The following is a 41452-nucleotide window of genomic DNA, read 5'->3' as shown; positions in this document are numbered from 1 at the left end:
CGCGTCTTCGCCATTGATAGCGCGGTAACAGTCTGAAAAGCTCGCGATAATTCATCGTGCCGTCATGCAAACACTATACTTATCAGCCTTGGACCATCGCTAAATGAGGAACCACTGATGAGCACAATCAAGACGCAGGACGGCACGCAGATCTATTACAAAGACTGGGGCGCAGGCAAACCGGTGCTGTTCAGCCACGGCTGGCCGCTGGATGCGGACATGTGGGACAGCCAGATGAATTTTCTGGCGGAGCGCGGCTACCGCGTGATTGCGTTTGACCGTCGCGGCTTCGGGCGTTCCGATCAGCCGTGGAACGGCTATAACTACGACACCTTTGCTTCTGACATTAACGACCTCATTCAGGCGCTGGATCTCCAGGACGTAACGCTGGTGGGCTTCTCCATGGGCGGCGGCGATGTGGCGCGCTATATCGGCAAATACGGAACCTCACGCATTGCGGCGCTGGTGCTGCTGGGCGCCGTGACGCCGGTGTTCGGTAAAATCGGCGATTACAGCCAGGGCGTGGATCTTTCCGTCTTTGACGGTATTCGCGACGGCCTGCGCAAAGATCGCGCGCAGTTTATCAGTGATTTCGCCGCGACGTTCTACGGCACCAACGCAGGCCAGACGGTGTCGGAAGGCGTGCTGACCCAGACGCTGAATATCGCGCTGCTGGCCTCGCTGAAAGGGACTATCGACTGCGTCACCGCGTTCTCGGAAACCGACTTCCGCGGCGACCTGCAAAAAGTGGATGTGCCGACGCTTGTGATCCACGGCAGCAACGATCAGGTCGTGCCGTTTGAATCCACCGGTAAAGTGGCGGCAGAGATGATCGCTAATGCTGAACTGAAAGTGTACGACAACGGCCCGCACGGCTTTGCCGTCACGCATCAGGACCAGCTGAACGACGATCTGCTGGCGTTCCTGAAATCCCTCTAAAGGGCTTCTCCGCTGGCCGGATTTTCCGGCCAGCGCATCAACCCGGCATTACGCCTGTCCGGTCGCGTCCTTACCCACCAGCACGGTAGTGAGCACGAAGGAAATCACCAGCGCCATGGCGACACCCGACAGGGCAAAGATGAAATACGGGCCGATATAGGCGGGCAGACTGAAAATGCTCGACAAAATGTACCCGTAAAGCCGCACGCCAAAGAAAGCGATAAAGGCCGAGGCCAGCGAGCTTGCGATCGTGGCCGAGATAAAGGCTTTTTTATAGCGCGTCAGTACGCCAAACAGCGCGGGTTCGGTAATGCCGAGCAGTGCGGAAATCGCCGCTGACAGCGTGACGGTTTTCTCCTGGCGGTCTTTACTCAGACGCCAGATGGCAAACGTCGAACCGGCAATCGCCATGTTGGCCATAAACATCATCGGCATCAGCATGTCGTAGCCGCGATCGCTGAAGTTTTGCAGCGCTATCGGCGTCATGGCGTGATGCATGCCGGTCAGAACGGCAACCGGACGAATGGCGCCGACAATCAACCCGGCAAAACTCGCCGAGATGCTGAACAACCCTTCAATAAACAGCGCCAGCCCTTTGCCTAACCAGATCCCAATCGGGCCTATCACCACCAGCGCCGCCAGCGCGCCGATAAACAGGGTCAGGGTGGGCGTAAACACGGTTTTCAGCACGTCAGGCATAATGCTGTCGACCCAGCGATGGATATAGCTCAGGGCCAGGATCGAGAAAATCACCGGGATGACGCTCGCCGAATAGTTAAACACCGACACCGGGATGGCATTGAGCAGCCAGAGCGCGCTGACCGCGCCTTCCTGATGCGCCGCCAGCGCTTTGGCGGCATCAATCAGCGACGGGTACATCAGACACGCCGCGACGGCTGCCGCCAGGTACTCATTGACCTTAAAGATTTTGGCGGCGGAAACGGCGAGGAAAAATGGCAGGAAGTAAAATACGCCGCTCGCGATCAGATCGATGATCATCACCGTATCGCTTTTGGCGGACACAACTTTCAGGGCGATTAACCCGGCCAGCAAGCCCTTGATCATACCGGCGCCGGCGATGGCGGGCACGATGGGGCCGAATACCCCGGAGACGGTATCCATAAAGAGCGAAATCAGGCCCTTGCGCCCTTTGGCGGGTGCCGTGGCGGCGGCCGGGTTATCGCCAAGCGCGGCGAGCATCTGTTCGTACCAGCTGTTGACCTTTGGGCCGATGATGACCTGGAACTGATCGCTCTGGAGCTGCGCGCCCAGCACGCCGGGCAGCTTTTTTATCGCCGTCTGATCGACTTTTTCATCATCAACTAAATCGAAGCGCAGCCGCGTCATACAGTGCCAGACTTTATTAATATTCCCCTGGCCGCCCACCAGACGAATAATATTATTGATGGCTTCTTGCGTCCCCATAAAGACTCCTGCCGTATGTTGTTGTCGTTTTAATGGTCCTCTGAAGAATAATTAAACCCCACCAACAAAACAAACCAATAAAAGTTGATGTTGCTCACACCTTTCCTGTGTAAAAGGGTTTTGGTGGCGCATTGAGTAAAATTGGTATGGTTTATTAATGACTTTAAGGCGGAATAACTGACCAAAATAAATAGTCAAAAAAAGGGTTTACCCGTCAATATTTTTAGGGTCATGATATTCCCATTACGTATTCCCACAGCGCTGTAAAGGAGTTATTTCGTGACGCCTGTGATAATCAAAAATGTCGAATGTTTTATTACCCGTCCGGACAGACATAATCTGGTGACGGTACGTGTAACGACCGACCAGGGCGTGACGGGGCACGGTTGCGCGACGTTCCAGCAACGGCCGCTGGCCGTTAAAACGCTGGTGGAGGAGTATTTACAGCCGCTGCTGACGGGTCGCGATGCGAATAACATTGAAGATCTGTGGCAGATGATGAACGTTAACGCCTACTGGCGTAACGGCCCGGTGATGAACAACGCGATGTCGGGCGTCGATATGGCGCTATGGGATATTAAAAGCCAGCTCGCCGGTATGCCGCTGTATCAACTTTTTGGCGGCAAATCCCGTGACGCCATCCCGGCGTACAGCCATGCCAGCGGCGACACGCTGGAAGCGCTCTTCGCGTCAGTGGATGCGCTCATCGAAAAAGGCTATCGCCATATCCGCTGTCAGCTCGGTTTTTACGGCGGCACGGCTTCTGACCTTCATGCGCCGGAAAACCCCACGCCTGGCGCCTGGTTCGATCAGCAGGAATATATGAGCAATACCGTCGATATGTTCCGCGCGCTGCGTGAGAAATATGGCTGGACGCTACATATTCTGCATGACGTTCACGAGCGCCTGTTCCCGCAGCAGGCTGTACAGCTCGCCAAACAGCTGGAGCCTTACCAGCCCTATTTTATTGAGGATATTCTGCCGCCCCAGCAGAGCGCCTGGCTGGAACAGGTGCGCCAGCACAGCTGCGTGCCGCTGGCGATGGGCGAACTCTTTAATAACCCGAGCGAATGGCACGATCTGATTGTTAACCGCCGTATCGACTTTATCCGCTGCCATGTCTCGCAAATCGGCGGGATCACCCCGGCGCTGAAGCTGGCGCATCTGTGTCAGGCGTTCGGCGTGCGCCTCGCCTGGCATGGCCCTGGCGATATGGCGCCGGTTGGCGTGGCGGTGAACACGCATTTAAATATTCATCTGCATAACGCGGCCATTCAGGAGTTCATTCCCCGCTCGGCCATGACGGACAAGATTTTCCCGGGCGCGCCTGAGGTGAAAGACGGCTTTATCTATCCGCCGGTGAATGCCGGCATTGGCGTGGGATTCAACGAGACGCTGGCGCGGGCGCATCCGGTGGTGTATCGCCCGCATGAATGGACGCAAAGCCGCCTGCCGGACGGCACCCTTCACACACCCTGATTCTGGCGGCGGGTTAAGGTGTCATGGTTATAGGGAATGACGTAAGTGCAGGTATAATTGATATCAATAATATCGCTCACCTCAAAGACGCGCCCGCCCTCCAGAATGCCGCGATTATTAATGTGCATCGCCGGGCTGCCTTTCTTGCAGCCCAGTAATACCGCCTGTTCGCGGCTCACGCTTACTGCGCGGTAGGTGGTCAGCATGTGGGAAATCGTCAGCCCTTTGCCCAGCACATATTGCTGAATGGAATGCTCAATCGCCTGCTGATTCAGGTCAGGAAAGTCCGCGACCGGCAGACTGGAAATTTCCAGCTGCACCGGCGCGTCATCGACATAGCGCAGACGGCAAAAATGCCAGATAAAACTCTCCTCACTGATACCAAAAATCTGCTGCGCCGCTTTGTCCGGGCGCTTTTTGTGCAGGCTAAGCATGCGATAGCGGATTTGATCGAAGCGCTTTTCGGTAATCGAGTTGTATACCAGCGGGTTATTGCGCGCCTGCTCGTTGATCCAGGCGCCTGAGCCCTGAACAATCCGCACGACGCCAATGCTCACCAGTTTTTCCAGCGCCTGGCGAATGGTAAAACGCGAGACGCCATACTCTTCAGCTAACTGTCTTTCCGGCGACAGTTTTCGCGGGCCCGGCGTGGTGTCCTGGTAGATTTTGCTGAGCAGATCCTGGGTCACAAACTCTTTTTTATTCATTACCTTTACCTGCATAACATCGGCGGGCGTCGCAGGGGGTAAGAGTATCACCGGATGGCGTTATTTTCAGTCTGCCGTAAGAAAGTCTGTGGCGTGAATCGCTGTGGGTTCGCGCAAGGGAGGGGGCTGCCTGGAAGCAAAACCAGAAAAGCCATTCCACGCCAGCAGGGCAGGGAATGGCTTTAAGTTCAGGCGTTATCAGCCATATTTACGCGCGAAGTTTTCATCGGTATCGCATAAATAGATGATAAATTCGACAAACGCGATAATCGAAGGAATAAAGGTCCAGCAGAAGATGAGGTAAAGTAAGCCCTGGCCGATTTTACCTAAATAGAATTTATGGGCTCCGAAACCGCCCAGGAAAAAAGCGAGTAACGCGGCGCTGATTCTGTTTTTATTCCCGCCAATCAACTGCGTCGCGCCACACTGCGGGCAGGCTCTGGCCGATTCATGAATTTCTTTCCCGCACCCGCGGCAAAACACCATCGACATTTTGGTATCCTTATTGTCGTTATAGATTTCTACGAAACTATTGCTGTTCAGCGCAATAATACGCGTTTAGTGCATTAAGGGATAACCCCAAATAAGGTACTTAATGGCATTTATTCAGCGCGTCAGGAGAAAAGATCCATCCATGTTACTGGAAAGACTCATTACGCTCGAACAAAGCCTGCATGGCGAACAGCGACGCGATCGCGACTGGCTTGAGCACATCCTTCACCCGCATTTTTGCGAGGTGACACGCTCCGGCGTACTGGCCAGTCGGGATGAGACGATCGACGCGCTGACACGAGAGACCGGCACAGCGTGTATTGTGAGTAACGATTTTACGTTACTGTCGGTAAACGCTGACAGCGCTATCCTGCGCTACCGCACCTGTGATCCCGAAGGCCAGCGTCTGTCATGGCGCGCATCGCATTGGGTACATGTGGGGGAAGACCGCTGGCAGCTTATTTTTCATCAGGGAACGCCTGCTGTCTGATCCGTTATCTGTAATGTTACCGTTAACGGTGTGAGTACTTGCTCCATACTGTTAAATTATTGTCACCAGGCGCGCGCCTGGCCCTCCAGAAACGGCGGGCAGTACCGATAACCCCTGAAGCAACGTTGGTTATTTCCGGGGAACCGTTTCGTGACTCTCAGGCAGTTTATTTCTTACCGTCTTGGGTTGAGCACTTCGCTTGGCCGAAGCCTGGCTGTCTTACTTCTGTTCCTCCTGGTGGGCGGGATCGGCACGAACGTACTGGTGTTTATGCACTCCTGGGACGATGAGATAGCACAGGCGGCAAACAAGGCCGTCAACCTCTCGGTCGCCCAGGTGCGTCAGGCGGAAGACACCTTTATGGCGGTCGGCCAGACGCTTGATGACGTGCGCACTACGGTCGGCGCAGGCCAGGCCTCGACTTACCACAACTATCTGGTGCGGCTGAAAGCGCGCCAGCCGCTGCTCGACGGGCTCTATTTCTATAATGCGCAGGGAATGATTAAAGGCTCATCTTCCGGCATTACAGGCATTCCGGAAGACATTACGCACAAGGATTTTTTCCGCTTTCATGATGAAAATCGCCAGACCGGCATTCATATCGGGCGTGTGATTAAAAGCCTGGCGTCGGATGAACTGGTGATCCCGGTGTCGGTGCGGGTCAACGATCTCAGCGGCGGTTTTGCGGGCGTGGTGCTCGCCACCGTTAAGCTTGAGTACTTCCAGCGCTTTTACAGTTATTTTGAACTCGGCCCGCGCGATATGCTGGCGCTGCTGTTGACCGATGGCTCGGTACTCTGCGTGCGCCCTTACGATAAAGCAAAAATCGACATGAATATTTCCGGCAGCCCGCTGTTTACCCGCGAGCTTATCCGGGCCGATCGCGGAACCGGCACCTGGGTGGCGTCGCTGGATCACATCGAAAGAGTTTTTGGCTTTGCCCGCACGGAAAAACTGCCGCTGGTGGTGGTCGCCGGTTACGATCGCGCGGAAGTGCGTATGCACTGGCTGCGCAATAATCTGCCGGGCCTGCTCTCCAACTTTATGCTGCTGCTGGGGTTTCTGGTGTTCAGTTCCGTGGTGTTTCGCAAGGTACGCAGCAGCATTCGCGATCAGCAGGAGCTTAAACAGCTGCGTGACGAACTCCTGAAAGCCAACCAGACCTTTAAATCGATGGCGATGGCCGACAGCCTGACGGGGCTTGCCAACCGCCGTAAATTCGACACCACGCTTGCGAAAGTGCTGGCGGATTCCGCCACGTCAGGAAGCCCGGTATCGCTGATTATGCTCGATATCGATTTCTTCAAGCGCTACAACGACAGCCGCGGCCATGCCGCTGGCGACGCCTGTCTGCGGCTTATCGGTAATACCCTGCAAATGGTAACGCTGCGTACCTGCGATCTGGTGGCGCGTTACGGCGGGGAGGAGTTCGCGATAGTGCTGCCGGAGACGACCGGCGAAGAGGCGCTGGCACTGGCGCAGCGGGCGGTCAGCATGATCCGGGATAAACATCTGCCGCACCCGTCGACGGATCTGCCGGAGCAGGTCGTGACCGTCAGCGCCGGTTGCCATACGGTCAGGGGCAATGGGCGTGAAGACGCATTCAGCGTACTTATCCGCGGTGCCGACACCGCGCTCTATCTGGCGAAGAATCGCGGGCGTAATCAGGCGTTTCGCCTGCCAAATACTATCGCCACCGGCAATGACAAATCTATCTATGCCGCCTGATGTGCGGCTGCGCTCAGGCAGACGGTGGGGATAAGGAGTGACGCAACACCGTCAGGACAGCCTCCTCTGACGGTGCGTCATTTTTTATGAGCCACCTTATCCGATCCAGTTTCAGTGCCCTGACAGGCGCTTTTACGGACGGATTATTGTGGTGGGCTACCATTAAGATTGCGCTGAATTAGCGGAGCGGTATTTTTGCTGGCAACTAATAGCATTGTTAATATTTCATTTTCTAATGAACAGCGGATTTAAGATAAATCGCAGGTTCGCCGTTTCCTTGAGGTTAATGACAGGATAAAAGTAGTTTGTTTTATAACGTATTCTTTGAAAGCCAACGCAGCGTCAGAGAGTATGATAATTTTTCGTTATTACAGTTAATAAATGTCATTTCGCGTTTTCGCTAAGTATTCGCCAGATTTTTTGTGAGCTATGCCACATTCAATTTTCTTCATGATTAATACTCCGGCAATAAAAATGAAACAAATACAGGATATACGCGGAAATAATTCGAATGAGATTCGTCTTAATTTCCGGAGCGGTATTGTTTAGCCTTTTGAATAAATTTACAGTGAAACCGAATTATTTGCCTCCGGGCTCTGCTTATTCTCACCTGCTATCTGATAACAAGGAGTATTACATGGCTATTGATATGTTCCTGAAAGTGGAAGGCGTTACTGGCGAATCTAAAGATGCCAACCATGCCAGCTGGATCGATGTGCTTTCTTTTAACTGGGGCGCAGCGCAGCCGGGCAATATGGCTGTGGGCGGCGGTGGCGGTGCCGGTAAAGTTAACTTTCAGGATTTAGCCGTGCAGGCCATTGTGGATAAAGGCACACCCGCCATTCTGAAATTCTGCGCCAGCGGTAAGCACGTTAATAAAGTTGAGCTTTCTGTCTGTAAGGCCGGTGGGCAGCAGGTGGAATACTCGAAAATCGTTCTTGAAGATGTGCTGGTAACCCGCACTGAATTTACCGGCGTCGGCCAGACCGATACTGTGCTGGTGAATTACTACTTCCAGGCGGCGAAAGTGAATTTCCATTACTGGGAACAGTCAAACCAGGGCACCAAAGGCGCTGAAACGAAAGCCGGTTGGGATATCAAACAGAATAAAGAACTCTGATAAAAAAGGAGTGGCAAGATGGCAGAAATTAACTCCATGATAAATGCCCTTCTTTCCGACCGTTCGCACTTTACTGAGCAAGAAATACATACCATCATCGATTTCGTTAATGAACTCGATGATGACACGCTGTATCAGTTTGAAAATGCTGAAGAGCGCAGCGTAATGTATACCTATGAACAATTACTGGCCAGCTCCCGACCTGTGGGAATCAATAACGGCGGGCGCGATCTGGAAATGGGATTACTCAATTCCGGGCCGAATACTACCATCCAGAATAACCGTCAGTTTTTCGACCGGTATAATACCCGCGTTCCTGGCATGGGCGGGCGCGGAGGCAGCATTTATAATGATGCCACCAAAATCGCCTATGATTATGCCGGTAAAGTTATCGCCGGGGTTGGCGGGCTGCTCGGCGTTTCCGCTGCGGCAACCGCGACGGTGACAGCCGGTAGCGCCGCAGCAAACGCGGCTTCTACAATTGCGGCCCGTACGGCATTACTGAGTGCCGGCGGCGTTTTCGGCGTCGTGGGCGGCGCGCTGGTCATCCTGCGTAACACCATGGCGGAGCGACAGACGGCGAATAACAAACGCTTTCTGGAAACCGTAAAAAAAGCCGTGAAAGTACGTAATAAAGTGAATAAATTTTTTGAGGACACCAATAACAAGGTGGTGAAAGATCCGGCGAAGGCGAAAACACAGCTTGATTCCGGTCTTGCCTCACACCCGGCCCGCTTTGCAGCAGGCCCTGGTGGCTCGACGGTTTACGCCGATTTGTCGCCGGTCGAAAAGCTCATCACTGAGGATTTCGCGACGCAGCACTATGATATCCGCTCAAAAGTGGTTATCAGCCGTGGCAACCCGTGGCACATCACGCTCAATACGCTGCGCGGCGGCACTAAGCAGTTTTCTCAGGAAGAGATGACCGTTCTGCAGAATATCGCAAGCCGGTTGTAAACGTGCGGCATGCGACGGGCAACCGTCGCTGTTGCTCTCTTTTTTCGGCGATCCCGGCCAGGCCCGCATGCTTCCGTTATCTCCTCAGGCTCATCATGATGAATCATCACCGGCGCAACATATGGCGCCGCCCCATCACGCCGAACGCTACCCGCCGTGCTTAACGGTTTCTTTGCGCATATCCTGACGATACCCGCCACAGCGAGGGTGATTTTTTTACAACATTTTTATACGAGGGGAGGTTTAATAAGAGGATCTGTCAGTAGAATGTTTTGAGGCCTGGTTTTGCTACCGCACGCTCCTGCAAATTCTTCACGTCCCGCCATTGTCATCCATCTGTGTGGTTTTCTGGTGTTGCTCTACAGCTTTTCGATGCTGCCGCCGATGCTCGTCGCGCTGTTTTGTAAGGAGCGCAGTTACTTTTCCTTTCTGGTGACTTTTGTCACTTTCTTTGTGCCAGGCTGCGCCGCATGGCTTGCCACACGCCGCCAGATAGCGCCGCTGAAAACCCACGACGGTTTTCTGATAATTGTTTTGTTCTGGATACTGTTTTCCCTAATCAGCGCGATGCCGTTCTGGCTCGATAACGCGCTCGGCCTGAACGCCGCGCAGGCGCTTTTTGAAGGCGTATCCGGGATAACGACGACGGGCGCCACCATCATTAATGATGTGAGCGGGCTTCCGAAGGCTTATCTTTACTACCGCGCGCAACTCAACTTTATCGGTGGTCTGGGCGTTATTGTCCTCGCGGTCGCCGTGCTGCCGCTGCTCGGGATAGGCGGCATGAAACTGTATCAGTCGGAGATGCCCGGCCCGTTTAAGGAAGAGCGCTTAACGCCGCGTCTTGCAGATACGTCGCGCACGCTCTGGCTGACCTATGTCTTGCTGGGAGCCGCCTGCGCAGCCGCTTACCGGATAGCGGGTATGCCGTGGTTTGACGCGCTGTGCCACGGGCTTTCTACGGTCTCTCTCGGCGGGTTCTCCACGCGCAATGAAAGCATTGGCTTTTATGACAGTTATCCGGTCGAGCTGGTGGCGGGGCTGTTTTCACTGCTATCCGCGGTAAATTTTACCGTCTGGTTCGTCGCCTTTACCCGGCGAACCTTAAAACCCTTTCGCCGCAACGCCGAACTGCACTTTTTTCTTCTGGTCACGCTGATTATCGTGCTGCTGACCGCCTGGCAGGTCTGGCATAAGGGGATGTACGACCTGACGGGCAGCCTGGTTCATGCCTTCTTTCTGGCAAGCTCAATGATTACCGACAACGGCCTTGCGACGTCAGACTATGCGAGCTGGCCTGCGCACACTATCGTCATGCTGTTGCTGGCGAGCTTTTTTGGCGGCTGTGTGGGCTCAACCTGCGGGGGCATTAAAGCGTTGCGCTTTCTGATCCTGTTTAAACAAAGCCGTAATGAGGTACATCAGCTGGCGCATCCGCGGGCGATCCTCAGCCTGCATGTCGGTCAGAGCGTCGTGAATGAGCGTGTGCTGCGCTCGGTATGCAGCTTTTTCTTTCTCTACATGCTGGTCAGCATTCTGTTTATCTGGGCGCTGACCTCAATGGGATATGATCTGTTAAGCGCCTTCGGCACGGTAGCCGCCTGCATCAATAATATGGGGCTTGGGTTCGGCGTGACGGCGGCGAGCTTCGACACGCTCAATGACGGCGCGAAATACCTGATGTGTCTGGCGATGATTCTGGGGCGGCTTGAGATCTATCCGTTCCTGATCCTGCTCTCGCGGTTTTTCTGGCGCGCCTGAGCCCGGCGGTCAACGGCTCCTCCTGAAAAAGAGCCGTTGATTAAGGTTCAACTGCATCAGGGCGCAGGTGGAATGACAATCTCGCCATCTTCTTTGGTAAACGGGCCTTGCTGGGGATCGGGCAGAAGGGCCAGCACCGCTTCTGAGGGACGACACAGCCGGGTGCCAAGCGGCGTCACTACGATCGGACGATTAATCAGTATCGGGTGCGCCAGCATTGCGTCCAGCAACTGCGCATCACTGATTTTCTCATCGTCCAGCCCGAGCGCCTGATACGGCTCGACATTTTTACGCAGCAACGCCCGCACGCTAATGCCCATCCGGGTAATCAGCATCTTGAGCTCGTCGCGCGTTGGCGGCGTGTCCAGATAAAGAATAATGGTCGGCTCTACGCCGCTGTTGCGAATAAGGCCAAGCGTGTTGCGCGAGGTGCCGCAGGCCGGGTTATGGTAAATCGTAATCGGGGTCATCAGGGTTCTCCGTCAGGGCGCGTTTTGCCGCGCCCTGGACCAGGTTAAAAAGAGAGACGCAGGGCGAGGGCGGCAAGCGTTACCAGCAGCACCGGCAACGTCATGACAATACCGACCCGGAAGTAATAGCCCCAGCTCATCGCAATATTTTTCTGCGCCAGTACATGCAACCAGAGCAGCGTGGCGAGGCTGCCGATTGGCGTTATCTTCGGGCCTAAATCGCAGCCGATGATATTCGCGTAAATCATGGCGTCCTTAACGACGCCCGTGGCGGCGCTGCCGTCGATGGAGAGCGCGCCGACCAGCACCGTTGGCATATTATTCATTACGGAGGAGAGCGCGGCGGTCAGAACGCCCGTCCCGAGCGTCGCGCCCCAGATCCCGTGCTGCGCGAAGACGTTAAGCAGGGTGGAGAGATAACCGGTCAGCCCGGCGTTGCGCAGGCCATACACCACCAGATACATGCCCAGCGAGAAAATGACGATTTGCCACGGCGCGCCTTTCAGCACTTTGCGCGTATCGATAACGTCTCCCTGACGCGCGACCAGCCAGAGCACTGCCGCCGCCACGGCGGCGACCAGACTCACCGGCACGCCGAGCGGCTCCAGCGCGAAAAAGCCCACCAGCAACAACACCAGAACCAGCCAGCCGGTTATGAAGGTGCGCCGATCGCGGATTGCCGTCTGCGGCGCGCTAATTTTCTCACGATCGTATGTCGCCGGAATGGCTTTGCGGAAAAACAGGTGCAGCATCACCAGTGAAGCCGCTACCGAGGCGAGGTTTACCGGCACCATCACGGCGGCGTAATCGCTGAAGCCGAGCGAGAAAAAATCCGCCGTCACGATATTCACCAGATTCGAGACCATCAACGGCAGGCTGGCGGTATCGGCGATAAAACCTGCCGCGATCACAAACGCCAGCGTCGCGCCGCGGCTGAAGCCGAGCGCCAGCAGCATCGCGATAACAATGGGCGTGAGGATCAGCGCCGCGCCGTCATTAGCGAACAGCGCCGCCACCATGGCGCCCAGTAAAATTATCAAGGTAAACAGCCGGGCCCCTTTACCGTTGCCCCCGCGCGCCACATGCAGCGCCGCCCAGCGGAAGAAACCGCACTCATCCAGCAGCAGACTAATGATAATCACGGCGATAAACGTCGCAGTGGCGTTCCAGACAATATTCCACACCACGGGAATATCGCTGATGTGCACCACGCCGGTGAGCAGCGCCAGCGCCGCGCCCGCCGATGCGCTCCAGCCGATGCCGAGCCCTTTCGGCTGCCAGATAACCAGAACCAGGGTCAGGATAAAAATCGCACCCGCCAGAAACATACCACTCTCCTTGACTGAACAAACACGGCTTTTGCGCCGAAGTAAGGCCTGACAAATATGATAATTCATATATGTAAATGGAAATTTTTTAGCCGCAATGTCTGCCGTTTGACAGGCTTTGCGCGACCAGAGACGCAATGGCCTCCCGCTGGCATAAAAACGCCTGCTCGATCACAGCGGCAGCCCAGGCGGGCATGTGCGGCGAAAGCCGGTAGTGGATCCATTTGCCGTCGCGGCGATCGCTTAAAAGACCGCTGTCGCGCAGCAACGCCAGATGGCGGGAGATTTTGGGCTGGGAGAGGTTTAACGTGGCCGAAAGCTCGCAAACGCACAGCTCGCCCTGCGCGCGCAGCAGCAGCGCCAGATGCAGCCGGGTGTCGTCAGCAAGCAGTTTAAACAGCTGTAGCGGTGTAAGCGACGTCATATAGCCCTCCATAAATCGTGGAGGGCAGTGTGGATCGCTCAACGCGTGGCGTCAACATCATATTCGATTTAACGAATATGTATGGCGGATTAGTGATAGTTTCGCTGCGCCAGCACCGTCTGCAACTGCGCGCGCGCCTCGCCCTGCAGGCTCAGCAGCGGCTCCGGCAGGCAGGGCGCCGCGACGCGCCCGGACAGCTCCGCGGCCGCCGCAATGACCCGCAAACTGCCGTGACGGCGGAACAAGGTCCAGAGCGGTTCAAATGCCCCGTTGAGCGCGGCGGCCTGCGCCTCGTCACCCGCGAGCGCGGCGTCGGTCAACGCGCGGATGTCGCGCGGCCAGAGCCCGGCGGTGACCGAACAGAACATATCGGCGCCCGCCAGCAGCGCATCGGCGGCCTGATGATCGCCACTGATGCCAAGGGTGACGGTGGCGGGGATCTCGCGGCGCAACGCGGCGATTTTCGCTGCCGCCCCGGCGGCATCGCTGAACGGGCTGAGTTTCATCGAGCCGATGTTAGGCAAGCGCGCCACGGCGCACAGTAAGTCCTGGGTAAAGGTGAAGCCTGTAGTGGCGGGATTATCATAAATACACAGCGGCACCGAGACGGCACGCGCGACACGCTCATAGAGCCGGTATGCCTCTTCCTGGCTGAGCGGCTGATAGGAGAGCGGCGAGAGCAGCAGCCCGCGCGCGCCGGCGCGCTGGGCGTCATCGGCGAGAGCCAGCATCTCTTCCAGACGCAGCGCGCCAATGCTGGTCATAACCGGAATATCGCCTGCCGCGCCTGTGGACAGCGCCGTGAGGCGGGCGCGTTGCTCACGGGAGAGGTAGGCATAGCTGCCGGTAGAGCCGAGCGGGGCGATGACATTCACCCGCGCCGCCGCCAGATTTTCAATCAGCGACACAAAAGTTTTTTCATCTGGCTTGCCGTTAACGAGCGGCGTCAGCGGAAAAGCGGCGAGACTCTTAAACATAAGGCTTCCTTATTCAGTTAATCACTGGCGCGCGAATTTCTTTGAGCACGCCACACAGAGGATCACCCCCAGCGTCACGGCCAGCATCAGCGGACTGACGTGTTCATTCAACAGCGTCGCGGCGAGCGCGAGGCCGAGAAACGGCTGTAACAGCTGAAGTTGTCCGACAGCGGCTATCCCGCCTGCGGCCAGTCCGCGGTACCAGAATATAAAACCTATCAGCATACTAAAGAGCGATACATAGCCCAGCGAAATCCAGGCCGCAGGCGCCACCGCGCTGAACGTGGCGGGGCGCGTCAGCCAGGCGGCGCCCAGCATCAGCGGCAGCGCGAGGATCAGCGCCCAGCCGATCACCTGCCAGCCGCCGAGCTGACGCGACAGCGCCGCGCCTTCCGCATAGCCTAAACCGCACAGCGCCACGGCGGCCAGCATCAGCAGGTCGCCCCGTAACGAGACGCGCACCTCGCCGGTGAGGGCGAAGCCCGCCACCAGCAGGCTCCCCATGACGGAGAAGATCCAGAACGCCGGGCGAGGGCGTTCGCCGCCGCGCAGGACGCCGAAGAGCGCCGTCGCCAGCGGCAACAGACCGATAAACACCATCGAATGCGCCGAGGTCACGTGTTGTAGCGCCAGCGCGGTCAGCAAGGGAAAGCCCACCACCACGCCTGCGCAAACGACGGCAAGCGACACCGCCTGCCGCGCCGTCGGGCGCGTTTCCCGGCGCAGCATCATCAGCAGCAGCGCCAGCCCGCCGGCGAGGGTGGCGCGGGCGAACGTCAGAAAAAACGGCGAGAAATCCAGCACAGCGACGCGCGTGGCGGGCAGCGAACCGCTGAAAATGACAACGCCCAGCAGGCCATTCAGCCAGCCTGCCCACGGGCCCGGACGGGACGGATTTTCCATTTCACTCTCCTGATAAACCGCTCACATTGACGACCGCCAGTGTAGGGCGCTAGATTCAGGACAATCAAAAAATTGTCATGGATACATTGCCGTGAAAGCGCGCTACAAAGTTCTCGTCGATCGCTACGCTGCGGCTATCCGCAGCGGTGAGTTAACCGCAGGCGTTCAACTGCCGACGCACCGGCGGCTGGCGGCGGAGCACCATGTCTCGCTCGCCACGGCGACGCGCGTTTACGCCGAGCTGGAGGCGATGGGGCTGGTGAGCGGCGAAACGGGGCGGGGCACGTTTGTGCGGGATATCGCGCTGCCGCCGGGGCTGGGTATCGATCAGCACGCTGTGGCAGCGGATGCGCTGGATCTGAGTTTTAACTATCCCGCGCTGCCGGGACAGGCTGAACGGCTGCGGGACGCGTTGCGCCAGCTGGCTTCGGCCGGGGATATCGACGCGCTGCTGCGCTATCAGCCCCACGCCGGGCGGGCGAAAGACCGGGAGACTATCGCCGCGTATCTGGCGGGCGCCGGGCTGAATACCGCTCCTGAGAACGTGCTGGTCGTGAACGGCGCGCAGCATGGCCTCGCCGTGACGGTAATGAGCCTGCTGCGGCCCGGCGATGTCGTGGCGGTGGACGCGCTCACCTACCCTGGTTTTAAAGTGGCCGCGCAGCTGTGTCATTCTGAGCTGGTGGCGGTGCCCTGTACCCCGCAGGGGCCCGATCTGGCGGCATTGCGGGCGCTCTGTGAGAAGCGTCGCGTGCGGGCGGTGTACACGATGCCGACGCTGCATAATCCGCTCGGCTGGGTAATGACGCCGCGCCAGCGACGGGCGCTGGTGGCGATCGCCCGGCAATACGATCTGTTACTCATCGAAGACGCGCCTTACGCCTGGCTGGTGAAACCCGCACCGGTGCCGCTCGCGGCGCTGGCGCCGGAGAGAACGGTGTATGTCACGGGGTTTTCAAAGAATATCGCGACGGGCCTGCGCGTGGGGGCGGTGGTCTGCCCGCCGCGTTTTCAGAGCCTCTTCGAGCGTACCATCCGCGCCACCGCCTGGAATACGCCTGCGCTGATGACGACGCTGGTATGCCACTGGCTGCGTGACGGCACGGCGAACCGGTTTGAAGTGCTGAAGCGCCGCGATGCGCGGGCGCGCCAGCGTATCGCCCGGGAGGCGCTGGCGCCGCTTGAGATCATGAGCCACCCGTCCTCTTATTTTCTCTGGCTGCCGCTGCGGGAAGGCGTGCGGGCCGAGCAGGTGGCGCAAAAACTGCTGCAGAAAAAGATTTCGGTGTCCACCGCCGAGCCGTTCAGCGCCTCGCTCCATACGCCCCACGCGATACGTCTCGCGCTCGGCTCTTTACCGCTGGAGACCCTGCGCAAGGCGCTCGACACGATCCGCGAGACGATACTGTATGAGGAGAATCTGTAGCAAAGGCCCCTGTTTCGCTTACGTATGCCGTAACCGCAGCGTATACATTTCGCTCACGCAGGTAACGGCTGTACGTCTTCATCCTCCAGCCCATCCACGATCAACAGCGGCCTGCCCTGCGAGCAGCGTTCAACCCTGGCCCGCACGCCATATACGCTTGCGAGAGACGCTGGCGTAATCACGTCCCCCGGCTCGCCGCATGCGATGAGTTGCCCCGCTTTCATCATCATTACGTGCCCGGCATGCCGCAATGCGATGTTGAGATCGTGCACCACCACTACCGTCACCATATTCCGGCGACGGGTTTCCCGTGCCACCACGTCCATGACCTGAAACTGATGATTGAGATCCAGCGCGCTTAATGGCTCGTCGAGCAGGAGAAGCGATGGCTCCCGGATCAGCGATTGCGCCAGCCCCACCAGCTGTTTTTGCCCACCGGAGAGTTGATCCAGATAACGCAGCGCAAGGTGACAGATGCCTAATGTCTCCAGCAGCGCCAGCGCGCAGGCCTCTTCATCGCGCGCATTCCCCGCCCCGGAGGCGCGCCGGGCGGCCAGCAGGGATTCCAGTACGTGCAAATGCACGCCCTGCGGCAGCGATTGCGGCATCAGGACAACTTTTTGCGCGCGTCGGGCGAAGGGCAGGGCGAGTAGCGGTTCGCCGTCAAGACTGACCGTGCCGCGCGCCGGGTTCAGGCCCGCCAGCGCGTGCAACAGCGTCGATTTACCACAGCCGTTCGGCCCGGTCAGCACGGTGATTTTCCCGCGTGGCAGTAGCGGCGCGCTCAGATTATCAATGACCTCGCGCCTGCCGTATCCCGCTTTCAGATTCTCTATTTTTAGCCCTGTCATTACAGCCGTCCCCGGTAGCGCAGAATTATGCTCAAAAAGAAGGGTACCCCCACCAGCGAAGTGACAATCCCCACCGGGATCACGACACCCGGCAGAAGGTTTTTGGAGGCAATCGAGGCGAGAGAGAGAATAAGTCCGCCCAGCAAGGCGCTGATCGGCAGATAAAAACGATGATCTTCACCGGCCGCTAATCGCGCGATATGCGGCGCCACGAGGCCGATAAATCCGACTGGCCCGACGAAGGCCACCGACAGCGCCGAGAGCAAACTAATACGCAGCAGCGAGGCGAGTCGCAGGCGGCGGACGTCAATACCGAAACTGGCCGCGCGCGTTTCACCCAGACGCAGGGCGGTGAGCTGCCAGCTGCTGCGCAGCGACAGCGGGAGGACGATAATCAGCGCCAGCGCCAGCAGCCCGAGCTTCAGCCATGAAGCGCGCGCCAGACTGCCCATCGTCCAGAACACTAACCCCTGCAGCGTATCTTCGGTCGCGACAAACTGCATCATGGAGACCAGGGCGTTAAAGGTGAACACCAGCGCAATGCCAAACAGCACGACGCTGGAATGACTGACCCGCGTCCAGCGTGTCACGCCGTCCAGCAGCAGCGCTGAAAACAACGCGAAGATGAACGCGTTGGCTGGCACAATCCAGGCCTCGCTGATGCCAGGAAGGGAGATCCCCGCGACTATCGCCAGCGCGGCGCCAAAGGCGGCCGCTGACGATACGCCCAGCGTGAATGGACTGGCGAGCGGATTGTTGAGAATGGTCTGCATCTCGGCGCCCGCCAGCCCCAGCGCCATGCCGACCAGCAGCGCCATCAGCGCATAGGGCAGACGGATTTCCCGCACAATCACCCTTACGCCGGGGCTCACCTGGCCTGGGTCAACAATACCCTGCCAGAGCTGGTGCAGCCCAATGCCGGAAGGGCCGAAAGCCATATCGGACACCAGTGCGGCCGCAATAGCCAGGACAATCATTACCGCCAGCATAACGCGACGACGCACCAGCTTCCGGTAGCGGCGTGAAACCGATGCGGCGTCCGGGTAACGCAGTTCAGTCGCCGACATCATGACTCCGGCGGCGTCAGGATCGCGGCAATCTGCGCGTCACTCAGTTTAAGATCGAAAAAATCGCGGTAGAACGTGCGTGTTTCGCTGATCATATCGACATCCGCGAAGCGTTCCGGATAAAGCGTTTTCGCCAGCCAGAGAAACTGTAACGCCTCTTCGCTGGTCTCCCGGCACCACCAGAACATCCCTTTGGGATTGGTATAGACGCGGTGATGAATGACGGCGTCCACGCCTGCCCACTGCGGCGAGGTGAGGATTTCGTCGGCATCGCGTCTGTTCATGGCGACAATGACGGCCGGATTAGCCGCTATGATGCGCTCAAGCGATACCTCGCCTGCGCTGTTTTTCTTCACGCCGAACCACTTCTCCGCCACGTTATTTGCGCCAGCCAGATCCATCCAGTCCTGGTTCAGCGACGGGCGGCCCGTTGTGGTCAGCGGGTTACCCATACTGTGATACACCGTGACGCGCTGGTTTTCGGGTAAATCGCGCAGTCGCGTTCGCACCAGCGTCGCGTTACGGTCAAAGTAACGCTGATATCGATGCGCTTTCGCCTGCGCGTCCGGCCCGAGCGCGTCGGCGGTCTGCTGGACGCGGGCGGTCAGCGCCTGCATGGAATTGGCCTCGAATGCCAGCACGCGAACGCCCGCCTGGGACAACATTTCCGGTTGCGGCACGTGCATATTTTTCGCCACCATCAGCAGTTCTGTGCCGAGGGCGATAATCTGCTCCGGGTTGATCTCATGGCTACTGCTCATGCTGACAACGGGCACGTGGTCGATATGCGGCAGGCTCTGACGAAACAGCGGGATCTGCTTTGCTACCTGTGACGTGCCTACAATGTTATCGCCATACCCCAGCATGGCAATGATGGTGTTTTGTGCGGGCCACGGCGAGGCGATGCGGGTATCGTTATGGCCAGCGCCTTCCAGCGGACCGGCGCTGGCGAGGCTGCTGACGACAAGCGCCAGCGCCGGAAAGAGTCGGGTTAATTTCATTCGCATCGCCCTCAGAAATCAAACGTCACGGAGGCGCGGACTTCCCGACCGCCGCCGAGGAAGGCGCTTGGCGAACCGCCATCGCCATCCGTGCCAGAAGGGAAAATCGACGCCCAGTAATGCTCGTTAGTCACGTTATTGACCGTCAGACGAAGTGTGGTGGGAAGGTTGTGGATGCGGGTGGTGTAACGCGTACCGAGATCCAGCGTGGTATAGCTATCCGCCCATGACGTATTGGTATCATTGGCGGCACGCTTGCCCGTGTAATGAAGACTGGCGCTGTATACCCACTGCGGCAGCGACGGCAGACTGTATTCGGCCAGCAGGTTAGCCTGGACTTTCGGTACGCCGACCACGCGTTTGCCGCTGGTGGCGGCAGATGCCGTATCTTTTAACGTCGGATCGAGGAACGTCACGCCGCTGTAAATGTTCAGATCCTGCCAGAGATGACCGGCGGCCGTCAGCTCCAGACCGTCATTCACCTGCTCCCCTTGCTCCCGATAGATATTGTCTTCACCCACATAGGCGAAAGGGCGTTTAAGACGGAACACGGCCGCGCCCAGGTTCATATCACCGAGATCGGCTTTCAGACCGGCCTCATACTGCTGGCTGCGGTAGGGGTCCAGCGTCTGGCCTTCGTTTTTGACGCCTGCGCCTGTGGGCGCCGTCCCGCCCTGTTCCAGCGAATCGGCGTAGCTGATATAGGCCATCAGCGCGGGCGTGATGTTATACATCAGCGCCGCGCTCGGGCTCAGACCATCCTGATTCACTTCGCTGGTTTTTTCCCCCTGTTTCGTGAAGTTTTTCGTCTGTAACCAGCTCTGGCTTAACCAGAACATCGCGGACCATTTGGGCGAGAACGTCATCGTATCGCCGAGGGTAATACTCTGCTGGGTATTCTCACTGGATTTGTAGCGGGCACCGTCCGTATTGATACGTCCGTTACCCGGCTCGCTCATCCGGGACGGGTCATACATGCTGGTGGTGCCAAGGTTATAGCGCTGACTGGCACCCTTAGCGCCATAGATAGACCAGACATAGCCCGTCGTGGAGAGCGCCAGATCGTGGCCGACGGAACCGGTATCGAGGTGACCGTTAAGCGTCATGGTATTGCTGAGCACGCGAAAGCGACCCGCCGCGCTGGAATCGCTCAACGAGCGCTTAATATCGCCGCGGTTATTTACAATGGTGCTGGAAACGGAACGCATAGCGCGATCCGCCTGCTGCCAGCCAACACCTGCCGTCAGCGACCATTCATCATTGATGTAATGAATAAGACGGGTACTCACGGTATCGGTAGTGAGATCGTTTCCGGCCGTGTCGAGCGCGAGGTTCTTATTTTTCGGGTTCGGCGCATCAGGCAGTTTTATGCCAGATCCATAGCTGAACCCGCCAGGATACCCTTTTTGCAAAAATTCATAATGGCTGGCGTCGAGTTGTATCTGAGTGCCGGGCTGAAGATTCCAGTCGAAGGCAACAGACACCAGTTTGCGGCGCAGTGTGCTATCAGCCACATTGCCTTCGCCTTCTTCATTCAGCAGGTTGATGCGGTAACCATACTTTTTCTCATCATCGACATGCCCGCCTATATCCACATGCCCATTTACCGCGCCGCGGCTTTGGTAGCCGAGGGTGACGCGCCTGAGCGTTTCCTGCGTAGGGCGTTTGGCGACAAAATTGAACTGGCCCGCCGGGCTCGCTGGCCCATAGAGCGCGCCAGTCAGGCTGTTTACCACATCGAGGCGCTCCAGCATTTCCACCGGAAAGGCGGTGGTGGAAACGATATTAAGCCCATCGAGACGGCTGTTGGCGACTACGCTACCCTGCATACCGCGGCTTTGCGGGCGACCGACGTCCATACCGCCGCGTGCCTGCATCTGCGTGCTGGGTGAGTATTTCAGCAGCTCGCTGACACTTTTCGCTTGCTGATTGTCAATCATGGCTTGCGACACCGTGGTCGTGGAGTAAGGCGTATCGATCCAGGCCCGGTTGCCTGCAGGGCCTATCTCAATGTCATTGGTCTTAAAACCGGCCCCAGCGACAGATTCAGGAGGGGTTTTGGCCTGCCCTGTGACGACGATTTGCTCTTCAGCCGGTTTATCCACTGCCGTAGCGCACTGCGCCGTAAACGGTGCCAGTACAGGCACCACCATTGCCATTTTAATTGTGTTGTTCATTAAATAATCATCGTTATGTAAATTGTTATATTACGATCGGCATGATAGTCCAAAGTTGATATGGATCACAGGCATTCATGAAATGAATACTCGTAACCCTTTGTAGTTAAAGGTTTAGTGACGGAGCGGGACAGTCATCTCAGGAAAGTATTACAGCAGCGAAGGGGGCGGGGCATCACTGAGGGCCACCCGCGAAGGTGGCCCTTTTGATTACTTACAGGCTACCAGATCGGCCATCTGTTCGGGGTTAGGCAAACCGACGATCTGCTGGAGCAGCTTGTCTTTGTTCAGATAGTAAATCGCGGGCGTACCGTTCGCGCCCAGTTGCGCCATCAGTTGCTGGTTGTACTGGATCTGCTTGAACGCGGCGGGCGAGGTTTTCTCCGGCAGCGCCGGTTTGACCTTACCGGCTGAGCTTTCAAGGTCCTGCCAGGTCTTTTGCGGATCGTCTGAGGCCAGCACCGCCGCGGCATAGCGCCCGCTGTCCGGGCGGATCACGCCCACCAGCAGGGTTTTCAGGCTAATGCTTTTATCCTTGAGGTACGGCTGCGCCTGCTCCCAGAACTTGTGGCAATAAGGGCAGAAGGGGTCTGCGAAGACCACCACCTTGCACGCGGCCTGGTCACTGCCTTCCTGAATACCTTTCGCCTGATCCAGCGTTTTCCACATTTCGCGGCCCGCCGGGATGTACAGCTCGTCGTTAATGAGCTTTTCGCTGAGATTATTCCCCTGCTCGTCATACATATAGCCAGCGATAACATGCTTTTTATCCGGCGTCAGATAAAGCGCCACGCCGGTATCCTGATATTTCCCAAGCCAGGCCTGGACACCGCCGGGCGCGCTAAAGGGTTTGATAATCGTAATGCCCTGTTTCTCCATCTGTTTTACCGGCTCTGGTAAATCGTCAGTCTGCGCCTGCGCATGGAAAGCGGCGAGCAGAGCGCCCGCCATCAGCATCTTTTTCATTGGTTATCCTTATTTATCGCCTGAGAGGTGGCCGCGCCGGCGTTATCCAGCGTGGTAAGCAGTTCAGTTTTATTCAGTAGCGAGGAGAGCACCTCGCCATCGGGTGTCGTGGGGCCGAAAACGGCATTAAACGGAATGCCGCTTGCGCCGTGACGGCTGAGAAAGCGTTCAATCTCCGCCGAGGGTTTGCTCCAGTTACCCTGTAACAGCACAACGTCACTCTGCTGCAGCGCGTTTACAACGTCAGGGCGGTGCAGCACCATCACTTCATTGACCTTACAGTTCAGACACCAGTCTGCGGTGATATCCACCAGCACGCGTTTATGCCCGGCAAGCGCGTCATCCAGCGCCGCCTGGCTGAAGGGTTGCCAGTCAAGCGGCCCTTCGCTGCGCCCGTGTGGCGCGGGAGCCAGAAACGCGTATAGCCCGGCGCCGAACACCACGCCGAAGGCCAGCGTTCGCAGGTTCTCCCGGTGGCGCGGGAGCGTGACTGCGCAGCGCCAGAGGAATAACGCCACCATCAGTCCGCCCGCGAGCAGTACGTACCGCGCGCCCCATTCTTTTACCAGCAGCGACATCAGCCAGAGACTGGAGCCGAGCATCATTATGACCAGCACCAGACGCAGTTTACCCATCCACGGGCCGGGTCGCGGCAGCCAGCGCGCCACGCCGGGCATCAGGCTGACGAGCAGCCACGGCAGGCTCATTCCGATGCCGAGCGCAAGAAAAATCAGCCATAGCTGGGGCAGCGGCGCCGCCAGCGCAAAGGCGACGGCGGTACCGAGAAAGGGCGCGGTGCAGGGCGTCGCCAGCAGCGTCGCGAAGGCGCCTTCCAGAAAACTGCCGCCCATGCCCTGACCGCCTGCCGTGGCGAGCCGCGTGGTCATCGCGGCGGGCAGCCGGATCTCCACCACCCCTGCGAGGCTGAAGCAAAAAAGCCAGGTGACCACCGCCATGGTGGCGATAAACCCGGCATGCTGGAACTGAAAGCCCCAGCCCGTCCACGCGCCCGACAGCCGCAATGCGCTCATGACCGCCGCCAGGGCCAGGAAGGAGAAAATAATCCCGGCGGTGGTGGCCAGGAAACGCAGGCGGGTCTGGCGGCGATCCGCCTGCGCCAGCGTCATCAGCGACGCGAGTTTCATCCCCAGAACCGGCAGCACGCAGGGCATCAGGTTCAGGATCAGCCCGCCGAGCAGCGCCACCGCGACGGCCTGCCAGAACAGCGGCTCGCCGTCGGGTCTCGCGGTGATTTGCTGACTGGTGACACCGTTGCCGAGGACCATCGACACCGCCTGAAGACGGCTGGCATCCACAGGTTCGCCCCGATCGTCCAGCACGGTGAACCGCGCAGTGAGCGTGTCGCCGGACGTTTCCAGTTGCGGAACGGAAAGCGACACGCCGTCGGGGTTATCGGCAAAAAGCGCTGGTTGCGGCCAGCCATCCGGCGATGTCGCCGTCAGGCTGAGCGTCGAACCGTGAGCGGAGACGTCTGTTATCGCAATATCGCCAGTCGCTGGCGGAACCGTCGCCATCGCCGCCTTCCAGTCAGCGTCAAAACCGGGCGACGGGCCATCGGCCAGATTGATATCCAGCGGGAAGGTATTCACCACGCAAAGGTTGCTGCACAGCGAGAGCGTCAGCGTGCCGCGCAGGCGCGCTTTTTCTGTGGTGGTGATGTCGAGCGGGAAGGTCACGCGGTCATGATAGCCCACCGAGCTGAACCCGGCGGCGTCAAACCTCACCGGCTGCGGCCAGTGCCAGGTAGTCCGGGCCTGCGACGACCAGTCGATAACCGGCCGAAACCCGCCGTCGCCAGGCGTGCGCCAGTAGGTTTTCCACCCTTTATCAAGGGTGATATCCAGCAGTACGCGCACATTGCCGTCGGTGGGCGCGTCGCTGCGTACCTGAATATGGGCATGGGAAGACTGCGCCGGTGGCAGCCAGCCGTTGTCGGCGGCGCAGGCCGCAGACATGCTGAGAGCCAGAAGCCAGAGGCTTCTGAAAAGCATTTTCATCTATTTTCTCCGTGAATAATTAACTGAACAGGACGAACCCGGTCAGTCATTCACGGAAAACGCAGTTTTTCAGATGTATTCGTCGTAGTGGAGGGCGGGGGATCGCATCCGGCAGAGCGCGGACGTTGAGAGTGATCAGGATGGCAAGAAGGATGACCAGCAGGCCGGGCAACAGAATGATGGTGTCGAAGTGGAGCGGCTGTGCGGCAAGCAGCGAATGCGCGCTGAGTTCGCACGGAGAGAGCGACGGCGTGGTCGCCTCCGGGCCGCTGTTTTGCGTGGTGAGACTGAGCGCGGCGGCTTTAACCTGCATATGGTGCAGAATGCTGGCGCGCTGGGTCAGGCAAATCAGCATCACGCAACAGGCAATGACCAAAAGCAGTATTGCTTTCAGTTGCCGGTTTCTGGTGTAAGCGGAGCCTGAGGTCGTTATCATCGGCAAAAGAATAGTGAGCGCCCTGTTATCGGGCAAGCGCAGTTTTGTAAATAGATGATGACAATTCGCGCCACACACTCAGCGGGGCACTAAAAATCTGCACGAAGACAAACTCAGCCACGATCGTCTTTTGGCCCCAGAAAGTAGAACGCGAAGGGAAGCGAGATAATAAACGAGAACGGCACGCTGTAAATCAGCACCCAGGCGCCCTGCATGATAAACATCGAAGAACTCCACTGTTCCATCGGCATGTTGTACTGCTCTTCAACCCCCTCAAACGTGACACGTGAGACGACCGTCAGTACGGTGATGAACACAATCACCAGGGCTGTCAGAAATTTTTTCCCGTCAGGGGTACGCAGTTTTTCCAGCATGATGCTCTCCAGAGTGGTGTTCCCCGCGTTTCGTTTGCGTGCGTGAAGTCATGCGCCTGCCTGGAAGCGGGAATGAAATGTGGCGCAAGTGTATCGTAAATGGCGGGCAAATGTTACGGTCTGAAGGGATATGTGGCGGCACGAGGGAGACTTTTAATGGTGCGTGCAATCTATCTTATGTTAAATATACGGTGGCTGCGCAGGCTATGAACACCCTTCCTGGTAAGTTTGATGCCCGACTGGCTTATTGATATTCAAATACCACCGACCGTTTGTGAAAGCGAGTTGCACTGATTCAGCGGCATTACTGCAGGAGAGGAATACCTCTCCTGCCCTTTACTTAACGTGTTCTGCTAACCCGCATTACGCCAGAAATAGTTTTATATTCCGGCACGTCGGGATCAGGCGACCACGGCTTCTGCGATGGAAACGTAGCATCCTGTTGTAATAACACGACTAAGCTTCAGCCCTGCACTTGCCAGCAGTGTGCGTAACGACGCTTCACTGCGTGTCTGTCCGCCGTCGAAACTTGCCAGGAGTAAGAGATCTATTTCATTACCGCCATGCCAGTGGTTCCCTTCAGGAATAATGGGTTCCATTATTAGCAGTTTCGATTTCTCATGCATGGCTTTCCGGCAGTTGAGCAGGATATTTCTGGCCTGCTCATCGGGCCAGTCCATGGTGATATATTTTAATAAGTAAAAATCTGCAGAAGGACAGGCTTCAAAAAAACTGCCTGGTTGTATTCGCCAGCGCGTATCATCACCAAGTTCACCCAGCCGGTGTCTGGCCAGAATATCAGGCCGATCGAAAAGGATGCCGTGCAGTGTCGGATTACGCCGTAAAATGGCCAGCAATAACCCGCCCATTCCTCCCGCTATGTCTACAACCGTTGCATTTTCAGGAAAAGGATAGCTTTCCGATAAAAACCGATTTTCCACCGCTGACATGGATGACATACCGGTATGGAAATCGTAGCCTTCTCTTTGATTTCCTTTATCTGCCCAGTATTCATAGAAAGACATGCCGTACAGGTTTTTAAAGGAGGACGTGCTGCGCAGGCTCTCTGTCAGGTTGCCGGATGGCGACCAGAACGTTTCATCGGTCAGCATTAACACAGCCGCACGCAGTGAATAAGGATGATCCGAACAAAGGTACTCCGCTGCAGGGGTGAGGGAGAACCGGCCATCAGGAGCGGCTTCGAAAATATGTTTCGAAGCGAGCATACGCAGAAGACGATACAATCTGGCTCCGTCCACCTTCAGTTCTGTAGCGAGTTCCTCAGCGGTTTTCGCGCGTTCTTTCAGTTGGTCTGCTACTCCAGTTTCGGCGGCAGCACGCAGCGCGGCCTGAAAGGTAAACCCCATCGCCTGTTCCAGCAAATATGTTGCGGGATCATTTTTTTGACATTTATCTGTAGTTTCTAACATTTTGATATTGACTCCTCTGATTCATTATTTATGCATATGAAAAATAAGTATTCAGAAAGGCGCAATATAATATATTTTATTAACGCTTCAGCATCGACGCGGAAAGTTCTCCCCGCCACGCATGAAACAGAGATATATATTTATCCCCACGTTGTGTAATTTTTTCAGCTTTTGCCTGAAATATAATACCTCGACGAAATGATTAGGGTTAATATCATTAACTTTCATTCTGTTTATAATTCAGCGCCACAATCAAGTGTGGCTTCTCTTTAGTTAAAGTCAAATGGCGTTCTGTTTATCTACGCCATTGTTGCAAAAAATCAAAAAATTGATTCGGGGAATAAGATTTTTGTCATCCCAGAGACTCATAGCTGATTTAAAACCCACTTATCCAGCTATGGTAAGCCCGGCGGAAAGGGTTTAGGGTTAATGATGGATCTGGCTATAAAAACCAGACCATTCAATCGATAAGAACAGGATGTGGCGAAACGGCATTTTTATCGTGTTTTGAAGCAATCTGGCCTGACATAAACTTTACCTGTCAAAAAAATATCTGTACTGGTAGATTAAAAAAGCCAGTCACTATAAATCAGAGAAGGAAAAACCATGCCAGTCTCCTGTGGAAAAATGATTACAGAAGCTGACATCCAGCGCCTGGAAAAAAGATACCGCATCAGCTTGCCTGAAGAGTATAAAACGTTCCTTCTGTTAAATAATGGCTTTGTGGTAAAAAGCCCGGATTACTGTAATTTAACGTATCGCGGTGTCGATGAGGGCGCTATTGCGTTTAATGCCCTGTTTGGGATGCAAGCGAAAAACGATTATTATGATGTCATTTATAATAACGATGAGCTATTAAGCGAACTGGATTTTATCGACAGCAAATTAATCATCGGCGACGATCCGGGCGGTAATTATTTTTTGCTGCTGAATGGGGAACACCAGAAAGGCCTGTTTTACTGGGACAGAACGCATCTGCATGCGGAAGATACCCTTCAACAGTTTGAAATACCTGAGCAAGATGAGTGCGGAAATCTTTACAGGCTAAGCGACACGTTTACTGCATTTTTTGAAATGATTTCCGAACAAACGCTTGCGCACGGAATGCACGTCAATCGTGACCTGTAACATCCCTGACTAACGCCGCCGCGCCATTTTCCGCGCCAGCGCGCAGCCATAAATGATACTATCTTACTCATAACGCCCTGTCCCGGCAGGCATTAACACCACCATCAGGAACGCCCTATGAGTAATGATATCCCGATCAAGTTTTATGACATCGCTGACGAGTACGCGACGGAAACGGCGTTGCCGGTAAGCGACGCGGATCGCGATCGCCTGGCGCACTACTTTCAGCTGCTGATCACCCGTTTAATGAATAACGAAGAGATCAGCGAGGAAGCGCAGCACGAGATGGCGAGCGAAGCGGGCATCGCCGAAGCGCATATCGATGAGATTGCGAACTTCCTGAACCAGTGGGGCAACGAGTAACGCTCCTGTGCCACTCAGTTTCAGCGAAAAAAACGGCCCCTGTGCGGGGCCGTTTTGCATTACCGTTTTTAACTACACAAAGTGGATGTGCTTCTTGCCGTGATGCGGCGAAATTTCAATGCGCGCCTCTACTTTAAATACCTCGCGAAGCATCGCCTCCGTCAGCACGTCATCCGGCGTCCCGCTCGCCACCACCTGCCCGCTCTGCATCACAATCAGCGCATCGCAGAACATCGCGGCGTGGTTGAGATCGTGCAGTGCCACAATGCTTGTCACCGGCAGCTCGCTGATGAGGCGCATCAGGTGCATCTGATGATGAATATCGAGATGGTTGGTCGGTTCATCCAGCAAAATCTCGCCGGGCGACTGCGCCAGCGCGCGGGCGATGTGTACGCGCTGCCGCTCGCCACCGGAAAGATGCTGCCACCCTTCGTCGCGGCGATCGAACATGTCCACGCGCTCCAGCGCCTGGCGCACGATCTCGTCATCCTGATGCGTCCAGGGCGAAAGCGGCGAATGGTGCGGAATACGCCCCAGCTTCACCACGTCGCGCACCCGAATATTGGCGTCCGTCATCGCGTGTTGTTCCACGAACGCCACGCGCTGCGCCAGCTTTTTCCTGGACAACCGCGCGATGTCGCCCTCGTCCAGCAGCACCCTGCCCGCATCCGGGCGGCGGAGCCCGGCCAGAATGCGCAGCAGCGACGATTTCCCGGAGCCGTTCGGGCCGAGCAGGCCGAGCGTCTGCCCGGTCGGCACGCTCAGCGACACATTATTTACGATGCGCTTTTTGCCCGCCGACCAGCTGATGTTTTCCGCGCGGATGCTCATGAGAATCTCCTTGAGCGATACAGGATCACCGCAAAGAACGGTACGCCGACCAGCGCGGTCACCACGCCTACCGGCAGGCTCTGCGGCGCTATCAGCGTGCGCGAGGCGATATCCGCCAGCACCATCAGGTTAGCGCCCATCATCGCGCAGGCAATCAGTAACCGGCGATGCAGCGGCCCGAAGAAATAGCGCATCACGTGCGGCACCACCAACCCGACAAAGCCAATCGAACCCGCCATACTGACGATGGCCGCCGTCATCAGCGCCGTCACCGCGAAGAGGATCAGGCGCACGTAACCGACCGGAATGCCGAGCGACGCCGCGGCGTCATCGCCAAAGGTAAAGGCGTCCAGGGCTTTGGCGTGCCACAGACAGACTGCCAGCCCAAGGACAACGACCGCCAGCACCAGCTGAAACTCCGGCCAGCGCACGCCGCTGAAGCTGCCGAGCAGCCAGAACATGACATCGCGCGCCTGCTGGGCGCTGGCGGCGGTACTGATGGTATAGGCGGTGATGGCGTTGAAAAGCTGAGAGGCGGCGACGCCTGCCAGAATGGTGCGTTCATTGCCGCCGCGCGCGCCGTTGGTCAGGAGGGCGACGAACGCAAACGCGGCGAACGCGCCGGTAAACGCGCCCGCGGAGAGCGACACCGCCCCGCTGCCGATGCCGAGCACCACGACCGACACCGCGCCGGTCGACGCCCCGGCGGAAACGCCGAGCACGTACGGTTCCGCCAGCGCGTTTTTCAGCAGGCTTTGCAGCACCGCGCCGCAAAAGGCCAGACCCGCGCCGCTACACGCGGCCACCAGCGCCCGGCTGAGACGGAAATCCCAGATGACCGTCTCATGGATGCGGTTGAGCGGAACGGCTGTCAGCCCGAGTTTATTGGTCACCGCCGCAAAGGTGGTTTGCAGAGGAATGGAGAGCTCGCCGATGCCCACGCTCAGCGCGATCACCAGCGCGAGCACAACCACAGAGAGCGCCAGCCATATCAGCGCCGGCCAGCGTCGGGTGACGGTTAAAGAGACTTCCGCCATCAGTTCAGCCCGAGCTTCTCAAGCTGCGCCGCCACCTGCTCCGCGCCGTAGAGCGTGCGGATGGTCGGGTTCATCGCCTGGCCATCCATCACCAGGATATGGCCCTTTTTCACGGCGTCGAGCTGGCAGACCGCCGGATCGCTTTTCAAAAACTGGATTTTCGCGTCGGCGTTATCCAGCGCCCAGCGGTTGCGGTCGAGGCTTGAAACAACAATCACATCCGGGTTGGCGGCGATGATGCTCTCCCAGCTCAGCGTCGGCCACTCGCTTTCAGAAGTTATCGCGTTATGACCGCCCAGCAGATGCGCGATGTAGCCTGAGGCGCTGTTTTTGCCGCCAACGTAGGCGTCTGCCGACGGCGACGCGCTGGAGAACCAGAAGAGATACGAGAGGTTCTTATGATTTTGGCCGAATTTCGCTTTCAGAGCCGCTTCGCGGGCTTTGAAATCTTTCGTTAACGCTTCGCCGCGCGCCTCGACGTTAAAAATCTTCGCCAGATCGTCTATCTCTTTATACAGCAGCGTCATATCCCACAGCTGTTTACGGCTGCCGTAGATATCGCGGGTATCTTTGGTGGTGACGCACATACCCGGCGAGAGATAACTGTTCACACCCACCGCTGCGAAATCTTCACGTTTCGCCACTTTGCTGTCGGGGCCCAGCAGCAGCGGGAGCTGTGCGGCGACAAAATCCGGATTCTGCGCGAGGATCGACTCCAGCGTCGGGATCTCGACCGTCAGCAGTTTGACTTTTTCATTCTGTTTCGCGAGCTGCGGCAGGACTTTGGTGGGCCAGAACGCGCTGGCGGCCATTTTGTCTTCCAGACCGAGCAGCAGCATGATCTCTGCGGTGTTCTGCCCGAGCGCCACCACGCGCTCCGGCGCCTGGGTGAAAGTGACTTTCATCCCGCAGTTATCCAGAGTCAGGGGGTATTGCGTGGCCAGAACGGGGGCCGAGGCGGCGCAGAGCAGGCCGAGCGCCAGCGCGGTTTTGACTAAAGCATTCATCAACATCAACCTTAACGTGTTTTTATCGCCGCGTGCCGCACGGAAATGATTACGGGCCGGACAAATTAGAATTTGTATTATGTAAATGAAAATCATTCTTAAGAGGAGGTCTTATACCGGGGCAGTTACGCGAAGTCAATATCGTCTCGCCGTCGGTTTTCGTCAGGCAAAAGTTGCCACAGGCGGCGCAAATATGTTTTAAGAGAGCCCTCACTTTTTCTGAACAGTTATGCGGTCTTCATGTCCACTTACGCACCCTCTGCCGCGAGGCACACTTCTCCTTATCTGCTCTCCGCCAGCCAGCTGGTGTTTAACATCGGTTTTTACGCGGTGGTGCCGTTTCTGGCTATCTATCTGCGCGACGACATGCTGCTCTCCGGTGGGCTTATCGGCGCCATCATCGGGCTGCGCACGTTTTCGCAACAGGGCATGTTCCTGCTGGGCGGCGCGCTTTCCGACCGTTACGGCGCGCGCGCCATTATTCTGTGCGGCTGCGTGGTGCGCATTATGGGCTATCTGTTGCTGGCGCTGGGCGGCTCGCTGTGGGCCGTGGTGCTCGGCGCGTGTCTGACGGGCGTCGGCGGCGCGCTGTTTTCGCCGTCGATTGAATCGCTGCTGGCGCAGGCCGGTACGCGCAGCGAGGCGGAAGGCAAACGCAGCCGCGCCGAGTGGTTCGCGCTGTTTGCCGTTTGCGGCGAGCTGGGCGCGGTGCTGGGCCCGGTGCTTGGCTCGCTGATGGCCGGTTTTGGTTTTAAAACGATGGCGCTGGCGGGCGCGGGCGTGTTTATCGTCGCGCTGGCGGCGCTCTTTGTACTGCTGCCCCGCACGCCGCACCGCGATGGGCCGCTGCACATCGCGCCCTGGTGGCAGACCTTTCATCAGCCGCGCTTTATGGCGTTTATCCTCGCCTACAGCGCCTATCTTTTCAGTTACAACCAGCTGTACCTGGCGCTGCCGGTGGAGCTGCGCCGCTCCGGCAGCAGCGATGCCGCGCTCGGGCCGCTGTTTATTCTCGCGTCGCTGTTGATTATCACGCTGCAACTGCCGCTCGCGCGCGTCTCGCGCCGTTTCGGGGCCGCGCGCATGTTGCCGCTGGGTTTCGGACTGCTGGCGGCCTCGTTTGTCAGCGTGGCGCTGTTTGCCCCGCTCCCGCCCTTCGCCGGCTGGCTGCGGATGCTGCCCGCGGCGTGTATGGTGACGCTCCTGACGCTGGGGCAGATGATTATCGTCCCGGTGGGTATGGATCTCGTCCCCCGCTTTGCCGCGGGCCGTAATCTGGGCGCGCACTACGGCGCGCTGGCCTCGATGGGCGGCGTGGCGGTGCTGGCCGGGAATTTCCTGCTGGGCGGCACGCTCGATAACGCGCTGACGCCGGGCGCGCAGGCAGCGGTGCCGTGGCTCCTGCTGGCGGTGTTCCCGCTGTGCAGCGCGCTGGCGATGGCGGTGTTATGTCGCTTTTACGCGCCAAAGGGGTAAGACGCGTCGTCTGGTTATTAAATGCCCATAGCCGCGCTGGCTCACGTTTTTCAGGAGGATATATTGAGCTGGTGAATAAAAGTGCTAAGGTGAAATGACTGGATTGTCACTGCTATGGCAGGCAAAACCTGATTTCTGGCGCTCGCCGGAGGTCAGGTTTTTTTGTTTCCGGGGTTCGGATGAAGATCGCCAAAATTCTTAATAACAATGCCGTGTTTGTGCTGGACGCGCAGGGGCGCGAGCAGGTCGTGATGGGCCGCGGCCTGGCCTTTCAGAAGCGCACTGGCGACGAGCTCGACGCCACGCGCATTGAAAAGGTGTTCGCGCTGCAAAGTGATGAACTGGTGCGCCGCCTCGGGGAGTTGCTGGGCCAGATCCCGCTGGAGGTGATGACCACCTGCGATCGCATTATCGCGCTGGCCGCTGAACGGCTCGGCCGGTTGCAGGACAGTCTCTATGTGACGCTGACCGACCACTGCCACTACGCCATTGAACGCCAGAAAAAAGGCCTGGCGATAAAAAACGTGCTGCTGTGGGAGATAAAGCGGCTTTACCCAAAGGAGTATGCGCTGGGTCAGGAGGCGCGGGCCATGATAGCCCGGCGGCTCGATGTGGAACTGCCCGAGGATGAAGCAGGATTTATCGCGCTGCACCTCGTGACGGCGCAGCTCAACAGCGAAATGCCCGAGGTAATGCACGTCACCCGTGTGATGCAGGAGATCCTGCAACTGGTGAAGTATCAGCTTCAGCTGGAATACGATGAGGAGTCGCTGAGCTATCAGCGCTTCGTCACGCATCTGAAGTTTTTCGCGCAGCGGATGCTCACCCGCACTGTGGTGGCGGATGACGATCTCTCGCTGCATTCGGCCGTCAGGGATAACTACCCGCAGGCCTGGCGCTGCGCGGAGAAGATTTCCGGGTATCTCAGTAAAAGCTACCAGCGCGAGCTAACAACGGAAGAGATGATGTTCCTGGCGATACATATCGAGCGGGTAAGAAAAGAAGGGCGTTAAGCCCGGGCCTGTGGGCCATATAAAAAGGATTGTGACTGCTTCGGCAGGCAAAACCTGAGCGCGGCACCCGGTAAACGGGCGCTGTTCTCGGGTTTTTTTATGTCTAAAACTCAGTTAACGCATTGAAGGAAAACGGAATGGACTATCAGGCATTAGCACAGGATATTCTCGCCCGGGTGGGCGGCAAGGAGAATATCAGCAGCGTCATCCATTGCGCCACGCGCCTGCGCTTCAGGCTTAAAGATAACGGCAAGGCTGATGCGCAGGGCCTGAAAGCGCATCCGGGCGTTATCATGGTGGTGGAGAGTGGCGGTCAGTTCCAGGTGGTGATCGGCAATCATGTTCACGACGTCTGGCTGGCGGTCTGCCGCGAGGCGGACATTGCAGAAGATGCCGCGCCGGCGGCTGATGATGCGCCGCGCGGCAGTCTGCTGGCGCGCCTTATCGATATTGTCTCCGGTATCTTTACGCCATTTATCGGCGTGCTGGCGGCCTCGGGGATCCTGAAAGGGTTTCTGGCGATCGCGGTGGTCTGCGGCTGGCTCAACACCAGTAACGCCACCTACAAAATCTGGTTTGCCGCGAGCGACGCGCTGTTCTTTTTCTTTCCGCTGGTGCTGGGCTACACCGCCGGGAAAAAATTCGGCGGCAATCCGTTTATCACTATGACCATCGGCGGCGCGCTGACGCACCCGACAATGATTGCCGCTTTCCAGGCGAGCCAGCAGCCGGGCGCGCTGACAGAGACGTTTCTCGGCGTGCCGGTCATCTGGTTCAACTACAGCGCTTCAGTGATCCCGATTATTTTCGCCGCCTGGGTGAGCTGCTGGCTGGAGAAACAGGGCAACCGGCTCTTGCCCGCTGCGGTTAAAAATTTCTTCACCCCCCTGCTCTGCCTTGGCGTCACCGTGCCGCTCACCTTTTTGATTATCGGCCCGATCGCCACCTGGCTCAGCCAGATGCTGGCGAACGGCTACCAGTTTATCTATGCCTTCGCGCCGTGGCTGGCGGGCGCGGCGGCGGGCGCTTTGTGGCAGGTGTGCGTGATTTTCGGGCTGCACTGGGGGCTGGTGCCGCTGATGGTCAATAACCTGGCGGTGCTCGGGCAGGATTCGCTGTTGCCAATGCTGCTGCCGGCGATTATGGGCCAGGTGGGCGCGGCGCTCGCCATCTTTTTGCGCAGCCGCGACGCACGGCAGAAAACGCTGGCCGGGTCGTCCGTCACCGCCGGGATTTTCGGTATTACTGAGCCTGCGGTCTATGGCGTGAACCTGCCGCTGCGCCGGCCGTTTATTTTCGGCTGCGTGGCGGGCGCGGTCGGCGGCGCGATTGTCGGTTTCAGCCACAGCCACGTTTACTCGTTCGGGTTCGCCAGCGTCTTTACCCTGGCGCAGATGATCCCGCCGGGCGGCGTGGATGCGACGCTCTGGGGCGGCGTGCTCGGCACGCTGACGGCGCTGGTGCTCGCCTGCGGATTAACGCTCGTCGCCGGGCTGCCGGGGCGTACAGAAGAGGCCGCCAGCGCTTCGGAAGACGCGCCGCAGAATGCCGCGCTGGCGCCGCTCAGCGGCACGGTGCTGGCGCTCGCCGACGTGCCGGATCCGACGTTCGCCAGCGGTCTGCTGGGCGCGGGCGCCGCGATAATTCCTTCCGATAACCAGGTGCGCGCGCCGTTCGCGGGCAGCGTGGCGTCGCTGTTTGAGACGCGCCACGCCATTGGTTTACAGGGCGATAATGGCATGGAGCTGTTGATCCATGTCGGCATCGACACCGTGAAGCTGGAGGGCAAACTATTTACCTCGCATGTGCGCGTGGGCGACCGTGTGCAACCCGGCGACGTGTTGATCACCTTCGATCGTCAGGCCATCCTGGATGCAGGCTATGATTTAACCACCCCGATTATTATCAGCAACAGCGACAGCTACCGCGCGGTCACCACGGTGGCGGCCACGGCCGTCAGTGCTGGCATGCCGCTGCTGGCCGCTGAACCGGCTTAATCAAAGGAGAACACCATGAAAACTTTCCCGGACGGCTTTCTGTGGGGCGGCGCGGTTGCCGCAAACCAGGTGGAAGGCGCTTATCTTACGGATGGAAAAGGGCTTTCCACCTCTGACGTGCAGCCCCAGGGCATCCTGGGCCCGGTGGTTGAGCGCGAGCCTGGCGACAGCGGCATCAAAGATGTGGCGATCGATTTTTACCATCGCTACCCGGACGATATCGCGCTGTTTGCCGAAATGGGCTTCAGCTGCCTGCGAGTTTCCATCGGCTGGACTCGCATCTTCCCGAACGGCGACGAGCACGAGCCCAACGAAGCGGGGCTGGCGTTCTACGATAAACTTTTTGACGAACTGGCGGCGCATAACATTACGCCACTGGTGACGTTGTCACATTATGAGATGCCCTGGGGGCTTGTTAAACAGCACGGCGGCTGGGGAAATCGCGAGACGATCGGTTTCTTCGAACGTTACGCGCGTACCGTGTTTACCCGCTATCAGAGCAAGGTTAAATTGTGGCTGACCTTTAACGAAATTAATATGTCGCTGCATGCGCCGATGACCGGCGTCGGCCTGTCGGAAGATAGCACCCAGGCGCAGATTTATCAGGCTATCCACCATCAACTGGTGGCCAGCGCGCTGGCGGTAAAGGCGTGCCACGAGATAATCCCGGACGCGAAAATCGGCAATATGCTACTCGGCGGCCTGATGTATCCGCTCTCCTGCAAGCCGGACGATGTCTTCGCGGCACTGCAGGAGAACCGCACCTGGCAGTTCTTCGGCGATATCCAGTGCCGCGGCGCCTACCCCGGCTACATGCTGCGTTATTTCCGCGACAACGGTATCTCGCTCGATATCACTGATGAAGACCGCGCGGCGCTGCGCTCGACGGTCGATTTCATCTCCTTCAGCTACTACATGACCGGCTGCGTGACGACTGACGAAGCGCTGAACCAGCAGGCGCGCGGCAACATCCTGAATATGGTGCCGAACCCGCATCTGCAAAGCTCTGAGTGGGGCTGGCAAATTGACCCTGTCGGGCTGCGCACGCTGCTGAACGTGCTCTGGGATCGCTATCAGAAGCCGCTGTTTATCGTCGAGAACGGTCTTGGCGCGAAAGACCGCGTGGAGGCTGACGGCGCCATTAATGACGACTACCGCATCAATTACCTGAACGATCATCTGGTGCAGGTGCGGGAGGCGATTGAGGACGGCGTGGACGTTTTAGGCTATACCAGCTGGGGGCCGATTGATCTGGTGAGCGCCTCGAAAGCCGAGCTGTCGAAACGCTACGGCTTCATTTACGTGGACCGTCATGACGACGGCAGCGGCACCCTCGCCCGTATGCGTAAGAAAAGCTTCTACTGGTACAAAGACGTGATTACCAGCAATGGCGCCTCGCTGCGCTGAGACCTGTGGAACCGTGGCGGGCTGTTGCGCTCGTCGCGGTTTTTTTGTTTTCTGGCGCGGATTTTTTTAGCAGCAGGTTAAAAAACAGCAGAATAATATTAGAAACGCTTAAGAATTTTCTTGGTTTATGAAACCGGTCTCAGCGCGGAAATCAATTAATTTCATTATTTTTCCTTCTCCCGACGCGCTTACATTTACTGATGCTTTCCTGACAATATCTTCATAATTGTTTAAATAAGCGCAAGAAAAAGCAGCCAAAATAAGCGGTAAAACGCCGTTTTAAATAAACATAATAAAAATACAGAAATAAAATGCGCCAGCTATTTAACCAGAGTGGTTAAAATAACATCATTTAACTTCATGAATTTATAGCTGTTTTTCGGGGAGAGCGGAAGCGTTCTCGGCCCTGACAACGCTTCCGGGAGATGTGTTTAACGGCGCTTGCCACCGCGCGAGGGCAGCGTGCGCGATTTCACCATAACCGTATGCTTATAAAAGGCATAGGCGATGATGACAACCAAAAAGACGATCAATGCTATGGTCATATTGACGATAACCTTCCTGATGGTATGACTATTTTAATAATGACGGTATATCATACATGAATCTATATTACAGATGCATCTTTATTATTTTGAAGCCCGTTTAATCTGCGTTTAATAATATTCTGTTCTGCAATTCGTCATCAATAGGCCCTGTAACCTGCAAGGTTTTATTCTGAGGCCATCAACGCGCACATTCATGGGGGTAAAATTTCGCCTGCCGCTCCACGCTACCACAACCGCCAGGTTCGCATGTCATAGCAAAAATGGATGACGTCTCGTTTCTGCTTTCTCCTCTTCTTTCCCGCCGCGCTGACAATAAAAGATGCTACTTATTAAAATGTACCTTTGAAAAAGTAGCTTTACCGTCAGGCGAGCTTCAGGGGATAATCCTGTGACTTTTTACGAGATGCTGGCTTCTTTTTGCGCGGATGTTATGGGGTGATGATGACCGGACTGCCTGACGACCCTCTGCTGCCTGGCCCTTTTTCGGAGGCAGGCTTCAGCGATCCGCGGCCGCTTTCCGTAAGTGGCGAGGCGCGGCCGCTTAACCCGGCGATGGCGTACCTTATCAGCCTGCCTTCTGCGGCGAGCCGCCAGACCATGCGATCGTTTTTGCAAATTGTGGCCGGGATGCTTGGCGCCGGCGCATTGCAGCGCTGCCCGTGGGGCAGTCTGCGTCGCCACCATGTGCAGGGGCTGCTGGAAATGCTCTCGGCATCCGGGCGTGCGCCCGCCACGATCAACACCTATCTTTCCGCGCTGAAAGGCACCGCCCGCGAGGCCTGGATGATGAAGCTGATGGACACCGACAGCTATCAGCAGATCCTTGCCGTACGTGCGGTGCGCGGTAGTCGTCTCGCTCGTGGGCGAGCGCTCACTACGGAAGAGGTCCGCGCGCTGTTTGCTTTCTGTGAGCAGGATAAAAGCTGTAAAGGCCCGCGCGATGCGGCGATGCTGGCGGTGATGCTCGGCTGCGGGTTACGCCGCGCGGAAGTGGTCGGGCTGGATTATGAGAGTATCCTGGAGCCGGATCAGGCGCTGCGGGTGCTCGGCAAAGGCAATAAAGAGCGGCTGGCGTTTATGCCGGATACCGTCTGGCAGCGGCTCCGGCACTGGACCGATACCGTGCGCGGCGAGCACCCCGGCCCCCTGTTCACCCGCATTCGCGCTGGTGACGACGTCACGTCTGAACGTCTGACCCCGCAGGCGGTATACCATATTCTGACCGAACGCCGCACGCAGTGTGGCATTGATGACTGCGCGCCGCACGATCTTCGCCGCACGTTCGCCTCCATGATGCTCGATAACGGCGAAGATCTGATAACAGTACGCGACGCAATGGGCCATGCGAGCGTCACGACGACGCAAAAATATGACCGCCGCGGCGATGCCCGCCTGCGCCGCGCGGCGAGTAAAATTCGGCTTTAAGAGAGACGGGCTATATAAGGTGTTGATGTCGCCTTACGGCGCAATCTCCCGGCCGCGATAATCGATAAACCGGCACTCGAGCTTATCCAGCGCGGCATTGATGACGTCTTTCAGCCCTGCTGCGCTCTCGTCCACCGTCACTGGCGCGCGCTCGCCGCCCATATCGGTCTGAACCCAGCCTGGATGTAGTAACAGCACGCTGCGTTTTCCCGGCAGCGCTTCTGTCACGGCAAACGAGCGCGCCAGCGAGTTCAGCGCGCTCTTACTGGCGCGGTACAGCGCCATATCGCCGGTATCGTTATTCGTAAAGCTTGCCGTATTGGATGACATAAAAGCGATGACGCCGCCTTCGCGGATCTGCGGCAGCATCGCCTGCGCCAGGCGCACCGGCGCGATGGCGTTGGTCAGGAATAACGAAGCTATCTCATCTTCCGTGACTTGCGAGACGCTCTGATGATCGGGGCCAAAAATACCGGCGTTAATGACCAGAGCGTCGAAGGTTATCGCGCTGAGCGTTTCCTTAAGGTGGGTACAGCTCGCCGGGTCGGTCATATCCACGATTTGCGTCGTGATCCGCGGGTGCGTATCGTCGTTCTTTTTTTCGCGCACGGTCGCAATCACATCGGCGCCCGCATTAGCGAATGCTGTGGCAAGACCGCGTCCAATCCCGCGCGACGCGCCAATAATCAGTACATGCTGTACAGTCATGGTGTTTCCTCTTCAGATACTCATCCTTATGTCATATTAGCAGGGAGATTAACGGCTTACGCATTCGCCATGCAGGATCCACGCAGAAACAGCATCAAGTGCGCCGGGAGCATAAGCATGTTGTCCTGTCAGCAGAAACAGTCCCTGAATCCACGCAGGCCATTGCGACGGGAGCTGGTAGTCGTACCAGCGGCTTTTTAGCAATCCATGCGTTGCCCCCTCGATCATGCGGATACAGCGGGGCGTTGCCTCTGGCAGCGTGGCGGCCCATATCGCCAGTGTCTCGCCGGGGTTGACGTTCCGGTCATCGGCGCCCATCAGCACCATTACGGGCATCTGCATTTGCGCAATATCCTCCCGTGCATCGGCAAGCGCGTTGCGGCGCTCGAAATCGTCCCGGTTGCAGCGGCCCTTACAGGATTGGGCGACCTTCTGCGGTGTGTAACGCAGATCAAAATCACGCCTGTCTTCATGGACTGCCTGCGCGATCTGAGACTGCGAACGCCCGGCTTTGCGAAGCCGTGCTTCCAGAAAATAACTGCCCTGATCGCGCCAGTTAATGGCGCCGCCTACGATCGCGGCGAAATCGGCATGCGACTGCATGGCGGCCTGCGGCACAACCCAGCCTGCCTGTGAAAACCCTAAAAAGCCAAATCGGCTCTGTAGCAGCTCCGGCTGTTTTTTAAGTGTCTTAAGCGCAACAGTGGCTTCATCACTGCGATCGCGCATCGTCTGTGCCAGCCAGTTACCGCGGCTTTCACCCACGCCAGGTTTATCCCAGGAGTAGACGGCGATGCCTTTCGCAAGCAGATCATTAACCAGAGGCAGATACCCGCCCTGCGACCAGCGATCCTGCGCCCCATCGCCATGAATCAGCAGCACCACCGGCGGGTTGCTCACCCCGGCCGGGAGCGTCAGCGTGCCCTCTAAAATGTCTCCATGGTGCGTAAATGTGATCACGCGGGAGTGAGGAAGGCTATTCGCATCGAAAACGGTGAGGCGCCACATGATAATCATGACGAGAGCAAGAAAAAGGCCGATGGTGATGATTATCGCGTTGCGCATGCGATGAAAACTCCTGTTAACGCTGACTCAGCGCCAGCATGGCCCTGAGTGAAGCGACAAATTTAGCATTCTCGCGCCTCTGACACTCTCTACCTGTATTAGGGAGAGCTGGTGTCATCAGCAGCACGCCCTTTTCATTTGTATCTTTTGTCTCATTTCACTGCGCCGCGGTTCGTATAAATTTTTAGCGTGGCGAAACTTGCCGCCAGGAGTTATGTCAAATCAGTAACAAGATGTTCACGCTTTATCATTACTCTACCGGTTGCGTCAGAACGGAGCAGAAAAGGGCGAAAGATGAGAAAAATACCGCGGGTTATTCACCAGGTTTACACTGCCGGTTGGCAGCGTTTGCCGGAAGAAATCCGGGCGCTGACTGAACAACTACGCAATCTTAACCCGGATTATGAGTATCGCTTCTATGATGAGCCGGCGATTCTTGCCTGGATCGAAACGCATTTTGGCGAGGATATGCTGGCGCTGTACCAGCGAATTAACCCTGAA

38 protein-coding genes (1 of these 38 running past the window's edge) are annotated in these 41452 nt (G+C 57.4%); 16 read left to right on the top strand and 22 right to left on the bottom strand.

Translation table 11 applies throughout. The features are described from left to right. Positions 1–117 precede the first annotated feature (117 nt). A complete protein-coding gene (locus AACV31_RS05220) occupies positions 118–939 on the top strand; it encodes an alpha/beta fold hydrolase (RefSeq protein ID WP_007767490.1) in 822 nt (273 codons plus the stop codon). 48 nt (positions 940–987) lie between these two features. On the opposite strand, the gene AACV31_RS05215 is transcribed toward AACV31_RS05220, so the two are convergent. Further along, positions 988–2364, bottom strand: coding sequence for a PTS transporter subunit EIIC (locus tag AACV31_RS05215; protein ID WP_165156417.1), 1377 nt, complete (start codon positions 2362–2364; stop codon positions 988–990). A gap of 279 nt (positions 2365–2643) precedes the next feature. Between AACV31_RS05215 and AACV31_RS05210 the strand changes: the two genes are divergently transcribed. Beyond that, on the top strand, positions 2644–3843 hold the full coding sequence (locus AACV31_RS05210; protein ID WP_165156419.1) for an enolase C-terminal domain-like protein: 1200 nt from the start codon (positions 2644–2646) through the stop codon (positions 3841–3843). Here AACV31_RS05210 and AACV31_RS05205 read toward each other — a convergent pair. Next, positions 3831–4550 carry a GntR family transcriptional regulator gene (locus tag AACV31_RS05205; protein WP_165156421.1) on the bottom strand — a complete coding sequence of 240 codons (720 nt, stop codon included), beginning with the start codon at positions 4548–4550 and terminating at the stop codon, positions 3831–3833. The genes AACV31_RS05210 and AACV31_RS05205 overlap by 13 nt on opposite strands. A 198-nt stretch (positions 4551–4748) precedes the next feature. Further along, positions 4749–5042 carry an NINE protein gene (locus AACV31_RS05200; RefSeq protein WP_075199777.1) on the bottom strand — a complete coding sequence of 98 codons (294 nt, stop codon included), beginning with the start codon at positions 5040–5042 and terminating at the stop codon, positions 4749–4751. A 142-nt stretch (positions 5043–5184) separates the two neighbouring features. Here AACV31_RS05200 and AACV31_RS05195 point away from each other — a divergent pair, with 142 nt between their 5' ends. From AACV31_RS05195 to AACV31_RS05175, 5 genes are all read left to right on the top strand, one after another. Beyond that, the gene (locus AACV31_RS05195) at positions 5185–5532 is read left to right on the top strand and encodes a nuclear transport factor 2 family protein (protein ID WP_075199776.1); all 348 of its coding nucleotides are present in this window, start codon (positions 5185–5187) and stop codon (positions 5530–5532) included. A 150-nt stretch (positions 5533–5682) separates the two neighbouring features. After that, a complete protein-coding gene (locus AACV31_RS05190; protein ID WP_165156423.1) occupies positions 5683–7260 on the top strand; it encodes a sensor domain-containing diguanylate cyclase in 1578 nt (525 codons plus the stop codon). Positions 7261–7897: 637 nt separating this feature from the next. Next, positions 7898–8380: an Hcp family type VI secretion system effector gene (locus AACV31_RS05185; protein ID WP_012815804.1), complete on the top strand. Its 483-nt coding sequence runs from the start codon at positions 7898–7900 to the stop codon at positions 8378–8380. 18 nt (positions 8381–8398) lie between these two features. Then, positions 8399–9337, top strand: a complete 939-nt coding sequence (locus AACV31_RS05180) for a hypothetical protein (RefSeq protein ID WP_007767524.1) — start codon at positions 8399–8401, stop codon at positions 9335–9337. Positions 9338–9622: 285 nt separating this feature from the next. Further along, a complete protein-coding gene (locus AACV31_RS05175) occupies positions 9623–11098 on the top strand; it encodes a TrkH family potassium uptake protein (RefSeq protein WP_165156425.1) in 1476 nt (491 codons plus the stop codon). A 56-nt stretch (positions 11099–11154) separates the two neighbouring features. On the opposite strand, the gene arsC is transcribed toward AACV31_RS05175, so the two are convergent. The 5 genes from arsC to AACV31_RS05150 all read right to left on the bottom strand — a co-directional run bounded on the left by arsC (position 11155) and on the right by AACV31_RS05150 (position 15200). Continuing rightward, positions 11155–11568 carry an arsenate reductase (glutaredoxin) gene (gene arsC, locus AACV31_RS05170; RefSeq protein WP_165156427.1) on the bottom strand — a complete coding sequence of 138 codons (414 nt, stop codon included), beginning with the start codon at positions 11566–11568 and terminating at the stop codon, positions 11155–11157. 44 nt (positions 11569–11612) lie between these two features. Continuing rightward, a complete protein-coding gene (locus AACV31_RS05165) occupies positions 11613–12896 on the bottom strand; it encodes an arsenic transporter (RefSeq protein ID WP_165156429.1) in 1284 nt (427 codons plus the stop codon). An 88-nt stretch (positions 12897–12984) separates the two neighbouring features. Further along, positions 12985–13320, bottom strand: a complete 336-nt coding sequence (locus AACV31_RS05160) for a metalloregulator ArsR/SmtB family transcription factor (RefSeq protein ID WP_105538660.1) — start codon at positions 13318–13320, stop codon at positions 12985–12987. Between the two features lie 89 nt (positions 13321–13409). Next, a complete protein-coding gene (locus AACV31_RS05155) occupies positions 13410–14297 on the bottom strand; it encodes a dihydrodipicolinate synthase family protein (protein WP_165156431.1) in 888 nt (295 codons plus the stop codon). Between the two features lie 21 nt (positions 14298–14318). Then, complete coding sequence (locus AACV31_RS05150; protein ID WP_165156433.1) at positions 14319–15200, bottom strand: DMT family transporter; 882 nt, start codon at positions 15198–15200, stop codon at positions 14319–14321. A 91-nt stretch (positions 15201–15291) separates the two neighbouring features. Between AACV31_RS05150 and AACV31_RS05145 the strand changes: the two genes are divergently transcribed. After that, complete coding sequence (locus AACV31_RS05145) at positions 15292–16626, top strand: aminotransferase-like domain-containing protein (protein WP_161590009.1); 1335 nt, start codon at positions 15292–15294, stop codon at positions 16624–16626. A 53-nt stretch (positions 16627–16679) separates the two neighbouring features. Here AACV31_RS05145 and AACV31_RS05140 read toward each other — a convergent pair whose 3' ends face one another. From AACV31_RS05140 to AACV31_RS05100, 9 genes are all read right to left on the bottom strand, one after another. Then, on the bottom strand, positions 16680–17477 hold the full coding sequence (locus tag AACV31_RS05140; protein WP_165156435.1) for an ABC transporter ATP-binding protein: 798 nt from the start codon (positions 17475–17477) through the stop codon (positions 16680–16682). Beyond that, positions 17477–18544 carry a FecCD family ABC transporter permease gene (locus tag AACV31_RS05135; protein WP_165156437.1) on the bottom strand — a complete coding sequence of 356 codons (1068 nt, stop codon included), beginning with the start codon at positions 18542–18544 and terminating at the stop codon, positions 17477–17479. The genes AACV31_RS05140 and AACV31_RS05135 overlap by 1 nt, the downstream gene beginning before the upstream one ends. After that, positions 18544–19545 (bottom strand): ABC transporter substrate-binding protein, encoded by a 1002-nt coding sequence (locus AACV31_RS05130; protein WP_165156439.1) that lies wholly within the window; start codon positions 19543–19545, stop codon positions 18544–18546. The genes AACV31_RS05135 and AACV31_RS05130 overlap by 1 nt, the downstream gene beginning before the upstream one ends. Positions 19546–19556: 11 nt before the next feature. Then, entirely contained in the window at positions 19557–21722 is a 2166-nt protein-coding gene (locus tag AACV31_RS05125; RefSeq protein ID WP_165156441.1) for a TonB-dependent receptor, read from the bottom strand. A 210-nt stretch (positions 21723–21932) separates the two neighbouring features. Next, positions 21933–22688, bottom strand: a complete 756-nt coding sequence (gene dsbG, locus AACV31_RS05120; protein WP_007767567.1) for a thiol:disulfide interchange protein DsbG — start codon at positions 22686–22688, stop codon at positions 21933–21935. Continuing rightward, positions 22685–24706, bottom strand: a complete 2022-nt coding sequence (locus tag AACV31_RS05115; protein ID WP_165156443.1) for a protein-disulfide reductase DsbD family protein — start codon at positions 24704–24706, stop codon at positions 22685–22687. Before AACV31_RS05115 ends, dsbG begins: the two co-directional genes overlap by 4 nt. 46 nt (positions 24707–24752) lie before the next feature. Next, complete coding sequence (locus AACV31_RS05110) at positions 24753–25142, bottom strand: copper-binding protein (protein ID WP_071989798.1); 390 nt, start codon at positions 25140–25142, stop codon at positions 24753–24755. Between the two features lie 113 nt (positions 25143–25255). Further along, positions 25256–25516 carry a DUF2534 family protein gene (locus AACV31_RS05105; RefSeq protein ID WP_007767572.1) on the bottom strand — a complete coding sequence of 87 codons (261 nt, stop codon included), beginning with the start codon at positions 25514–25516 and terminating at the stop codon, positions 25256–25258. Between the two features lie 401 nt (positions 25517–25917). Further along, positions 25918–26946: a methyltransferase gene (locus tag AACV31_RS05100; protein WP_165156447.1), complete on the bottom strand. Its 1029-nt coding sequence runs from the start codon at positions 26944–26946 to the stop codon at positions 25918–25920. A gap of 606 nt (positions 26947–27552) precedes the next feature. Between AACV31_RS05100 and AACV31_RS05095 the strand changes: the two genes are divergently transcribed. Beyond that, a complete protein-coding gene (locus AACV31_RS05095) occupies positions 27553–28074 on the top strand; it encodes an SMI1/KNR4 family protein (protein WP_165156449.1) in 522 nt (173 codons plus the stop codon). 117 nt (positions 28075–28191) lie between these two features. Then, positions 28192–28437, top strand: a complete 246-nt coding sequence (locus tag AACV31_RS05090) for a YmjA family protein (RefSeq protein WP_012815816.1) — start codon at positions 28192–28194, stop codon at positions 28435–28437. A gap of 72 nt (positions 28438–28509) precedes the next feature. Here the strand turns inward: AACV31_RS05090 and AACV31_RS05085 are convergent, their stop codons facing one another. From AACV31_RS05085 to AACV31_RS05075, 3 genes are read right to left on the bottom strand one after another with little or no spacing between them, the layout of a single operon-like run. Continuing rightward, complete coding sequence (locus tag AACV31_RS05085) at positions 28510–29268, bottom strand: ABC transporter ATP-binding protein (RefSeq protein WP_012815817.1); 759 nt, start codon at positions 29266–29268, stop codon at positions 28510–28512. Then, positions 29265–30305, bottom strand: coding sequence for a FecCD family ABC transporter permease (locus tag AACV31_RS05080; protein WP_165156300.1), 1041 nt, complete (start codon positions 30303–30305; stop codon positions 29265–29267). Before AACV31_RS05080 ends, AACV31_RS05085 begins: the two co-directional genes overlap by 4 nt. Further along, positions 30305–31312 carry an ABC transporter substrate-binding protein gene (locus AACV31_RS05075; protein ID WP_165156302.1) on the bottom strand — a complete coding sequence of 336 codons (1008 nt, stop codon included), beginning with the start codon at positions 31310–31312 and terminating at the stop codon, positions 30305–30307. The genes AACV31_RS05080 and AACV31_RS05075 overlap by 1 nt, the downstream gene beginning before the upstream one ends. Before the next feature lie 240 nt (positions 31313–31552). Between AACV31_RS05075 and AACV31_RS05070 the strand changes: the two genes are divergently transcribed. The 5 genes from AACV31_RS05070 to AACV31_RS05050 all read left to right on the top strand — a co-directional run bounded on the left by AACV31_RS05070 (position 31553) and on the right by AACV31_RS05050 (position 39178). Further along, on the top strand, positions 31553–32788 hold the full coding sequence (locus tag AACV31_RS05070; RefSeq protein WP_165156304.1) for an MDR family MFS transporter: 1236 nt from the start codon (positions 31553–31555) through the stop codon (positions 32786–32788). Positions 32789–32967: 179 nt separating this feature from the next. Further along, positions 32968–33801: a BglG family transcription antiterminator LicT gene (licT, locus tag AACV31_RS05065; RefSeq protein ID WP_075199585.1), complete on the top strand. Its 834-nt coding sequence runs from the start codon at positions 32968–32970 to the stop codon at positions 33799–33801. A 137-nt stretch (positions 33802–33938) separates the two neighbouring features. Continuing rightward, a complete protein-coding gene (gene bglF, locus AACV31_RS05060) occupies positions 33939–35798 on the top strand; it encodes a PTS beta-glucoside transporter subunit IIABC (protein WP_165156306.1) in 1860 nt (619 codons plus the stop codon). 15 nt (positions 35799–35813) lie between these two features. Further along, positions 35814–37205 (top strand): glycoside hydrolase family 1 protein, encoded by a 1392-nt coding sequence (locus AACV31_RS05055; RefSeq protein WP_165156308.1) that lies wholly within the window; start codon positions 35814–35816, stop codon positions 37203–37205. Between the two features lie 989 nt (positions 37206–38194). Next, positions 38195–39178 carry a tyrosine-type recombinase/integrase gene (locus tag AACV31_RS05050; RefSeq protein WP_165156310.1) on the top strand — a complete coding sequence of 328 codons (984 nt, stop codon included), beginning with the start codon at positions 38195–38197 and terminating at the stop codon, positions 39176–39178. 33 nt (positions 39179–39211) lie between these two features. Here the strand turns inward: AACV31_RS05050 and AACV31_RS05045 are convergent, their stop codons facing one another. Further along, a complete protein-coding gene (locus tag AACV31_RS05045; RefSeq protein ID WP_165156312.1) occupies positions 39212–39886 on the bottom strand; it encodes an SDR family oxidoreductase in 675 nt (224 codons plus the stop codon). Between the two features lie 48 nt (positions 39887–39934). Further along, positions 39935–40951 carry an alpha/beta hydrolase family protein gene (locus AACV31_RS05040; RefSeq protein WP_165156314.1) on the bottom strand — a complete coding sequence of 339 codons (1017 nt, stop codon included), beginning with the start codon at positions 40949–40951 and terminating at the stop codon, positions 39935–39937. Positions 40952–41245: 294 nt separating this feature from the next. Between AACV31_RS05040 and AACV31_RS05035 the strand changes: the two genes are divergently transcribed. Further along, positions 41246–41452: the start of a glycosyltransferase gene (locus AACV31_RS05035; protein ID WP_165156316.1), read on the top strand. Its footprint extends 1245 nt past the window's final position; the window shows 207 of its 1452 coding nt (coding positions 1–207); it begins with the start codon at positions 41246–41248; its stop codon lies off the right edge, out of view.

The organism is Cronobacter sp. EKM101R, assembly GCF_963888145.1.
Lineage (GTDB): Bacteria > Pseudomonadota > Gammaproteobacteria > Enterobacterales > Enterobacteriaceae > Cronobacter > Cronobacter turicensis.
The sequence above is the reverse complement of the archived record's forward strand: the minus strand, read 5'-3'. Positions and strand labels throughout refer to the sequence as shown.

Bases quoted from the DNA above. Each gene is read 5' to 3' on its own strand.
- AACV31_RS05220 (WP_007767490.1), top strand. From the start codon at position 118: ATGAGCACAATCAAGACGCAGGACGGCACGCAGATCTATTACAAAGAC.
- AACV31_RS05215 (WP_165156417.1), bottom strand. From the start codon at position 2,364: ATGGGGACGCAAGAAGCCATCAATAATATTATTCGTCTGGTGGGCGGC.
- AACV31_RS05205 (WP_165156421.1), bottom strand. From the start codon at position 4,550: ATGAATAAAAAAGAGTTTGTGACCCAGGATCTGCTCAGCAAAATCTAC.
- AACV31_RS05200 (WP_075199777.1), bottom strand. From the start codon at position 5,042: ATGTCGATGGTGTTTTGCCGCGGGTGCGGGAAAGAAATTCATGAATCG.
- AACV31_RS05195 (WP_075199776.1), top strand. From the start codon at position 5,185: ATGTTACTGGAAAGACTCATTACGCTCGAACAAAGCCTGCATGGCGAA.
- AACV31_RS05185 (WP_012815804.1), top strand. From the start codon at position 7,898: ATGGCTATTGATATGTTCCTGAAAGTGGAAGGCGTTACTGGCGAATCT.
- AACV31_RS05180 (WP_007767524.1), top strand. From the start codon at position 8,399: ATGGCAGAAATTAACTCCATGATAAATGCCCTTCTTTCCGACCGTTCG.
- arsC (WP_165156427.1), bottom strand. From the start codon at position 11,568: ATGACCCCGATTACGATTTACCATAACCCGGCCTGCGGCACCTCGCGC.
- AACV31_RS05165 (WP_165156429.1), bottom strand. From the start codon at position 12,896: ATGTTTCTGGCGGGTGCGATTTTTATCCTGACCCTGGTTCTGGTTATC.
- AACV31_RS05160 (WP_105538660.1), bottom strand. From the start codon at position 13,320: ATGACGTCGCTTACACCGCTACAGCTGTTTAAACTGCTTGCTGACGAC.
- AACV31_RS05155 (WP_165156431.1), bottom strand. From the start codon at position 14,297: ATGTTTAAGAGTCTCGCCGCTTTTCCGCTGACGCCGCTCGTTAACGGC.
- AACV31_RS05150 (WP_165156433.1), bottom strand. From the start codon at position 15,200: ATGGAAAATCCGTCCCGTCCGGGCCCGTGGGCAGGCTGGCTGAATGGC.
- AACV31_RS05140 (WP_165156435.1), bottom strand. From the start codon at position 17,477: ATGACAGGGCTAAAAATAGAGAATCTGAAAGCGGGATACGGCAGGCGC.
- AACV31_RS05135 (WP_165156437.1), bottom strand. From the start codon at position 18,544: ATGTCGGCGACTGAACTGCGTTACCCGGACGCCGCATCGGTTTCACGC.
- AACV31_RS05130 (WP_165156439.1), bottom strand. From the start codon at position 19,545: ATGAAATTAACCCGACTCTTTCCGGCGCTGGCGCTTGTCGTCAGCAGC.
- AACV31_RS05125 (WP_165156441.1), bottom strand. From the start codon at position 21,722: ATGAACAACACAATTAAAATGGCAATGGTGGTGCCTGTACTGGCACCG.
- dsbG (WP_007767567.1), bottom strand. From the start codon at position 22,688: ATGAAAAAGATGCTGATGGCGGGCGCTCTGCTCGCCGCTTTCCATGCG.
- AACV31_RS05115 (WP_165156443.1), bottom strand. From the start codon at position 24,706: ATGAAAATGCTTTTCAGAAGCCTCTGGCTTCTGGCTCTCAGCATGTCT.
- AACV31_RS05110 (WP_071989798.1), bottom strand. From the start codon at position 25,142: ATGATAACGACCTCAGGCTCCGCTTACACCAGAAACCGGCAACTGAAA.
- AACV31_RS05105 (WP_007767572.1), bottom strand. From the start codon at position 25,516: ATGCTGGAAAAACTGCGTACCCCTGACGGGAAAAAATTTCTGACAGCC.
- AACV31_RS05100 (WP_165156447.1), bottom strand. From the start codon at position 26,946: ATGTTAGAAACTACAGATAAATGTCAAAAAAATGATCCCGCAACATAT.
- AACV31_RS05095 (WP_165156449.1), top strand. From the start codon at position 27,553: ATGCCAGTCTCCTGTGGAAAAATGATTACAGAAGCTGACATCCAGCGC.
- AACV31_RS05090 (WP_012815816.1), top strand. From the start codon at position 28,192: ATGAGTAATGATATCCCGATCAAGTTTTATGACATCGCTGACGAGTAC.
- AACV31_RS05085 (WP_012815817.1), bottom strand. From the start codon at position 29,268: ATGAGCATCCGCGCGGAAAACATCAGCTGGTCGGCGGGCAAAAAGCGC.
- AACV31_RS05080 (WP_165156300.1), bottom strand. From the start codon at position 30,305: ATGGCGGAAGTCTCTTTAACCGTCACCCGACGCTGGCCGGCGCTGATA.
- AACV31_RS05075 (WP_165156302.1), bottom strand. From the start codon at position 31,312: ATGAATGCTTTAGTCAAAACCGCGCTGGCGCTCGGCCTGCTCTGCGCC.
- AACV31_RS05070 (WP_165156304.1), top strand. From the start codon at position 31,553: ATGTCCACTTACGCACCCTCTGCCGCGAGGCACACTTCTCCTTATCTG.
- licT (WP_075199585.1), top strand. From the start codon at position 32,968: ATGAAGATCGCCAAAATTCTTAATAACAATGCCGTGTTTGTGCTGGAC.
- bglF (WP_165156306.1), top strand. From the start codon at position 33,939: ATGGACTATCAGGCATTAGCACAGGATATTCTCGCCCGGGTGGGCGGC.
- AACV31_RS05055 (WP_165156308.1), top strand. From the start codon at position 35,814: ATGAAAACTTTCCCGGACGGCTTTCTGTGGGGCGGCGCGGTTGCCGCA.
- AACV31_RS05050 (WP_165156310.1), top strand. From the start codon at position 38,195: ATGACCGGACTGCCTGACGACCCTCTGCTGCCTGGCCCTTTTTCGGAG.
- AACV31_RS05045 (WP_165156312.1), bottom strand. From the start codon at position 39,886: ATGACTGTACAGCATGTACTGATTATTGGCGCGTCGCGCGGGATTGGA.
- AACV31_RS05040 (WP_165156314.1), bottom strand. From the start codon at position 40,951: ATGCGCAACGCGATAATCATCACCATCGGCCTTTTTCTTGCTCTCGTC.